This is a genomic window from Croceicoccus sp. Ery5, assembly GCF_020985325.1.
Lineage (GTDB): Bacteria > Pseudomonadota > Alphaproteobacteria > Sphingomonadales > Sphingomonadaceae > Croceicoccus.
In genome coordinates this window covers 1005001-1062671 of sequence record NZ_CP087587.1, presented here as the reverse complement: position 1 = coordinate 1062671, position 57671 = coordinate 1005001, and the positions used below count along the sequence as shown (strand labels likewise).

46 protein-coding genes, 3 tRNA genes and 2 rRNA genes (1 of these 51 running past the window's edge) are annotated in these 57671 nt (G+C 63.2%); 24 read left to right on the top strand and 27 right to left on the bottom strand.

Annotated elements, in window-relative coordinates; genetic code table 11:
* Nucleotides 1–42, bottom strand: the start of a protein-coding gene (locus LOZ74_RS05005) for a 5'/3'-nucleotidase SurE (RefSeq protein ID WP_230293167.1). Its footprint begins 957 nt before the window's first position; only the first 42 of its 999 coding nucleotides appear in the window; the start codon lies at nt 40–42; its stop codon lies beyond the left edge, outside the window.
* A gap of 7 nt (nt 43–49) precedes the next feature.
* Nucleotides 50–2608: a TonB-dependent receptor gene (locus tag LOZ74_RS05000; protein WP_230293166.1), complete on the bottom strand. Its 2559-nt coding sequence runs from the start codon at nt 2606–2608 to the stop codon at nt 50–52.
* Nucleotides 2609–2769: 161 nt separating this feature from the next.
* On the opposite strand from LOZ74_RS05000, the gene LOZ74_RS04995 reads away from it, so the two are divergent.
* Nucleotides 2770–3993 (top strand): TetR/AcrR family transcriptional regulator, encoded by a 1224-nt coding sequence (locus LOZ74_RS04995; RefSeq protein WP_230293165.1) that lies wholly within the window; start codon nt 2770–2772, stop codon nt 3991–3993.
* 4 nt (nt 3994–3997) lie between these two features.
* Here LOZ74_RS04995 and LOZ74_RS04990 read toward each other — a convergent pair whose 3' ends face one another.
* The 4 genes from LOZ74_RS04990 to LOZ74_RS04975 form a co-directional block, all read right to left on the bottom strand.
* Nucleotides 3998–5149 carry an endonuclease/exonuclease/phosphatase family protein gene (locus LOZ74_RS04990; protein WP_230293164.1) on the bottom strand — a complete coding sequence of 384 codons (1152 nt, stop codon included), beginning with the start codon at nt 5147–5149 and terminating at the stop codon, nt 3998–4000.
* Nucleotides 5150–5285: 136 nt separating this feature from the next.
* The gene (locus LOZ74_RS04985) at nt 5286–6098 is read right to left on the bottom strand and encodes a hypothetical protein (RefSeq protein ID WP_230293163.1); all 813 of its coding nucleotides are present in this window, start codon (nt 6096–6098) and stop codon (nt 5286–5288) included.
* A 36-nt stretch (nt 6099–6134) separates the two neighbouring features.
* Complete coding sequence (locus tag LOZ74_RS04980; protein WP_230293162.1) at nt 6135–7310, bottom strand: glycosyltransferase; 1176 nt, start codon at nt 7308–7310, stop codon at nt 6135–6137.
* Nucleotides 7310–8281: a hypothetical protein gene (locus LOZ74_RS04975; protein WP_230293161.1), complete on the bottom strand. Its 972-nt coding sequence runs from the start codon at nt 8279–8281 to the stop codon at nt 7310–7312. The genes LOZ74_RS04980 and LOZ74_RS04975 overlap by 1 nt, the downstream gene beginning before the upstream one ends.
* Nucleotides 8282–8507: 226 nt before the next feature.
* Between LOZ74_RS04975 and LOZ74_RS04970 the strand changes: the two genes are divergently transcribed.
* The 4 genes from LOZ74_RS04970 to LOZ74_RS04955 are packed head-to-tail and all read left to right on the top strand — an operon-like array spanning nt 8508 to nt 11885.
* Nucleotides 8508–9299: a glycosyltransferase family A protein gene (locus tag LOZ74_RS04970; protein ID WP_230293160.1), complete on the top strand. Its 792-nt coding sequence runs from the start codon at nt 8508–8510 to the stop codon at nt 9297–9299.
* Nucleotides 9296–9862 (top strand): DUF2141 domain-containing protein, encoded by a 567-nt coding sequence (locus LOZ74_RS04965; RefSeq protein ID WP_230293159.1) that lies wholly within the window; start codon nt 9296–9298, stop codon nt 9860–9862. Before LOZ74_RS04970 ends, LOZ74_RS04965 begins: the two co-directional genes overlap by 4 nt.
* On the top strand, nt 9862–11511 hold the full coding sequence (locus LOZ74_RS04960) for a hypothetical protein (protein ID WP_230293158.1): 1650 nt from the start codon (nt 9862–9864) through the stop codon (nt 11509–11511). The genes LOZ74_RS04965 and LOZ74_RS04960 overlap by 1 nt, the downstream gene beginning before the upstream one ends.
* Nucleotides 11508–11885 carry a DCC1-like thiol-disulfide oxidoreductase family protein gene (locus LOZ74_RS04955; protein WP_230293157.1) on the top strand — a complete coding sequence of 126 codons (378 nt, stop codon included), beginning with the start codon at nt 11508–11510 and terminating at the stop codon, nt 11883–11885. Before LOZ74_RS04960 ends, LOZ74_RS04955 begins: the two co-directional genes overlap by 4 nt.
* 4 nt (nt 11886–11889) lie before the next feature.
* Here the strand turns inward: LOZ74_RS04955 and LOZ74_RS04950 are convergent, their stop codons facing one another.
* Complete coding sequence (locus tag LOZ74_RS04950) at nt 11890–13491, bottom strand: inorganic phosphate transporter (protein ID WP_230293156.1); 1602 nt, start codon at nt 13489–13491, stop codon at nt 11890–11892.
* A gap of 281 nt (nt 13492–13772) precedes the next feature.
* Between LOZ74_RS04950 and LOZ74_RS04945 the strand changes: the two genes are divergently transcribed.
* The 3 genes from LOZ74_RS04945 to LOZ74_RS04935 all read left to right on the top strand — a co-directional run bounded on the left by LOZ74_RS04945 (nt 13773) and on the right by LOZ74_RS04935 (nt 16036).
* Nucleotides 13773–14651, top strand: a complete 879-nt coding sequence (locus LOZ74_RS04945) for an alpha/beta fold hydrolase (protein WP_230293155.1) — start codon at nt 13773–13775, stop codon at nt 14649–14651.
* Nucleotides 14652–14757: 106 nt separating this feature from the next.
* Nucleotides 14758–15387 carry a class I SAM-dependent methyltransferase gene (locus tag LOZ74_RS04940; RefSeq protein ID WP_230293154.1) on the top strand — a complete coding sequence of 210 codons (630 nt, stop codon included), beginning with the start codon at nt 14758–14760 and terminating at the stop codon, nt 15385–15387.
* A gap of 4 nt (nt 15388–15391) precedes the next feature.
* Nucleotides 15392–16036, top strand: coding sequence for a hypothetical protein (locus LOZ74_RS04935; protein WP_230293153.1), 645 nt, complete (start codon nt 15392–15394; stop codon nt 16034–16036).
* Nucleotides 16037–16059: 23 nt separating this feature from the next.
* Here the strand turns inward: LOZ74_RS04935 and LOZ74_RS04930 are convergent, their stop codons facing one another.
* Complete coding sequence (locus tag LOZ74_RS04930; protein ID WP_230293152.1) at nt 16060–17718, bottom strand: aminotransferase class III-fold pyridoxal phosphate-dependent enzyme; 1659 nt, start codon at nt 17716–17718, stop codon at nt 16060–16062.
* Between the two features lie 29 nt (nt 17719–17747).
* Between LOZ74_RS04930 and asd the strand changes: the two genes are divergently transcribed.
* Nucleotides 17748–18629, top strand: coding sequence for an archaetidylserine decarboxylase (gene asd / locus LOZ74_RS04925; RefSeq protein ID WP_230293151.1), 882 nt, complete (start codon nt 17748–17750; stop codon nt 18627–18629).
* On the opposite strand, the gene LOZ74_RS04920 is transcribed toward asd, so the two are convergent.
* The 4 genes from LOZ74_RS04920 to LOZ74_RS04905 all read right to left on the bottom strand — a co-directional run bounded on the left by LOZ74_RS04920 (nt 18626) and on the right by LOZ74_RS04905 (nt 25612).
* Nucleotides 18626–19999: an efflux transporter outer membrane subunit gene (locus LOZ74_RS04920; protein ID WP_230293150.1), complete on the bottom strand. Its 1374-nt coding sequence runs from the start codon at nt 19997–19999 to the stop codon at nt 18626–18628. The two genes, asd and LOZ74_RS04920, sit on opposite strands and share 4 nt — an antisense overlap.
* A complete protein-coding gene (locus LOZ74_RS04915; protein ID WP_230293149.1) occupies nt 19996–23097 on the bottom strand; it encodes an efflux RND transporter permease subunit in 3102 nt (1033 codons plus the stop codon). The genes LOZ74_RS04920 and LOZ74_RS04915 overlap by 4 nt, the downstream gene beginning before the upstream one ends.
* Nucleotides 23087–24169 carry an efflux RND transporter periplasmic adaptor subunit gene (locus LOZ74_RS04910; RefSeq protein WP_230293148.1) on the bottom strand — a complete coding sequence of 361 codons (1083 nt, stop codon included), beginning with the start codon at nt 24167–24169 and terminating at the stop codon, nt 23087–23089. The genes LOZ74_RS04915 and LOZ74_RS04910 overlap by 11 nt, the downstream gene beginning before the upstream one ends.
* A gap of 66 nt (nt 24170–24235) precedes the next feature.
* Entirely contained in the window at nt 24236–25612 is a 1377-nt protein-coding gene (locus LOZ74_RS04905; RefSeq protein ID WP_230293147.1) for a DUF418 domain-containing protein, read from the bottom strand.
* A gap of 78 nt (nt 25613–25690) precedes the next feature.
* On the opposite strand from LOZ74_RS04905, the gene LOZ74_RS04900 reads away from it, so the two are divergent.
* Genes LOZ74_RS04900 through LOZ74_RS04890 form a run of 3 tightly spaced genes read left to right on the top strand, consistent with a single transcriptional unit; the run spans nt 25691 to nt 27808 of the window.
* Complete coding sequence (locus LOZ74_RS04900; protein ID WP_230293146.1) at nt 25691–26392, top strand: nuclear transport factor 2 family protein; 702 nt, start codon at nt 25691–25693, stop codon at nt 26390–26392.
* Nucleotides 26389–27285: an SDR family NAD(P)-dependent oxidoreductase gene (locus LOZ74_RS04895; RefSeq protein ID WP_230293145.1), complete on the top strand. Its 897-nt coding sequence runs from the start codon at nt 26389–26391 to the stop codon at nt 27283–27285. The genes LOZ74_RS04900 and LOZ74_RS04895 overlap by 4 nt, the downstream gene beginning before the upstream one ends.
* Nucleotides 27275–27808, top strand: a complete 534-nt coding sequence (locus LOZ74_RS04890) for a nuclear transport factor 2 family protein (protein ID WP_230293144.1) — start codon at nt 27275–27277, stop codon at nt 27806–27808. The genes LOZ74_RS04895 and LOZ74_RS04890 overlap by 11 nt, the downstream gene beginning before the upstream one ends.
* Nucleotides 27809–27829: 21 nt before the next feature.
* On the opposite strand, the gene LOZ74_RS04885 is transcribed toward LOZ74_RS04890, so the two are convergent.
* Nucleotides 27830–28954 (bottom strand): YihY/virulence factor BrkB family protein, encoded by a 1125-nt coding sequence (locus LOZ74_RS04885; protein WP_230293143.1) that lies wholly within the window; start codon nt 28952–28954, stop codon nt 27830–27832.
* Nucleotides 28955–29087: 133 nt separating this feature from the next.
* Here LOZ74_RS04885 and LOZ74_RS04880 point away from each other — a divergent pair, with 133 nt between their 5' ends.
* From LOZ74_RS04880 to LOZ74_RS04870, 3 genes are read left to right on the top strand one after another with little or no spacing between them, the layout of a single operon-like run.
* Nucleotides 29088–31391 (top strand): BamA/TamA family outer membrane protein, encoded by a 2304-nt coding sequence (locus LOZ74_RS04880; RefSeq protein WP_230293142.1) that lies wholly within the window; start codon nt 29088–29090, stop codon nt 31389–31391.
* The gene (locus LOZ74_RS04875) at nt 31391–35644 is read left to right on the top strand and encodes a translocation/assembly module TamB domain-containing protein (protein WP_230293141.1); all 4254 of its coding nucleotides are present in this window, start codon (nt 31391–31393) and stop codon (nt 35642–35644) included. Before LOZ74_RS04880 ends, LOZ74_RS04875 begins: the two co-directional genes overlap by 1 nt.
* On the top strand, nt 35644–35832 hold the full coding sequence (locus LOZ74_RS04870; RefSeq protein WP_230293140.1) for a hypothetical protein: 189 nt from the start codon (nt 35644–35646) through the stop codon (nt 35830–35832). The genes LOZ74_RS04875 and LOZ74_RS04870 overlap by 1 nt, the downstream gene beginning before the upstream one ends.
* Here LOZ74_RS04870 and LOZ74_RS04865 read toward each other — a convergent pair.
* From LOZ74_RS04865 to LOZ74_RS04840, 6 genes are all read right to left on the bottom strand, one after another.
* A complete protein-coding gene (locus tag LOZ74_RS04865) occupies nt 35829–36485 on the bottom strand; it encodes a YitT family protein (protein ID WP_230293139.1) in 657 nt (218 codons plus the stop codon). The genes LOZ74_RS04870 and LOZ74_RS04865 overlap by 4 nt on opposite strands.
* Before the next feature lie 117 nt (nt 36486–36602).
* A complete protein-coding gene (locus LOZ74_RS04860; RefSeq protein WP_230293138.1) occupies nt 36603–37067 on the bottom strand; it encodes a hypothetical protein in 465 nt (154 codons plus the stop codon).
* A complete protein-coding gene (locus LOZ74_RS04855; protein ID WP_230293137.1) occupies nt 37064–38251 on the bottom strand; it encodes an asparaginase in 1188 nt (395 codons plus the stop codon). Before LOZ74_RS04855 ends, LOZ74_RS04860 begins: the two co-directional genes overlap by 4 nt.
* 2 nt (nt 38252–38253) lie before the next feature.
* Complete coding sequence (locus tag LOZ74_RS04850; protein ID WP_230293136.1) at nt 38254–39576, bottom strand: amidohydrolase family protein; 1323 nt, start codon at nt 39574–39576, stop codon at nt 38254–38256.
* Between the two features lie 5 nt (nt 39577–39581).
* Nucleotides 39582–40895: an amidohydrolase family protein gene (locus LOZ74_RS04845; protein ID WP_230293135.1), complete on the bottom strand. Its 1314-nt coding sequence runs from the start codon at nt 40893–40895 to the stop codon at nt 39582–39584.
* 71 nt (nt 40896–40966) lie between these two features.
* Nucleotides 40967–43339: a TonB-dependent receptor gene (locus LOZ74_RS04840; RefSeq protein WP_230293134.1), complete on the bottom strand. Its 2373-nt coding sequence runs from the start codon at nt 43337–43339 to the stop codon at nt 40967–40969.
* 393 nt (nt 43340–43732) lie between these two features.
* Here LOZ74_RS04840 and LOZ74_RS04835 point away from each other — a divergent pair, with 393 nt between their 5' ends.
* Nucleotides 43733–44194 carry an Lrp/AsnC family transcriptional regulator gene (locus tag LOZ74_RS04835; protein WP_230293133.1) on the top strand — a complete coding sequence of 154 codons (462 nt, stop codon included), beginning with the start codon at nt 43733–43735 and terminating at the stop codon, nt 44192–44194.
* 113 nt (nt 44195–44307) lie between these two features.
* On the opposite strand, the gene LOZ74_RS04830 is transcribed toward LOZ74_RS04835, so the two are convergent.
* Both LOZ74_RS04830 and LOZ74_RS04825 read right to left on the bottom strand, forming a co-directional pair.
* On the bottom strand, nt 44308–44622 hold the full coding sequence (locus LOZ74_RS04830; protein ID WP_230293132.1) for a hypothetical protein: 315 nt from the start codon (nt 44620–44622) through the stop codon (nt 44308–44310).
* Nucleotides 44623–44675: 53 nt separating this feature from the next.
* A complete protein-coding gene (locus LOZ74_RS04825) occupies nt 44676–45014 on the bottom strand; it encodes a hypothetical protein (RefSeq protein ID WP_230293131.1) in 339 nt (112 codons plus the stop codon).
* 181 nt (nt 45015–45195) lie between these two features.
* On the opposite strand from LOZ74_RS04825, the gene LOZ74_RS04820 reads away from it, so the two are divergent.
* The 8 genes from LOZ74_RS04820 to LOZ74_RS04785 all read left to right on the top strand — a co-directional run bounded on the left by LOZ74_RS04820 (nt 45196) and on the right by LOZ74_RS04785 (nt 53572).
* Nucleotides 45196–47337, top strand: a complete 2142-nt coding sequence (locus LOZ74_RS04820) for a TonB-dependent siderophore receptor (RefSeq protein ID WP_230293130.1) — start codon at nt 45196–45198, stop codon at nt 47335–47337.
* On the top strand, nt 47337–47924 hold the full coding sequence (locus tag LOZ74_RS04815; RefSeq protein ID WP_230293129.1) for a hypothetical protein: 588 nt from the start codon (nt 47337–47339) through the stop codon (nt 47922–47924). The genes LOZ74_RS04820 and LOZ74_RS04815 overlap by 1 nt, the downstream gene beginning before the upstream one ends.
* Nucleotides 47921–49219, top strand: a complete 1299-nt coding sequence (locus tag LOZ74_RS04810) for a PepSY domain-containing protein (RefSeq protein WP_230293128.1) — start codon at nt 47921–47923, stop codon at nt 49217–49219. The genes LOZ74_RS04815 and LOZ74_RS04810 overlap by 4 nt, the downstream gene beginning before the upstream one ends.
* A 101-nt stretch (nt 49220–49320) precedes the next feature.
* Nucleotides 49321–49602, top strand: coding sequence for a hypothetical protein (locus LOZ74_RS04805; RefSeq protein WP_230293127.1), 282 nt, complete (start codon nt 49321–49323; stop codon nt 49600–49602).
* Nucleotides 49599–50039: a periplasmic heavy metal sensor gene (locus LOZ74_RS04800; RefSeq protein WP_230293126.1), complete on the top strand. Its 441-nt coding sequence runs from the start codon at nt 49599–49601 to the stop codon at nt 50037–50039. The genes LOZ74_RS04805 and LOZ74_RS04800 overlap by 4 nt, the downstream gene beginning before the upstream one ends.
* A gap of 6 nt (nt 50040–50045) precedes the next feature.
* Nucleotides 50046–50600, top strand: a complete 555-nt coding sequence (locus LOZ74_RS04795; protein ID WP_230293125.1) for an RNA polymerase sigma factor — start codon at nt 50046–50048, stop codon at nt 50598–50600.
* A gap of 33 nt (nt 50601–50633) precedes the next feature.
* Nucleotides 50634–52442 carry a copper resistance system multicopper oxidase gene (locus tag LOZ74_RS04790; RefSeq protein WP_230293124.1) on the top strand — a complete coding sequence of 603 codons (1809 nt, stop codon included), beginning with the start codon at nt 50634–50636 and terminating at the stop codon, nt 52440–52442.
* Between the two features lie 5 nt (nt 52443–52447).
* Nucleotides 52448–53572: a copper resistance protein B gene (locus LOZ74_RS04785; protein ID WP_230292864.1), complete on the top strand. Its 1125-nt coding sequence runs from the start codon at nt 52448–52450 to the stop codon at nt 53570–53572.
* Here LOZ74_RS04785 and LOZ74_RS04780 read toward each other — a convergent pair.
* The 6 genes from LOZ74_RS04780 to LOZ74_RS04755 form a co-directional block, all read right to left on the bottom strand.
* Nucleotides 53535–53894: a transposase gene (locus tag LOZ74_RS04780; protein WP_230293123.1), complete on the bottom strand. Its 360-nt coding sequence runs from the start codon at nt 53892–53894 to the stop codon at nt 53535–53537. The two genes, LOZ74_RS04785 and LOZ74_RS04780, sit on opposite strands and share 38 nt — an antisense overlap.
* A 17-nt stretch (nt 53895–53911) precedes the next feature.
* Nucleotides 53912–53988 (bottom strand) — tRNA-Met (locus tag LOZ74_RS04775).
* 112 nt (nt 53989–54100) lie between these two features.
* A 5S ribosomal RNA gene (rrf, locus tag LOZ74_RS04770) occupies nt 54101–54215 on the bottom strand.
* 127 nt (nt 54216–54342) lie between these two features.
* Nucleotides 54343–57135 (bottom strand): 23S ribosomal RNA (locus tag LOZ74_RS04765).
* Nucleotides 57136–57387: 252 nt separating this feature from the next.
* A tRNA-Ala gene (locus tag LOZ74_RS04760) sits at nt 57388–57463 on the bottom strand.
* A 41-nt stretch (nt 57464–57504) separates the two neighbouring features.
* A tRNA-Ile gene (locus LOZ74_RS04755) sits at nt 57505–57581 on the bottom strand.
* Nucleotides 57582–57671 lie beyond the last annotated feature (90 nt).

Sequence of the window (57671 nt, the reverse complement as noted above, 5' to 3'; positions counted from 1 at the left end):
GAAAAGGCCAAGGGTAGCGATTGCGAATGCGGTCTTGCGCATGGTCACCTCAAAAGCTGAAACGGATGCCGAACATGTAACGCGAACCGATCTGTTCCACCTCGGTCGGGTGAGAGATCGCGTCGGCGTAGGCGATGTATTTCTCGTCGGTCAGATTGGCGAGATCGGCGTAAAGCGTGAACGCATCGGTCACCGCATAGCGCAGCGACACGTCGAGGTTTTCGTATCCCTTGCGGTTCTCGCCCGCGCCCATGCCGCCCAGCGTATCGGTCCAGTCCGACCGCCATTGATAGCTGACGCGCGCCGAAATGCCGTATTTCTCATAAAACAGCGAGGCATTAGCGATGGTGTCCGACATGCCCTGAAACGGCAGTCCACTTTCGGTGGGCGTATCGAAATCGCCGTCGAGCAGCGTCAGGTTCCCCTGAAAACCCAATCCGTCGAGCGGTCCGGGCAGGAAATCGAACTGCTTCAGCGCGTTGAATTCCACGCCATACAGCTTCCCGCTTTCCCCGTTATAGGTGCCGCCAAGGATATAGCCCGTGCGGTCGAACCCGTCGCTGTCATAGAAATCCGACGTGACGAATTCGGCCGAGCTGTAGAACACATTGTCGACCCAGCGATAGAAACCGGCGACCGACAGCAGGCCGTTGCCCGGCAGGTAATATTCGACGCTGGCATCCGCGCCCCAGGTATATTCGGGCTTCAACGCCGGATTGCCGCCCGAAATCGTACCCGGCGTCGCCGTGTCGTTGATGCTGGCCCCTACGCGGATCGCGCCATAGGCCGGGCGCGAGACGCCGCGCTGCCCCGCCAGACGCAGGACCACATCGTCGCTCGCCTCGAACTTCAGGTTCAGGCTGGGGAAGAAATCGGTCTTGTCGTAATCATAGGTCTGGGGCGTGAAGACCGTCGACCCGTCAGTGGCGACCGACTGAAGCTGGCCGGTGTTCTCCATCGAATATTTTTCGATCCTGAGGCCGCCGATCACAGTCAGCGGGCCGCTGGCATATTGCGCCATGCCGTACCCCGCCAGCGTGCGTTCCTTTTGCCCGTAAAGCGTGGTGGGCGCGATGGCGCTGGACGGATCCCACAGCCCCGCGGCGGCCAGCCCGTCGAGCAGGTCCATCGCATCGCCCGTCATCGCCTTGTTATCGGCATAGTTCAGCGCAAGGCCGGAGGGGAAATTCGTCTCCCACGGGCGGTCGGTGATATAGGAATTGATGTCGAACGGCTGCCCGATCGCCATGCCATAGGCAAGCGGCACATAGCTCGACTGCGACATGGTGTTGCCCTGAACATCGCGGTCGGCGAACAGCATGCCCGCAAAGAGGGTCAGATCGCCCGCTTCCTTGGAAATATCGCCCTTCAGCGTATAGCTGTCGGACGTTGTTTCCTGAATCAGCGGCAGCAGGATCGCGCTGGTCGTCGACAGGCCGGCCTGTTCAAAGGTGCCGCTTTCCACGGTGAAGATCGGGAATTCGGGGTTGGAATAATCGACCGTCATCTCGGGCAGGGCCGAAGCGCTCGACATGATCAGCGGCAGGTCGGTGGTGTTTTCGGTGCGCGTATAGTTCAGCTTGAACGAAGCGGTGAACCCGTCGAGATCGTCGTAATCCCCGCCGATCGTGCCGATGTAGTTGCGGTTGCGGTATTCGCCATAGTTGAAACTGCCGCGCATGCTGACGACATCGTTGCCGCTGACGCCAAAGTCATACTGGTTGCGCTGTTCGTCATCGCTGAATTCGGAATAGATGAATTTGGCGAACACGCGCTGGCCTGCGTCGGGGCTCCATTCCAGTCCGCCGAACAGGCCATTGTTCCAGCGTTCCAGCTTGTAATTGCGGACGGAGAAGCTGGTCGGGTCCATCGTCTCGCTGTCATACGATGCCTCGCGATTGTCGGTGACCTGCTTGCGACGGTAATGCGATCCGCCGACCACCACGCCAAAGCTCTCGTTCGACCATGACGCGCGCAACGAACCCTGGCGCTGTTCGCCGTCGCCCAGATCCATGAAGCCGTAACCGACATCGCCGTCGACGTGGAAACCTGTGCGGTCCAGCGGGGAATAGGTTTTGAGGTTGATGGTCGCGACGACCGAATCGGCCTGCAGGTCCGACGTCAGCGACTTGTTGATCGCCATTTCCGACAGCATCACCGCGGGGATCGCGTCAAAGCGGAAGGCGCGGCTTTCGCCCCCTTCGTCCACGCCGATCATCGGCACGCCGTCGATGCTGACCGAAGTCCAGCGGTTGGGCGCGCCGCGCACCTGGATATAGCGTTCCTGACCCTGATCGCGCTGCACCGCGACCGCAGGCAGGCGCGCAAGCGCGGCGGCGGCATTCTGGTCGGGGAAGCGGGCGGCGGCGTCGGCGGAGGCGATATCGGTCACGTTTACCGCCTTGCGCTTGGCCTCGATCGAATCTTCCTGCGCCTGAACGATCGAACCGCTGACGACGATATCCGCACCGGCATATTCGGTTTCGCTGGCCGTTTCGGCAGCGATTGTTTCGGCTTCCTCTGCCGACGCATGACCGGCAGCGAAGAACGAGACGACAGCCGCGCTGCACAGCAGACGACGGCGCGTGGACGGAACGGTAAGACGCATGACCCAAAGACCCCTAAGCGTTGATTTCGGGGCGGCGGCTAGAACGTCTGTATGTAACTTTTGTGACGCAAAGACCCTATATTGATAAGCGACTGTATGGAGAGGTTGATTAGTCGCGAATTGAGCGGCACAATTGCCATAAGAGACAAGCAGACATCAAAATGAAGTCAGAAAAAATACACAATTCTGTCATTTTTGAGACTTTCGACCGCCTGCTGGCCGCGACTCTGGCCAGCTGGAGCGATTCTTCGAGCGCGAATGTCTCGGTCCGCACGATTGCGGCCCGCGCCGGTTGCGCGGCATCCGCGATCGATTATCACTTCGGAAATCTGGAACACTTGTATGCGGCGGCGCAGCAAGAGGCTTTGCAGCAGGCCGAAGCATGGATGAAAGACCGGCTGGACGGGCTGGAATGGGTCCGCGAACGGCCGCTCGATACGTCTGCCCGCGCCGCGCTGGTGGCCGGTCTGATCGACGACTGGTGCGAAGGTGAGCGGCCGCTCGCCATGGCCATGCGCGAGGCGTGCAGCGCTGCTCCGAACGGCGGAAACGGCGGCAACGGGCAGGCGCATGGCGCATGGATGGCGCTCTGGCGTCGCTTCTGGGCACAATTCGCCGCCATCACCGGCATGGAGGCGCACGCCGCGATGCTGGCGCTCTATTTCGATGGAGAGGTTTCGCAGCATGTCCTGCGCTGGAACCGCCCGCTCGACCGCGCCCTGACCGGAGAGACGGCGCAGGTTCTGTTCGCCTTTGTCGAAAATCATCCGCTGCCCCGCCCGCAGATCCGGCAGGCCTTCCGCGATCTGGCAGCACACGAATTCGGAGTGGCGGAGGACGGGGCCGAGCCCGACCCGCTCGATCAGGCGGCTGCGCGCATCCTGCTGCAATCGGGCTTTGCCGCCCTCACCTTCCGCAATGTCGCGCACGAAGCGGGCACGACGCTGGGCAGCACGTCCTATCACTACGGCTCGAAATCCAGCCTGATCCGGCGCGCCTTCGAAATGCTCTATCGCAACCATGCGGGCACGGCGGAACGGTTGACAGGCCTTGCCGGCAATCTGCGCCACGCCATCGTGCAGGTGCTGGTGAACGACCGGCAACCGATCCTGCGCGCCTATGACGAGTTGATCCTGCATATTTCGCGCGATCCGGAATTCATCGACCTGCGCGGCGCGATCCGCGGTTATCACGATCCGGCAGCAGGGTGGAGCGTTGCCAGCATGATCGGTTCGGACGAACCCGTCAGCCTCGCCCTGGCGGCGGCCTATTCGTCGATCTGTCGCGGCATCGACCATCTGGCGCTGGCCGTGCCCGCCGCGGAAGCGCTGCAGGAAGGGATCGCAGCGCTTGCCCCGTTCGACCGCGCTTCGGGCGAGGAATAGGGCCCTATTCCTCGCGGGCGGCGATGCGGCTTTCGATCAGGCTGCCGTCGCTCTGCGTCAGGCGATATTCGATGGTGTAGCCGAAGTGGTCGGACAACGGCTTGCCCCGCGTCTCGCTGCCAAAGGGGATGCTGGCTGCCACGGGGGCCAGCGTCCTGCCGCTGCCGGGCAGCACATATTGCATGTCGCGCGCGCGTTCGACCACCCATTGCGCATCTTTGGACCGCGCAAGATGCGTATCAGCCGCCTCGACAAAATGACGCAGGGGTTCGGCAGGCGCGTTCCCGCCGTTCAACCCCAAAAGCGCAGGCGGCAGGATCGCCAGCCGTTCGGCGCGGTCACCCAGATTGAAATCGCCTGCCAGCACCAGCGGGACCGAATGATCGCGCTTGTCCGCCAGAAATTCGACCAGAAAATCCACCTGTTCGCGATAGGCGCGTTCGGTTTCCTTTTCCGACGCCCATGACGCGCCCTTGCTGTTCAGATGGGTCGTCGCCACTTCGATCCGCCCCTTGCCCGGCAGGGCCAGCGTGACCAGCACCACGCCCTTGGCGGCATAGCAATCGATCCCCGCACAGGCGCTTTCGGGAAAGCTGGCGCGGTTGACGTCGAGGATGGGGTAATCGCTGAGCACCACCAGCCCGCTATCCAGTTGCGGCGCGCTTGCGCGGCGGCGAAAGGGCGAGCGTTTGGACACGGGCGATGCAGCGCGCGAGATATTTTCTCCGCCGATCTGGAAACGGTAACCGGCGCGGTCGCCGATCTCTTTCGCTTCCGACCGGAAAGCCTCTTGCAAGACGACCACGGCAGGCTGAACCCCGCCCTTGCGCATCCATGCCAGCCGGTCCGCGATCCGTTCCAGCGCGGCGGCGCGACCGGTGGCGATCGGCCATGGCAGGCCCTTTACATTATAGGTCATCACCGAAAGATCGGCGGGCGGCAGATTGGCCTGTGGCGGTTTGGGAAGCGCCATATCGATCTGCGGCAATCCGGTGGCCGGCAGATCGACGCGCTTGATAGGGGGAATATCGGGCTTGGGGATCGCCACTTCCAACGTGGAAAGCGGTGCGGTCGGCTGTGCGATCGATGCCCCTGCGAAGAGCAACGATCCGGCCAGGAATAAGGCCAATCGCGGTCGGCGAGCCAGTATGCGCATCAGTCCCCTTCGATGCCCCCGTGTCGATAATGTCCCTCTTAAAGCATATGACAGCAAAAAGCTGCAAGTTGATGCGATTTTCGCGGCATTTTCGTGGCAAGCACCGACTGGCGGTCAAAATTCCGCAACCGAACGCCTATTCGCCCGACGGCAGATCGGGCAGACGGCTGGCATGCACCGTCCGCGACTTGCGGTCGATCGACCAGATCAGGCCGGTGTCCACGGGGTCGATATCGATCGCCTGCCCGTGCGAGATGATCGGGATCGTCGCCACATGGCGCAGCACTCCGCCCGCGACCGGCAGCGCGACGACGTAAAGCTCGGGCCGGTCATGCCCGCTGAGGTACAGCAATCCGTCCCCGCCCCAGCTTGCGCCCGAAACGCTGCTGGGCGCCAACCGTTCGAGCACGGCTTCGGGCAGGCCCCACATGCGGACGATGCGGAAATCATCGTCCATTTGCGCCAGAAAGCTGTCGCGATGGTCGCGGCCAGCGGGCGTGCCGCGATTGTCGTAATTGGCGAAAGTCGCCCACCATTTGCCGTCATGCCGGTCAAGCGCGGTCAGCGATCCCGGCATGGCACCCAGCGCGACCGAGCGCGTGTGATCCAGCGAAGCCAGATCATAGATTTCGACCGTCGAAAGCTGCGGCACGGCCGGATAGTTGGACGAGGCACAAACGAGCTCTGCCTCGACCACGGTACAGCTGTTGAGATGGGGAAACAGCGCGGGATCGCCCGTCCATTCGCCGGTCACCCGCCGATCCGCGATGGCGATGCGGGTGATGGCGTTGTTGTCGATGACATAGATCGAGGTTCCGTCGGATGCGACGCCCTGCCGTGCATGATCGGCGGCGATCACCTGTTCCGAAACCGCCTCTTGCGCAGCAGCGGGAAACACGGTGAAAGCGGCGGCGGCAGCAAGGGCAAGGGCCCCTTTGAACAATGTCATGTCGGAAATCTTTCGATGTGTTGGCGTATGGCTATATCAGGCTGCGCGGCGGCGGGCGAAACAGCTTTCGTATCGGGTGAACAGCTCTTCGAAATGGCGGTCCATGGTGCGAACATCCGCAGCCGCCAGTGCCGAACGTGCGCGCGTCGGCGCGATCAGTCCGCGCCCCAGCACCTTGCGCAGCCGCGATGTCAGCGCAGGGCCGTGGCCGGACTTATAGCTCCATCCCATGCCGCCCGCGGCCTGATCGGTCATGCCGCCGCGATCGGGCACGATGAGCGGCAGACCGCTGGCCCGCGCCTCGGCCCCGACCATGCCAAAGCTCTCGCTCTCGCTGCCGTGGACCATGCAATCCGCGCTTGCCAGCAGCCGCGCCATCGCCGCGCGGTCGCGGGTTGGTTCCAATAGTCGGATATGCGGATTGCCCGCGATGGATTTCCGAATGCGCGGCGTATCGCGCCCCTCGCCGATGATGACCATGCCGACATCGTGGTCATAACCCACCGCGGTGACGGCATCGACGATCATCGGCCAGCGCTTTTCGGGCGAATGGCGGCCAACGCCCACCAGCAGCGTCGCCGTATCGGGCAGGCCGCAACTGGCCAGAACCTGCGCGCGAAATTGCATGTCGCGCCGGTCGGGCCCGAACACGCCCGGTTCCACGCCCATGGGTTCGATCACCACATTCGGCACGCCACCGTTCGCGGTGCGCGTGCCCAGTTCATTGTTCGCGCAGACCACGAAATCATATTCGCGGCCCAGACGGCGCAGCCGCCGCCAGAACCAGTCGAACCCGCGATCGATGGATTTCTGGTCCATCATCTTGCCCAGCCAGCGATAGGGATAGGTAGCGAACACATCCAGATGCATGATCAGCGCGCGGGGCGCATCGCCGCGCCAGTTGGCGACCATGTCGGCGCTGCTCCACGGCGTGCCGCATTCGACGAAATCGGGCCGCAATTCGTCCAGCGCGGCGTGAAGCTGCGTCTCGCTGTGAAAATAGCGGTATCGCGGGTCCAGCGGAAATGTCGGCGTCGCCAGCGAGCGGATCCACGCATTGGGCGCGACCTGCACCATGCTGTCGCTTTCGCCGGGGACCAGCGCGATCAGTTCCTGCCCCATGCGACCGGCGGCTTGCAGCTTGCGGTCGATATAGGTGCGCACGCCTCCGCCGCGCGGCGTGTAAAAGGCGCAGACATCGACGATCCGCATCAGCTCTCTCCCTCTTTTTCGACCAATGCGTAAATGCCTGTGCCCGCCGCGACGGCCAGATGCATCACCAGCACCAGACCCGCGACCAGCGCCATCAGCGCGGGGATCATGGTTTCGCCGCCGACGAAAAAGATCGCCATGCTGGCAAAGACCACATCCTTGTTCGCAACAAACGGCAGGCGCGTGACCAGCTGGCGCAGCAGCGACAGCAGCACCCACCACACCAGCCCGACCTGCGGCAGCGCCAGATGCCACATCAATGCCAGCACGCCCGCCCCCGCCACGATGCGGATCGAATGCATGGCCAGCACAAAGACCAGCTCGTCCCTTGGCAGGCTGAGCACGCGGCGGCGCAGGGCCAGCACCATGATCGAGCTGACCGCCATGAAGGCGACCGAAAACGCCAGTGTCCGCTGGCTGAGATCGAGGTCGAGCCCGTCGGCCAGACCGTAAAGCAGCGGAAATCCGACCGCCATCATGACCAGCGTGATGGCATTGCCTGCCATGGCCGACAGGATGGCCACATCCTTGATTGCCCCGAACGGTGCCGCCGTCAGATTGCCGTGGCGCCGCGCCCAGCTATAGAAATAGACCTCGCCCAGATAGCCCAGCACCAGCTCGTTCGAGACTTTCTTGCGCAGCAGCGGCACGATACCGGCGGGCGGCAATTGCCACAGGCGGCGAAAGATCAGCCATTCGCTGACCGGACCCAGCATGTAATAGACGACAAAGGCGATCCAGAACGCGAAAGACGTGGGCAACAGGGTGCGCAGCGTCGCGAAGTCCAGTTGCTGCCACTGCGAAAGCGCGGCCACCAGTACCGCCAGCGAAATCAGCGATCCGAGCCATCGGGCCCAGTGGCGCTTGCCCGCACGGATGATCTGGTCGCCGCTGGGGATCGGGGGCGCGATGGCCGTGTCCGCCGCCAGAACGGGTGCGGCGGCCGATGGTCCCTGTGCTGTCGGTTTCACGCTTTGGCTACCCTCGATTCCGCCCTGTGGAAGCCCGCCCTTGCATCGCTTTCGTGACGGTGTTGCGACTGGATTACCGCAATGTTTCAGTCCGCCCCGACGCCGGACCGGCAAAGGTTTCAGTCATGCGACGGCCTGGCCGAAACTGTCCCGTCGATGTCGCAAATTGCTGTCATGGGGTGGCGTGAATCCTTGGCCCGAACGACCATGCAGGTGATCACAAGCAATGCGCTGGACCGTCGTCATACCCGTTTTCAACGAACGCGATTTTTTACCCGCCACGCTTCGTTCGCTGGCGCAGCAATCACTGCCGTTCCGGCTGGTGCTGGTCGATAACGGATCGACCGACGGCTGCATCGACGATGCGCGCGCGATCGTCGCCGAAACCGGCATCGACGCGCAGATCATCGCCGAACCGACGCCCGGACAGGTCCATGCCTTGAAGGCAGGTATCGACGCCGCCGATAGCGAGCTTGTGGCGATCTGCGATGCCGACACATTCTATCCGCCGCATTATCTGGAACGCGCGGGCGAATTGTTCGACGCAGGCGGCATGGACCGTGTGGCGACGGCGGCGCTGCTGCTTCCCGAAAATCCGCACGGGTTCAAAGCAACGCTGGCCCGCTGGCACAAGCTGGGCGCGGCAAGGCTGATGCCGCGGCAAAACCATACCAGCGGCGCGGGCCAATGCTTTCGCCTGAACGCGCTGCGCGCGGCGGGCGGTTATGACGCGGCGATCTGGCCCTATGTGCTGAAAGACCACGAGATGATGCATCGCGTGCTGCAACTGGGCACGCAGGCCTATGACCGCGACTTCTGGTGCATATCGTCCGACCGGCGGACCAGCCGCAGGAACGTGCGCTGGACGCTGGGCGAACGGATTGCCTATCACCTGACCCCGTTCTCAATGAAAACACGGTTTTTCAATAACTTCCTTGCCCCGCGCTTTGCCGCGCGCGCGCTGGGAGACACGGTGCTGCGCCAGAGGGCGTGGGAAGCGGAGGGAGCCGGAGCATGAATGCGTTTTTCGCCCATGCGGGCCTGTTCATGGGCCTTGCCGTGGTCACTGCCACGGTCGCGCCCATTGTCGCCTGGGCAGCCCCGCCCTATCCCGTCCCCCCGCGCGAGGAACGCGGGCGCGAAGGGGCCGATTGCCGCAGCCCCGAACCGGGCCCCGCCGTGCGCCTGACGGTCAAGGGGCTGAAGGACCGCGAGGGCCGCCTTCAGGTCGAGCTTTATCCCGCGAACGACAGCGATTTCCTGGCTGCCGACAAAAAGCTGATTGCCGAGGGCAAGCCGTTCAAACGCGTGCGTTACAATATGCCCGCCAGCGGCGATCCCGTCGTCTGCATCCGCGCGCCCGAGGCGGGCCGCTATGCCATCGTGGTGCTGCACGACCGCGACAGGAACGGCAAGTTCGGATATTTGCGCGACGGCGTCGCCTTTCCCAACGATCCCGACATCGTGCGCAGCAAGCCCAAGGCATCCGCCGCCAGCGTGCAAATCGGCAGCGGCACGGTGGTGCGCGAAACGGTGACGATGCAATATTTGCGGGGTCTGCAATTCGGACCGGTGGGCTGATGGCCAGCCTTGCCGACGCGTCCTTTCCCGCCCGCGACGGGGGCACGGAGTTCACCTCGACACGGCTGACGACTGCGCTGCTGGCGCTGTTCGCGACTTTGCTGGGCTTTACGCTGCTGAAGCATGGCACCGATTTCATCGCGGTCGAACGGCCCGAACTGGTGTTCGTCTGGGTCGGCGTGGTCGGGTCGCTGGCCGCGCTTTTTCTGCCCGCAAGCTATCGCCCGCTGCCCCGCTTCGCATCGCGCGGCCTGCGCGCGGGCGCGGTGTTTCTGGCGCTGTATATGGCGGTCGAGCCTTTCGCCATTCCCTATGCCGCCATGCCTGCCGACCATCCGGCGGTCCTGTTCCACAGCCATGCGCGCTGGTTCGGCGTTGCACTGGCGCTGGCCGGATTGTGGCGCCCAAGCCTTGTCTTTGCCGCCGCCATGCTGCTGTGGATGATCCGCGAATTGCAGACGGGGCTGACGGGTTTCTATTTCTCCACACTCGATATCCGCAATATTGCCGAGGTGCTGGCATTCTGGGCCATCGGCTATGCGCTTTTGTCCGCCGCCGACCGGATCGGCACGCTGCGCAAGGCAGTCGGGCTGGATGCCGATGCGTTGAAACTGGCCGCGCTGATGCTGTTCGCGGCGGGCGTGGGCGCGCATCTGGCGAATTATTTCTGGTCGGGCCTTGCCAAGCTGGCGATGGATGGCGGAATAACCTCGTGGCTGTTCGACAACCGGCTGTATGATGGCATTCCCGCCGCGCTGGAAAAGGGCACGCTGCCACTGGCCGCCTTTCCATGGGCGGTCGAATGGCTGGATGCAACCCTGCGATTTCTTTTCCTGCCGATGAACCTGTTCGCGTTCGGCGTGCAGATTTTCGCGCTGGTCGCCCCGCTGCGCCGCCGCTGGCTGATCGCGTCGATCGTGCTGTTCGACCTGTTCCATCTGGCGGTCTGGTTCACCCTGGGGCTGCTGTTCTGGAAATGGATCGCGCTGAACATGATCCTGCTGGTCGCGCTGGCCGCGATCAGCGACGATGAATGGACCCGCCCTGCCCGCTATACCGCGCTGGCATTCGTAATCGTCGGCATGGCGACATTCCGCACCGCATCGCTGGCATGGTACGACACGCCGGGTTTCGCCTCTCCGCATTTCGAGGCGGAGATGGAAGACGGCACACGAATGAAAGTGCCCAATGCGTACTTCCTCTCCTCCTCCTATCAGGTGTCGCAGGGGCGCATCTGGTGGCCGGGCGGGCGTGGCCATTTCAATCCGTCGATCTGGGGATCGGTGCTGCATCACGACGATCTGGTCGCAGGCCGCGAATGCCGCGTGCCCGCCCGCGCACAGCCTGCCGCCGAGGAATGGGGCCCGTTAGAAAACGTCGGCCGCTTCGTTCAGGCGCATCACCGGCAGATCACCTCGCGGCTGAATGACAAGGGGCAGTTCAATTACTATCTTGTTCCGCACCACCACGTGCCAAGCCCGATCCTGCCCGACCCGTTCTATGAAACGGACAAACGCCGGATCGTGCGATACTGGTTCGTGATCGACTCCGTCTGCCTCTCGTTGCAGGACGGCGGACTGGACCGGCGGGTGATCGGGCATACCGAGCGTCCCGTCTATGACGTAAAGGCCGACCGGATCATCGCATGAACGCGCCTGTGATCATCGTATATGACGGCGAATGCCCGTTCTGTTCGGCCTATGTGTCGATGCTGCGACTGAAACGGGCAGCGGGCGATGTCGAACTGGTCGATGCGCGGTCCGGCCATCCCGCCGTGGCGCGGTTGCGGGCGCTGGATATCGACCTTGACGAAGGCATGGCCGTGATCGCCGGCGATGCGGTGCATCATGGCGCGGCGGCGATGCAATGGCTGTCGATGATGACCACGCCGTCGGCCACGCTGAACGGGGTGATGGCGCGGGTGCTGCGGCACGAGCGGCTGGCGCGTGCGGCCTATCCGTTTCTGCGCGGCGGTCGCAATGCGGCCCTGGCACTGATGGGACGCCGCAAGATCGCCGACTGACGGTTCAGAACGCCGCGTTCAGGATCAGGAAGCACGCTGCCGACAGGCTGGCCGCGGCAGGCAGGGTGATCACCCATGCCATGGCGATGGGCTTCATCAGCGCCCAGTTCGTCTGCCTGTTCACCAGCCCGATGCCCAGCACCGCGCCGATCAGTATGTGCGTGCTGGAAACCGGCAGGCCCAGCGTGCTGGCCATCATCACCACCGCAGCCGCCGCCAGTTCCGCCGAAAAGCCCGACGCGGGGTGCATCTCGGTCAGATTATGGCCGACGGTCGCGATCACTTCCTTGCCGATGAACCACAGCCCCACGATCAGCGCGACGCCGAATGCCATCATCGCCGCAGGGGGCACCGCCGCCTCTGTCCCGACGGTGCCGTTCTTCAGCACGTCGAGGATCGCGGCAAACGGCCCGATGGCATTGGCGATGTCGTTCGCCCCGTGGCTGAACGCAAAGCCGCTGGCGGTGAATACCTGCAGCCAGCTGAAGATCAGGAATGTCGACCGGTCCAGCGAATCCCCGCGCAGCGTGCGCGCGAAAATATAGGTCGCCATCCACGCCGCCGCCCCGATCATGCCCATGATCAGATAGTTGTTCAGCGTGGTCAGCCCCAGATCCATGTGCTTCAGCCCCTTGAACAGAAGCATGGCCGAAATCACCGCCGCACCGAACGCCGCGACCAGCGGCACCCAGTTCTGCAACGCCTTGTGCGCCGCCAGTTCGGTGCGCTGCGTGCGCAGATCGTGCAGTCTGCGGTAATATTCGGTTTCCAGATCGTCGGGCGTGAACCCCTCTTCGTCCAGCGCCTCGGCATCGCGGACCATCATGTGGGTATAGCTGATCTTCTGAATGTCGGAGAGGCGTTCGAACCGGCTCTTGTGTTCGTCGCGCAGCTTGCGGCGCTGGTTCTGCAAATGGTGCAGCTGTTCCTTCATCCGGTCGTTGAACAGCAGGATATGTTCCTTGATCAGCCAATACAGGCCATAGGACACCAGCCCGCCCAGCACCGGCGACAGCACCCAGGAAATCATGATGGTGCCGATCTGGTCCCACTGCGCCAATGCGAGCGCCGCATCCCCGCCGCTGAGCAATACGCCCAGCGCGATCGAACTGCCGACGATGCCGCCGACGATCGAATGGGTCGTCGATACCGGCCAGCCGCGCTTTGTCGCGAACAGCAGCCATAATGCCGCCGCCAGCAGCGCGGCCATCATGATGAACACGAATTGCATCGGTTCGACCGACATGGCGCCCAGATCGACGATGCCCGACCGGATCGTATCGGTCACCTCTCCGCCCGCGATCACCGCGCCGCTGACTTCGAAAATGGCCGCGATGGCCAATGCCTGCTTGATCGTGATCGTGCCCGCGCCGACGCTGGTGCCGAAACTGTTGGCGACATCGTTGCCGCCGATATTGAACGCCATGAACAGGCCGAACGCGGTCGCCAGCAGGAATATCGCGATCTGCGAGGTGTTGGTGTAATCCAGCCCCCAGATCAGGAAACCGATGCTGGCAATGGCGAACAACAGGCCGAAACCCAGATCGGCCACGCCGATTTTCAAGCCGAAATTGCCCGAAGCGGGTTCGCTTGCCCCAGTTGCCATGAATTGCCCCTTTTCGGCTGCCGCCTCCGCCCGCGGGCGAATGCCGTAAAGGCAGCACAAATTGATCGATCGGTGGTGGCGCTATCGCCGGTTTGCTGCAAACTTGTGACAAGATCGCACCGCTTGCCGGTCGGGCGGGGCATACCCCTTTTTCGCAAAATTTCCGGCGCTGCCATAATGGCTAAGGAATCGCAGGGCATAGGGACGGGATGACTGCCGAGCTGCCTTCCATCCCGCCCTCTTTCCCGGCCCCCTCCCTCCGCCGCAGCCTGCCCGGCGGCATGGCAATCGACCGCTGGCACGCGCCCGATGGCTGGCCCCTGCGCCGCTTTGCCCTGCCGCATCGCGGCGATTGGCGCGGCAGCGTGCTGTTTCTGGGCGGACGGGCGGACTTCCTTGAAAAATATCTGGAGGCGTTCGACGACTGGGCAGGCGCGGGATGGGCTGTCGCGGGGTTTGACTGGCGCGGTCAGGGCGCATCGGGCCTGCTGCATCCGGCGGGCGGCTGCCATATCGACGATTTCGCGGTGTTCGCGGACGATCTGGCAGCCTTCGTCGCGGACTGGCAGCGCGAAAACCCCGCGCCGCATGTGGTGATCGGCCATTCGCTGGGCGGGCACATCCTGCTGCGCGCGGTGGTCGAACGGCGCATCGCGCCCGACGGCATCGTGCTGCTGGCGCCGATGCTAGGCATACGCGCCGGCCCCTTGCGCGGGCGCGCCATCGGTGCGCTGGGACAGATCGGACGCGTACCCGCCCTGCGCCGCCGCACGATATGGAGCCGGTCGCGCAGCCCCGGCCCCGGGCGCATCACATCCTGCCCCGACCGCGATGAAGACAAGCGCTGGTGGAAAGAGGCCTGCCCCGAACTCGCGCGGTCGGGCCCGACATGGGGCTGGCTGTCCGCCGCAACGCGCTCCATCGCGCATGTCGAACGGATGCTGGGCGATTATCCCGCCGGTCTGCGCGGGTTGACGGTGACGGCGGGGCTGGACCCCGTGGTCGACAATGCCGCCATCGCCCGCGTGCTGGCCCGCCTGCCCGCAATGGAGCATGCGGACATCGCCGGTGCCGGTCATGAAATCCTGCGCGAGCGGGACGAATTGCGCATCGCGGCGCTGGACCGCATCCGTAGGTTCCTGTCCGAAACCGCGATTTGACGCGCGATTTATCGACAGGCAATCGCATCAATGACGCGCTTCTGTCGTGTTGCTGAAACAATTTCAATCCAATCAGGCCGCTCTACGGGATCTGGGTGGTATCGAAATGCAGACTGCAAGTGTTGCGGCGGCCTATGACAAATGGGCCCCGATTTATGATCTGGTCTTCGGCAATGTTTTTGCCACCGGCCGCGCGCTGTCGATTGCCGCTGCCGAACAGGTCGGCGGGCGTATACTGGAAGTGGGCGTCGGCACCGGTATTTCGCTGCCCCGTTACAGCAAGGACGTGCGCCTTGTGGGCGTCGATATTTCGGATTCCATGCTGGACAAGGCACGCGAACGCACGCGCCGGCTGAACCTTGAAAATGTCGAACAGATCCGCGTGATGGACGCCGAAGCGATGGATTTCGCCACTGGCGAATTCGACGTGGTCGTCGCCCAATATGTCGTGACCGCCGTTCCCAATCCCGAAAAGGCGCTGGACGAATTCCTGCGCGTTCTGCGCCCCGGGGGCGAGATTGTGATCACCACCCGCATCAGCGCCGACAAGGGCATACGCGACCGGATCGAGAAAATGCTGATGCCCGTCACCAGCAAGCTGGGCTGGCGCACCGAATTCCCCTGGGAGCGATATGAGGCATGGGCGGCCAGGACCCCCGGTGTCCAGCTTGTCGAACGGCGGGCGCTGCCCCCGCTCGGCCATTTCTCTCTCGTCCGCTATCAGAAAGTGGCCTGAAGACATGAACAGTTTCAAACCGAATGGCGAACACGGCAGCGAACTGACCGGCATCGCCCGTTTCCGCGACCAGCTGCGCGAACAGCGCTGGGACGACCACCGCTATTACCATCACTCGATCATCAACCAGAGCCTGCATTTCGTCAGCGCCTGCACCTTCCTTGTCGCCTATGCGATGCTGTGGACCAATCCGGCGCTGGCGGCACTGCTGGCGTGGGGCGTGGCGATGACCAGCCGTCAGGCGGGCCATTTCTTTTTCGAACCCAAGGACTACGACTACGTCAACGATGCGACGCACGAGTTTAAGGAAGACATCAAGGTCGGCTATAATCTGCGGCGCAAGGTGGTGCTGATGGGCCTGTGGGCACTCAGTCCGCTGCTGCTGCTGGCACAGCCCTCGCTGTTCGGGCTGATGCAGCCCCACACCGGCGCGGAAGGCTTTTTGCGCAATGTCGGGCTGATGTGGCTGGTGCTGGGCATAGCAGGCATCGCATTCCGCACGGTGCAACTGTTCTTTATCCGCGACGTGGAAACGGGCCTTGTCTGGGCGACGAAGATCGTCACCGACCCGTTTCACGACTTCAAAATCTATCGCGGGGCCCCTGCCAAGCTGGCCAAATCCGCGATGGCATGGCGTCCGGCGCGCTAGGCAGCGCCTGTTTTTCAGCCGGTTCAGCCCTTCCTGAACCGGCTGCGCAGCATTTCCCGCATCAGGCGATGGCGCAGTGCCTTGCCCGCGTCGCCCCGTGGCCGCCACCACCAGCCATCGCGCTGCATCGCCCGTGCCGCGGCCATGAAACGGTTCGCCACCTCGGCAAAATCACCGTCGCCATAGGCAAGGCTGAAGATGAAGCGGCCCGTGCCCACCCAGCTCAATGCCAGCCCCTCGGCCCGCAGGTAATATTGGAGCATCCAGTGATAGCGGCCGGGTTCGAGGAAATTGACGGTCCAGATCGTGCCCAGATTGCCGATGGCGACGGGCAGCCCCTCGGCATCCAGCCGCGCGTTCAGACTGGCGGCGCGTTCGTTCCATGCCTCGTTCATACCATCGTACAGCGCCTGCCCCTCGGCCGTTTCCATACGGCGCAGGAATGCATCCATCGCGCCCATGACATAGGGGTGCGAATTGAACGTGCCGCGCGCGAAACAGATGTCGGCGGGCCGGTCGTCGCGGTACCGCTTCATCAGATCGGCCCTGCCGCACAACACGCCCACCGGCAGCCCCCCGCCCAGCGTTTTGCCATAGGTGACCATGTCGGGCCGGATACCGCCGAAATACTCGCATGCTCCCCGCGGGGCGAGGCGGAAGCCGGTGAAAATCTCGTCCATGATCAGCACGATCCCCGCCTTGCGGCAGGTGTCCTGCAAACGCCGCAGCCAGTCGCCATAGGCAGCGCGGTCCGTTTTCGCCCCCGCACGCCGCGACACCAGCGTCGAATCCCCCGGCGCATTGCGATTGGGGTGCAGCGCCTGCAGCGGGTTCACCAGCACGCAGGCGATATCCTTGCGGCTGGCCAGCACGGCAAGGCTGCGCTCGCTCATATCCGCCAGAGTATAGGTCCGTTCGGCCGCGACCGGATTGCCGACGCCCGGCTGCACATCGTCCCACCATCCGTGATAGGCGCCCGCGAACCGCACGAGATGGCTGCGCCCCGTGTGATAGCGTGCCAGCCGAACAGCCTGCATCACCGCCTCCGTCCCCGACATGTGGAACGACACGGCGTCAAGGCCCGATATCGCCTGCAACCGGCGCACATTATCCGCGACCACCGGATGCAGCCCCGCCAGCGTCGGCCCCAGATCGCGGGTCGCGGCGATGCCGGCATCGGTCAATGCGCGATAGGCATCGACCCCCAGCAGGTTCACGCCATAGGAACCGGTCAGGTCATAGAATTCGTTCCCGTCCAGATCGGTCAGCATCACGCCGCTGGCCGCACAATAGAAGCTGCCCGCCGACAGATGTTCGCGCACCACGGGGCTGAACTGGAACGGCACGCGATAGCTGCCGGTGAAGCGGACATCGGGGATCGCATCCGCCGCATCGCCGGTATAGGCCGCCGTTCTGGCGAACCGCTGCCGGTAGAGCGCCGAAAGCGCGTCGAAACCGGCACGCCGCTGCGCCACCACGTCATCCGGCGCGCCATCGGCGGCAAAGAATTCGTCGCCCACGAAATGATAGTTCGCCACTTGCCGCGCCATGCGCCGCGCCATGCGCGAATGGCCTGCCAGCGAACGGTGCTTGGCCCGCGACAATTGCACGCGCTGGCGGATTTTTCGCGCCGAAAGCACCCCTGCCAGAACCGTGGCCACACTCAACGTCAAACGCTTCAACTCATTGCTCCCCACATGCAGAGACCGATATGATGCTTCGCTCCGCCGTCCAGCGCCTTGCCATGCAAGAGGATCTCAACTTCCTTTTGACCAACCGCATCCCGCGCCATGCGCTGACCCGTTTCATGGGCTGGTTCAGCAAGATCGAGAATCCGGTTGTCAGCAGCGCCTCGATCGCCCTTTGGCGCTTCTTTTGTGACGTTGATCTGACAGATGCGCCCGAAAAGCGCTTTCGCAGCCTGCACGCGGCCTTTACGCGCCCGTTAAAGCCGGGCGCGCGGGTCGTGGATGCCGATCCCGCCATCGTCGCCTCGCCCTGCGATGCCATTGTCGGCGCGCATGGGCGGGTGAAGGACGGACAGGCCTATCAGATCAAGGGGCTGGAGTATTCGCTGGCCGAGTTGCTGGGCGATGCGGCGACGGCGGCGGCATTCGCGGACGGCTGGTTCGTCACATTGCGGCTGACGGCAGGCATGTATCACCGCTTTCACGCGCCGCACGACCTGACGGTCGAGTGCGTGCGCTATATCTCGGGCGACAGGTGGAACGTGAACCCGGTCGCGCTGAAACGGATCGAAAAGCTCTATTGCCGCAACGAACGTGCGCCGATCATCGCGCGGCTGGACGCGGGCGGCGCACGCATCGCGCTGGTGCCCGTTGCCGCCGTGCTGGTCGCCAGCATCCGCCTGCCGTTCCTCGACAGCGAAAAACCTGTCCGCGACGGGGGCGCAGGCGTCCGCCCCGTTTCGGCCCGTTTCGCCAAGGGAGAGGAAATGGGCTGGTTCGAACACGGATCGACCATCGTGGTCCTGTCGCCCCCCGATTGCCCGCCGGTCGCGCTGGAACAGGGCGCGCAAATCCGCATGGGCCAGCCGCTGATGCGCGTGTCCCGAAACAACGATCCGGACTAGGCCGCGCCCTCGCCCTCCGGCCCCGGCGAAGCGGCGGCCAGATGCAGCGCGATATAGGCCCCCGACAGATCGGCCATATTGTCGAGCAAATCCTCGCGGCTGCCGATCAGCTGGCGCTGGGCATCCAGCACGTCGAACAGAGAGGCCAGCCCCTCGCGGTAGAGCGCGTTCGATTGCTCCAGCGCAGCCTCGCTCTGTTCGATGGCGGCGGACAGGGCGACCTCCCGCTGCCCGAATGCATCGATGGCGACCAGCGCGTTTTCGGTTTCGCCCAGCGCGTCCAGAAACGCATAGCGATATTCGGCATAGCGCGCGCCCAGTTCGGCATCGGCGGCATCCACTTCGGCGCGGCGGCGGCCTCCGTCGAACAGGGGTATGTCCAGCGCCGCGCCGACACTGGCAAGGAAATCGTCGAAGAAATCGCCCAGATTGCCCCCGCCCAGCACGATAGAGGCAGGCACGGTCAGCGACGGGCGCAGATCGGCCTGTTCGATGCCGACATTGGCCGCGGCCTCTTGCAAGCGGGCTTCGGCAGCCAGAAGATCGGTGCGCCGCCGCAACAGATCGACCGGCTGGCCCAATGCCGGTCCGCCGCGATAGGCCGGAATCGCGTCGATGCCGCTGGCCCCGTCGGGCGCGAAGGTGCCCGGCGCCTCGCCCAGCAACAGTGCCAGTGCATGCACCGCCTGCGCGCGCTGGATTTCCAGAATGCCGCGCCGCGCCCGCGTTTGCGCCAGATCGGCGGCGGCGCGGCGCACATCCAGATTGGCGGACAGCCCCGCCTCGTACCGCAGGGTCACGACATCCAGAGTCTGTTCCTGCAGCCCCGTCGATTCCTCCAGCAATTCCAGCTGCGCGCCGGTGCGGCGATATTCGACATATTGGCGGGCGATGGCGGCGGCCACGATGCGGCGCTGGTCGGCGCGCAGATAATCCGCCTCGGCATAGCGGGCGGCGGCAGCGCGGATTTCCGCGCCCATCCTTCCGTTGATATCGGGGTCGAATTCCAGAAACAGCCCCGCACTGGCGCTGCTGCGGCTGTTGTCGCCGGTCGCGGTGCCGATATCGGCCGCGCCATCGATGGCGGGCAGACGGTCGCCGCGCTCGGCGCGCAACAGCGCCTCTGCCGCACGCATGCGTTCGCGCGCGGCCGCAATGTCGAGATTGGCGGCCAGCCCCCGCTCGACCAGCGTGTCCAGCACCGGATCGCCGAACCCCTTCCACCAGTCGTCGTCCGTTCCGGCATCGGGCAAATCGGCCGCAAATGCGGGCGGCGCGGCAATATCCGCCCGCGGATCGACCTGCGGACCGGCAGCGCATGCCGACAGCGCGGCCGTGCACAGAAGCAATGCGGGCAAACGGACCCTCATGCCGGTGCCATCGTCATGTCTTCGTCGACTTGCCCGATCTCTTCATTCAGGCGCGCCAGATCCACGCTGCGCGGCTTGCCGAAACGCGCGATGCCCAGATAGATCACGGGGGTCAGGAACAGGGTGAAGACGCCCGCGATGCCCAGCCCGCCGAAAATCACCCAGCCTATCGACTGGCGCGCTTCCGCCCCCGCACCGCCCGCAAGGATCAGCGGCACCGCGCCGACCACGGTGGATATCAGCGTCATCGCAATCGGGCGCAGGCGGATCGCGGCGGCCTCTTCCACCGCTTCGCGCACGCTGCGGCCCTGATGGCGAAGCTGGTCGGCGAATTCGACCACCAGAATGCCGTTCTTGGCCATCAGCCCGATCAGCATGACCAGACCGATCTGCGAATAGATGTTGAGCGACACGCCCGACAGATACAGCGCAAGGATCGCCGCCGCCAAGGCGAAGGGCACGGTCAGCAACACGACCAATGCGCTGGTCAGGCTTTCGAACTGGGCGACCAGCACAAGGAACACGATCACCAGCGCGAACAGATAGGTGACAAGCACGTCGCTCGACGTTTCGTTCAGGCTTTCGGCATCGCCCTGCAGGATCATGTCGATATCGTCGGCCACGGTTTCGTCGGCCAGCCGCTCGATCTCTTCGATTGCCTCGCGCAGCGATACGCCCGATGCGATGTCGGCCCCCACTTCGATCGCGCGACGCTGTTCGGTGCGGTCGAGCTGCGCGGCGACGCCCTGTTCCACCACTTCGGTCACCAGCGACAGCGGCACCATTCCGCCCGATGCGGTGCGGACATACAGGTTCGACAGATCGGCGGGATTGGTGATCGAAACCGCGCGCGATGTAAGGAAGATCGGCACGGCCTGATCGCCCACGTTCAGATCGGCAATCTCCTCGCCCCCGACCATCGCGCTTAACGTTTGCGACAGATCGTCGAGATCGATGCCAAGATCGGACGCGCGCTGGCGGTCGATCCTCAGCGACAATTGCGGCTGGGTCGGCTGATACGAGATATCGGGGTTCGACAATATGTCGGAGCGCGTATCGATCGCCTCTGCCAGAGCCAGCGCGGAACGGTAGATATTGGCATATTCGCCGCCGGTCAGCGCGACTTCCAGCCCTTCGCCCCCGCCCCCGAAGCTGAGCGTGCCGCGCCCGCGCGCATTGGTGCGAGAGCCGGGAATCTCGCGCAGCGGCGGATTGAGCGCGTCCACGATCTCGCTCTGGCTGCGGCTGCGATCGTCCCAGTCGGCCAGCTGCGCGGTGACGCGCAGGCGGTTGGGGTCCCATTGCCCGACGACCGAGAAGGTGCTCTCGATCTCTCCGCTGTCGAGATGGGGCTGCAGGACGCGTTCGATCTCGTCCAGTTCGCGGTCCATAAAGGCAAGGCCGACCCCGTCGGGACCGGTCGCATCCACCTCGATCACGCCGCGATCCTCGTCGGGCACCAGCTCGTTATCCAGCTGCGTATAGAGAAGGCCCGTCAGCGCGGCGACCAGCACGGCGGCGCCCACAACCAGCCTGCCACGGTCGAGGCACCAGACCAGCATCGCCATATAGCGGTCGCGCGCCTTGCCGCCCCAGCGGGTCAGCGCGTCATCCTCTGCCGCGCCATTGGTCAGGTCGATGCGCGCCGCCAGCGCGGGAACAAGCGACAGGGCGATGAAAGAGGAGATCACCACCGCGACCGACAGCACAAACCCGAATTCGCGGAACAGGCGGCCCGTTTCCGATGGCAGAAAGCTGATCGGCACGAACACCGATACCAGCACGGCCGTGGTGGCGACCACGGCGAAGAACACCTGCCGCGTTCCCACGACCGCCGCCGCGCGCCGCCCCAGCCCCTTGTTCTGCAGGCGCTGCGTGTTTTCCAGCACCACGATGGCATCGTCCACGATCAGCCCTGTCGCCAGCACCAGTGCCAGCAGCGTCAGCAGGTTGATCGAAAACCCCATCGCCCAGATGCCTGCGATCACGCCGACCAGTGCGATGGGGATGGTGGTGCTGGGAACGACGGTGGGCCGCCATGCGCGGAAAAAGACCAGCATGGTGCCGATGACGACCAGAATGGTAAAGCCCAGCGTGATCAGCACTTCGCGCACCGAAATCTCGATAAATTCGGCGTCGTCCGAAATCACCTCGACCCGCACATCGTCGAACCGCGCGTTCACCCGTTCGACCGATGCGCGGATGGCATTGGATATCTGGATCGTGTTCGAACTGGCCTGTCGCACCACGCCCATGCCGATCACGCGCTTGCCGTCCAGCCGCACGAATGTCTCGGCATCGGCAGGGGCGAAATCGACATCGGCCACGTCGCCCACGCGCGTATTGCCGGTAATTACCAGATCGCGCAGCAATTGCGGATCGGTGGCGCTCGCCTCTGCCCGCACGACCAGTTCCTGTGCGTTGGACCGGAACGATCCGACCGGCACGTCATAGGGCGCGCGGCGCAGCGCATCGGCGACATCGGTGATGGTAAGGCCGAACCGGTTGAGCCGCGCCGGATCGATCGCCACGCGCATCTGCAATGCGCGTTCGCCGAACAGGTCGATGCTGGCCACGCCCTCGGCCGTCAGCAGTTCGGGGACGATATCGTTCTCGACCAGACGGGTCAGCTCCGCCTCGCCCAGATGATCGCTCAACACCACCAGCCGCATGATCGGCTGCGCATCGGCATCGGCCTTGACGATATTCACCTGCTCCACGCGCTCGGGCAAGTCGCGGGTCACGCGGCTTACTGCCTCGCGCACGTCGGATGCCGCGGTGTCCAGGTCGACACCCGGATTGAATTCGGCCCGCACGCGCGAATTGTTCTCTTCGCTCGACGACCGGATCTGCCGCACGCCGGTGACGCGCGCGACCGCGTCTTCCAGAATGCTCGTCACCTCAGCATCCATGGTTTCGGGCGCGCCGCCGGGCAGGACGGCGGACACCGACACGATCGGGCGGTCGACATTGGGCAATTCGCGCACTTCGACGCCGAACACCGCCGCCAGACCCGCCAGCAGGATCAGCAGGTTGAGCACGCCCACCAATAACGGCCGCTTGACCGCCAGCATGGGCAGGTCGGTCTTATGCTCCATCGCGGCTGTCCGCCTTGCGCAATTGCGCCTTGCCCGCGGGCGGGGCCGCGGGAGCGACAAGGCGGATCGCCTGACCGTCGCGGATTTTCTGTACCCCTTCGACGATCACACGATCGCCGCGAGCCAGCTCTCCGTCGACAAAGGCCAGTCCTTCGCGTCGCGCGGTGATGGTGACGGGCACTTCATGCGCCTTCCCCCCGCGCAGGACGAACAGATGCGAACCTTCGCCGCCCCAGACGATGGCCTCTTCGGGCACGGCGGGTCGCGGCTCTCCGCTGCGGGCGACGGTGACGCGAAAGCTCATCCCCGGGCGCAGGCTGTCGTCGCTGTTGGGCACCGATGCGCGCACGGTGAAATCGCGGCTGTCCTGCGCGACGCGGCTGTCGGTGGCAATGATGGTCGCCGCGATCCGGCGGTCGGGCTGCGCAAAGGGCGTGATCGTCACCGCTTGCCCCGGTTGCAGCGCGCTGAACACGGTTTCGGGCGCGGGGAAATCCACGAACAGCGTGCCGCGCCGGTCAAGCTGGGCAATCGGCGTCGCATCGCTGACGCGGTCGCCCACATCCACTTCGGTCAGCCCGATATGGCCCGAAAAGGGCGCGCGGATCGTGCGGTCGGCCAATTGGGTGCGGGCCTGTTCCAGCGCAACGCGCGCCGATGCCAGCGCGGTCTCTCCCGCCTCGATCTGGCTTTCCGAAATCGCGCCCGTATCCTCGATCCGGCGATAGCGGCCCAGCAACTGGTCCGCTTCGCGCAATTCGACCTCGGCCGCCTCGACCGCCAGCCGCTCGCGCCTTGCGTCCAGTTCGACCAGCACTTGCCCCTTGCGCACGTAATCGCCCGCGGCAAAGCGCACGCGGGTCACCCTGCCCGCCGATTCCGGAAACAGCTCGGCACTGACCGACGCGCGCGCGGTGCCGATCATCTCGGTGTCGATCCGTTGCGGCAGAAAGCGCAAATCCTCGGCGATCACGGGCACGGGGGCCGGTTCGCGATCGCCCTCTGCGCCCGAACATCCCCCCAGTAATAGCGCGGCAAACAGGGGCATTAACGGGGCAAGACGCTGATTCATCGGCACTGCATAACGGGTAAGAACCGTTCGCAAAAGCGCCATATGCCCCCTTTTGACGGGTGGTAATTACTGATACTGCGCTGCCCCCGTCGCGGCAGGGTCCACAGGCACCGGTTTGCGCACCATCGGCTGCCATCGCCAGTATGTCAGCGTGCGCCACACCCATTCCAGCGGGCCAAAGCGGAAATGCCGCAGCCACAGCACGCTCCACACCATTTCGACGACCGCAATGGCCAGAACGATCAGGTAAAGCTGATAGCGTTCCAACATATTATACAGGCCAAAGCCAAAGCCATAGAACAGCAACGTACAGATCAGTGTCTGCGCGATATAATTGGTCAGCGCCATCTGACCCGCCGCCGCGAAGCCGCGCATCAGCCATCGGCACAGCCCCAGCCTGACCACGCAAAGCACCAGCCCCAGATGGCCGAACACCATGGCAAGCCGGCTGATCTGATAGGTTCGCGTTGCCTCTGCTGCGGCCAGCGGCCCGTATTCGCCCGCTTGCAACAGGCCCAGCTCGTACAGGCCCAGCGGGATGCCGATGGCATAGCCCGCCCCCATCATCGCGGCATAGAACCGCGTGCCGCGCCCTGCCGTCAGCACATCCCATTTCAGCAGCGCCATACCGATCAGCATGAACGGCATCATGTCGAACAGCAGGAAATAGGGCGATTCCACCCATTGGAACTGATAGCTGAACGACAATTGCCCCGTCACCGCGTCGAGATAGGAACCGCTGTGCCAGCCGGTGAACATCGCGGTCGTTTCCTCGGTCGGGATCGCAAAGGACGATGCTTCCTGCCAGCCTTCCAGCGCCTCGGCCTGCTCTTCGTCGGGTGTCCCGCCGCCATCGACGATCGCCTGCGCCGCGGCAGCCTTGTGCGACAGTTCCAGCGTGCCGTGATAGCGCATGTTCGACAGGCCCGCCGCGATCAGCAAGGCCGCGATCCCGATGGCGAATTGCCACCGCGCCGGTATCTTGCGCAGCGCGAACAGGAAGAAGCCGCACAGCGCATAGGCGAACAGGATCTCGCCCGTCCACAACAGCACCGTCCAATGCGCGATCCCCGCCAGCAGCAGCCAGGCCATTCTGCGAAAATAGATTTCCGCAGTGGCCAGCCCCGCGCCCGCCTTTTCCATCCGTTCGGTCATCAGCACGATGCCCGCGCCGAACAGCATGGAGAATATGCCGCGCATCGTTCCTTCGAAGCCGACATTCATGATCTCGAACAGGCGCAGGTTCAGCCCCGTGCTGCCCCCGGCCGCCAGCGGATTGCCATAGGCCTGCCAGATCAGCCCGAAGGCCGAGATATTCATCAGCAATATGCCGAACACCGCGATCCCGCGAAGAATGTCGAGCGAATCGATGCGGTCGGCTTTGGTAACGGGCGCGGCGTCAACCGGCGCGCTTACGCCTTCCGTCAGGACGGTACCGGTCATAAAGACCCCCCTTCCCAGGGCAGCACATATGGCCGCGACCCGCATGTGTCGGCGCCGCCCCCGGTTACCGGCGCCCGAATGGCAAAGCGTAATGGGCGCGGTTCCGATTGGCAATCGCGCACCGCCACCGCGATAACCGGTGGCATGACCGTCCCGCGCCTTGCCGATGGCAGGGGCGGGCTGCACCATCCCGACCGGCCAGTGACAGGCGGGCGATCCGCCGCGACGGAGAAGACGATGGACGACGCGCTGCAAGACATGATCGACCGCGAGGCGATCCGCCTGTGCCTTGCCCGCCTAGCCCGCGGTGAGGACCGGCGCGACGCCACGCTGATCCAAAGCTGCTGGTGGCCCGACGCGCGCTTTGATTTCGGCATAAAATCGGGCGATTTCGCGGCCTATCTGGCGTGGGTCGTCCCCGGTGCGCAGGCTGTTCGCAATACCCAGCACTTTCTGGGCCAAAGCCATTTCGAACGCGGCAGCGATGGCGACGACAACCTCTGGCTGGTCGAAACCCCCATGCTGTCGCCCCACCGCATCGCCACCGGGGCCGACAGCGCGCGCGATATCTGCATCGCGGGCCGCTATCTCGACCGTTTCGTCCGGCGCGATGGCGAATGGCGGATCGCGGAACGTTTGCTGCTGTATGACTGGTCGCAGGATTTCGGCGCGGCGGCCGACTGGTCGCAGGGCGTGATGGGCGCGCCGTTCAGTGCGCCGCATTTCGCGGGAAGCGCGCAAGGCGACCATAGCGCGACCTTCTTCGGGAAAAGCCGTTGACCGCCCCGCTGGAGGGAAAGGTCGCACTGGTCACCGGTGCCAGCAGGGGCATCGGCAAGGGCATCGCCCTCGTCCTCGCAGAACAGGGCGCGACCGTCTATGTCACCGGACGAACGGTGAAAGAAGGCGATTACTATCTGCCCGGCACCGTCGGCGGCACAGCGCGCGAATGCGATCGGCGCGGGCGCGGCCATTCCGGTCGCGGGATCGCGGTCGCCTGCGACCATGGCGACGATAGCGCGGTGGCCGACCTGTTCGACAGGATCGAACGCGAACAGGGCAGGCTGGATATTCTGGTCAACAGCGCCACCCGATTGCCCGACGATCTGCTCGATCCGAAACCCTTCTGGGAAAAGCCCCTCTCCAACCTCGACATGTGGCAGGTGGGCGCGCGGTCGTATTATACGGCGTCATGGCATGCGGCAAAGATGATGGCGCGGCAGCGTTCGGGCCTGATCGTGATGATCAGCGGCTATACCGGCGTTACCTATACCTATGGCGTGGCATTCGGTGCGACCAAGGCCATTGTCGACCGCATCGCCCGCGACATGGCGATAGAGCTGGAACCCTATGGCGTCGCCGCGATCTCGCTGTGGCAGGGGCTGACGCTGACCGAAAAGGCCCGCGACAATCTGGCGCGCATGGCAGGCAGCATGACCGCTTCGGTCGCCGGACAGGCAGGCAGCAGCGTCGAGCATCCCGGCCGCGTCATCGCCGCCATGGCCTGCGATCCGGCGATCATGGACCGTTCGGGCGCCACGCTGATCACGGCGGAACTGGCCGACGAATATGGTATAGTCGACATCGACGGCAGCCGCGTCCCCTCCATGCGCGGGAAGCGCGGCAGTCCCTTGTGGCGACCGATCAGAGAGGTGGACTATCATGGCAAATGAAACCGACGCTGCCTTGGAACAATTGCTGGCCAAACAGGCGATCCGCGAATGCCTCGAACAGTTTTGCCGCGGCATGGACCGGTTCGACCGCGACTGCTTCCTTTCGGCCTTTCACGACGATGCGGTGATCGCGGCGGGGCCCTATGTGGGCGATGCGGCGGGCTGCTGGGACTGGGCCATGCCGCTGCACGAACAGGCGCAGGACCGCACGCAGCACGGCTTGTTGCAGTCCGGTATAGATATCGATGGCGATACCGCCCATGCCGAAACCTATTACCGGTTCGTCGGCTGCAACAAGGACGGGTCGCTGCTGATGGCGGGCGGTCGGTATATCGACCGGCTTGAACGGCGCGGCGGGATTTGGCGGATCGCGCTGCGCACCAATCTGGTGGAATGGAGCTGTGCACCGCCCGCGATCCCCTTGCCCTTTGCCGATATGGCGGGCGCGGATGCCAATGGCGTATCGTCGCGCGACATGGATGATCCGTCCTACCGGCGGCCGCTGGTGAACCTGCGATCATGAACCGGCGGCCCTAGACCGGCGCTACTCCGCGCGGGTTTTGCGCATCCGGCGCACGACCGCGCGATGCTGCGTCCGCTCCAGCCATTCCTCCACGCTCAGATTGCCTTCTTCCAGATCGGCCAGCACTGCCCCGCGCTCGCCCATCGGGCGGTCGGGGCCGACGGTGGTATCGCAGCGCACCTGCCGCTCCATTTCGGCATTCAACAGCGCGCCCAAAAGCACGCCATAAGCCGACAGGAACAGCCACATCAGAAACACCACAATGGCCGAAAGCGAGCCATAGGTGGCGTTATAATCGCTGACATAGGCGACATAGGCGGAAAAACCGAAAGAGATCATCAGCCAGACCATCGTCGCGCACAAGGCGCCAGGCGCCAGCCAGCGCCAGCGCGCGGGGCGGCGGTCGGGCGCATAACGCATCACCACCGCAAAGCCGAGGCTGCCCAGCGATATCGCCGCGATCCACGCGACCGCCTTGAAGGTCAGGCCCATGCCGACGCCCAGAAATGCCTCTGAATGGCGTTGCAGCCACGCGAACGCGCCCCCGCTGGCAACGCCGGTAATCGCGATGCCGATGGCCGCCAGCGTCAGCAGCAGGCCGCGCAGGGTCAGCTTTACAAAGCCCCTGCTCTCATGCTCTTCATTGATGACGTTCAGTGCGCCGATAAAGCCGTTCGCGGCGCGCATCGCGCCATAGATCGCGAAAAACAGCGCAATCGCAAGCGCCACGCCGGTCACGCCCTTGCTGGTGCTGACGGCGGCCATCATTTGCCGTTCGATCATGCTGGCGGCATCGGCGGGCAGCACTTCGACAAGGCTGAGCATCTGGCGTTCCACCGTCGATACATCGCCCACCAGACCATAGATCATGACCATCGCGGCCAGCATCGGAGTGATCGCCAGAAAGGTGAAAAATGCCACACCCGCGCCGAGAAGCGACAAATTATGGAAACCCCACATGGTATATACGCGTTTAGCGATCTGCAGCCATGCCGCGCGCGGCAGTTGCAAGGGGGATTTGGCCGCAGCGCCGGGCGCTTCTTCCTTTGAATTTTCCGGGGTGCCGCTTGCCGGTGTCACGGTATCGACACGGTCGGTGTTCAGGCCGTCCGCGCTGTCATAAGGGATTGTTTTGCCGGTATCCAATGCGTCTCGCCTCTCCAGCCTGCGGAACGGAGTTGATGTCACCCTAACGGAGCGTCGCGGATTTTGTGCCGGTCGGCTTGCCGGACCGGCGACCGGACAGCGCCTGCTGACCGGTATTTCCGCGATAGCCGCCATGGCAAGCCTGCTCGCCTTCAGCATGCCCGCTGCGGCGCAGGATGCAACCGGCGATGATGTCCCTGCCCCTCCCCCCGGCATCACCCTGCCAGAGGTCGAGCCCGTCATCAGCGACGAGGAATTCGACAGCACCGTGCCCGATCTGGACAGCGACGATGCGGCAATGGATGCCCCGCTGGAATCGATCGAGGCGTTCGAGCGCCGCATCGCCGCCGAGCAGGGCGACGAGGCGCAGGCTACCCCCCAGACCACAGAAGGCCCCCAGACCACAGAAGGCCCCCAGACCACAGAAGGCCCCCAGACCACGGAGGGACAGGCCGCCCCACTGGACGATCCCGCGCTGGCCGATGGCGATGCGGTCGAGGAAATCGGCGATGCCCCCGTGCGCGACAGCGAACTGGCCGCCCCGCTTCCTCCGCTTGAAACATTCGACGTCGAACCGGTCGAACTGGCCGAGGAAGCGCCATCGGCGGACGAGCCGGTCGAGATCGCCTATGGCATACAGATCAACGGGCTGGAGGACGCCGACAGCGAAACCGATACCGACATGGAGGGTATGTTCAACGGACTCGCCTCGCTGCGCGAAGACGGGCGCAAGGCGGCGAATATGGCGCAGGTTTCCGCGCGGCTGACCGAGGATAGCGCCCTGCTGCAACAGATCCTCAATTCCGAAGGGTGGTATTCGGCAGAGGTGACGACACGGCTCGACCGTGACGATACGGGCGTGACCGCCGTGCTCGACGTTGCCGCGGGGCAGCGGTTCACCTTCTCCGACATCGTGATCGACGCTCCGCCAGTGGTGCCCGAAACGCTGCTGGCCGATAATTTCCCGCTGCAAACCGGTGAACCAATCGTCGCCGCCCGCGTCCAGGGGGCAGAGGCGGGTCTGGCCGTCGCGCTGCCGCAGAACGGCTATCCCTTTGCCAGCATCGGCCAGCGCGATATCCTGCTCGACCAGTATGAAGGCACGGGGCTTTACACCCTGCCCGTCGATCCCGGTCCGCGCACGGCGTTCGGCGGGATCGAAACGACGGGCAATCTTGCCTTCGATGCCGATCATGTCGCCACGCTGGCGCGTTTCGAACAGAGTGAACTCTACAACAGCGACGATGTCGACGATCTGCGCAAGGCACTGGTCGCGACCGGCCTGTTCAATACCGTTTCGGTTACCGCCCGACCTGCCGGCGAGGATGCAGGCACGGTCGAAGGGCCCGACGGCAACGTAGCCCCCGCGCAATATGCCACGATCCTTGTCGAACAGGACGCCGGCCCTGCCCGCACCATCGCGGGCGGCGCGGGTTACGGCACCGATCAGGGCATTCGTGTGCAAGGCAGCTGGACCCATCGCAACATGTTCCCGCCCGAAGGCGCGCTGTCGTTCAATGCCATACTTGGCAGCAGCGAACAGGGCGTAGGCGCCAGTTTCCGCCGGTCGAACGCGGGGCGGCGCGACCGGACCTTTGCGCTGACCGCCGACCTCAACCATTCCGATTACGACGCGTTCGAGGCGTTTACCGGCAGGCTGGGCATCAACTGGAGCTATGGCTCCACCCCGCTGTGGCAAAAACGGCTGAGCTATGCCTATGGCGCGCAGATCATCGGCACGGTCGAGGAATCGTGGGACCCCGATCTGGGCGAGCGTGTGCAGCGCACCTATTTCATCGGCGGGCTGACGGGGCAATTGGGCCTCGACACTACCAACGACCTGCTCGACGCGACGCGCGGTTTCCGGCTGACTACGCTGATCGAACCCGAAGGTTCGCTGCAAGGCAGCTTTACCCCCTATGTCCGCGCGCGGATCGACGGTTCGGCCTATTTCCCCGCCACCGATTCCATCGTGCTGGCCGGTCGCATCGCGCTGGGATCGATACAGGGTATCGCGCGCGGCGATCTGGCCCCGTCGCGGCGGTTCTATTCGGGCGGCGGCGGTTCGGTGCGCGGCTTCGGCTATCAGCAACTGGGCCCGCGTTCGCAGGAACCCAATCCCGATTACGATCCGACCGATCCCGATAATGACGAGGACGAATTCGATTATTATCCCATCGGCGGGCGCAGCATGAACGAGGCTTCGGCCGAAGTCCGCTATCGCTGGGGCAATTTCGGCGTGGTCGGCTTTGTCGATGCCGGACAGGTTTACGAAGAAACCCTGCCGCAATTTTCCGACATCCGTTACGGCGTCGGCATCGGGGGGCGGTATTACACCAATTTCGGGCCGATGCGGCTGGATGTCGCCATGCCGTTGAACCGGCGTGAGGGCGAGAGCAGGTTTGGCCTCTATCTCTCGATCGGACAGGCGTTCTGATGGCAGAGGAAACGACCCCGATGGCCGAAACCACGCCCGAGACGATCCCAACCGGCCATCGCGGGCGGCGCATTGCGAAATGGGCGGCGATCGCGGTGGCGGCGCTGGTCGCACTGGTCGCGGCCCTGCTGCTGCTGATCAATACCGGCCCGGGCAAGCGTTTCCTGATCGGCCAGCTGGAAGCGATGAAATTCGAAAACGGGATGGAGATCGGCATCGGCGCGATCGACGGATCGCTCTATGGCGCGATGGTGGTGCGCGATCTGGAACTGCGCGATCCCCAGGGCGTGTTCCTGACGTCCCCCGAAATCGCGGTCGACTGGCGGCCGTTTCACTTCATCGGCAATCATGTCGATGTCCGCTCGCTGATCAGCCCGCTCGTAACCTTGCAGCGCCTGCCCGAATTCAACGAAACCCCGCCCAGCGACGAACCGCTCCTGCCCGACCTCGATATCGATGTGAACGAATTGCGCGTCGAGCGTTTCGTGGCCGAGGCGCCCGTCGCGGGCGAACGCCGCGTGGTCGGCATCGCGGGCAATGTGCATATCGCCGATGGCCGCGCGCAGGTGAAATTCGATGCCGACACAATGCGCGAGGCCGGATCGAACGCGCCGGGCGGCGACCGGCTGGCGCTGCTGCTGGACGCAGTGCCCGAACAGAACCGGCTGGATTTCGACCTGACACTGGACGCGCCCGGTGACGGGGTGATCGCGGCCATGGCGGGCCTGACCGAGCCATTGGCCGTGCGGGCGGGCGGCGAAGGCGATTGGCAAAGCTGGACCGGAAAGCTCGACGCCGATCTGGCGGGCAGCGAATTCGCGCGGCTTGGCATCACGGCGCGCGACGGCACCTTCGCGGTCGAGGGTCCCACCCGCATCGCCCGCCTGTTCGACGGGCCGACTGCCGCGCTACTGGGGCCGGTCATGTCCATCGACCTGACCGCCGCCTTGCAGGACCGCCGCGCACAATTGTCGGGCGGCGTCGGCAGCGATGCATTCCGGCTGGATACCGATGGCGGGATCGACCTGTCGGACAATAGTTTCGACGGGCTGACCCTGCAATTCGTGCTGTTCAAGCCATCCGCCCTTGCCGAAAATCTGGCGGGGCGCGGCATGAATGCAAAGCTGGCGCTGGACGGCGCGTTCGCTGCCCCTGCTATCGACTACGACATCACCGCGGCCCACATCGCGATGAACGACATGGGGATCGAGAATTTCGCCGCCAGCGGCGCGGCGCGCGTGGATGCGGACCAGATCCTGATTCCCGTCACCGCCAGCGTGGGCCGGATTACCGGCGTCGACACGGTCGCAGGCGGAAAGCTGGAGAATGTCCGCCTGGCAGGCGATATCGCGATCGAGGGCACGCGCATCCTATCGGACAATATGACGATCCGGTCGGACAGGCTGAATGCCGATCTGACGCTGCTGGCCGATACGTCCACAGGCATCTATACCGGCGCGATCGACGGGCGGCTCGACGATTACCGCATCGAAAGCGTCGGCATTTTCGATATCAACACCGACATGGACCTGACGACGGACCGCGACGGCAGCTATGCGCTGGCAGGGCGCGTGGGCGTGCGGTCGCAGCGGATCGACAATGAAAGCCTGGCCGATTTTCTGGGCGGACAGGCCGTGGCGGGCGCCGACATACGCTATGGCGGCGACGGCACGCTGCGGTTCCGCAATCTGCAATTGCAGGCACCCGCCGCCCAGATCAGGGGCGGCTATGGCTCATATTCTCCCGACGGGAAGATCGCGCTGAATGCCGATGCGACGACCGATGCCTATGGCGCGGTGGGCGTGCGCGTGGCGGGCACGATCAGCGATCCCGACGCGCGCATCACGGCAGAACGGCCCGGGCTTGGCATCGGCCTTGCCAATCTGAACGCGCGGGTGACCGGCGCACGGGTTAATGGCGCAGGGCCCGGCTATCGCCTCGTCGCCGATGGCGATACCGATTACGGCCCGCTGACCGCCGATGTGGTGCTGGGCGTGGGCGACGTGACCACACTGGACATTACGCGCGCCGATCTGGGCGGGATCGGATTTGCCGGATCGCTGCGCCAGACCCCTGCCGGCCCCTTTGCGGGACAGTTGACGGCCAACGGGCAGGGACTGGGCGGCGTGGTCCGCCTGTCGGCAGCGGGTGCGTATCAACAGGCGCTGATCAATCTGCGCGCAAAGGATACGCAGCTTCCCGGCCCCGGCAATTTCGCGGTGGGATCGGCCATCGTCGATGCGCGGGTCGTGCTGTACGACCAGCCACTGGTAAAGGCCGATGCCCAGCTGTCAGGATTTACCTATGGCACCACGCGGCTGGCCGCGGGGCGGGTCAAGGTCGATTACCGCGACGGACGCGGTAATGCGCAACTGCTGGCCGAAGGGGTCGCGGGCGTGCCGTTCAGGCTGTCGGCCAATGCCGATCTGCAACCCGAAATGTGGCGCATTGCCGCCAAAGGGCGCGCACGCGGGATCGATTTCGCCACCGCCAGCCCGCTGCGCATCGTGCCCGGCAAGGCCAGCTATGAACTGTTGCCCGGCAAGATCGATGTCGGTGGCGGTCACATCCAGCTGGCGGGCGAATATGGCACCGGCATGAAACTGCAAAGCCGGATGGAAGGGATCGACATATCGCTTGCCAATGCATTCTCCCCCGCATTGGGCGTGGGCGGCAAGGCCAGCGGCAGTTTCGATTTCCAGCAAGCATCGAGCGGCGCATTCCCGCGGGCCGATGCGCGCATCCGGATCGACGAATTCACCCGAACGACTGCCGCCGCCGTCAGCCAGCCCGTCGATATCAACTTCGTCGGCAAGCTGCTGCCCGACGGGGGCGAGGCGCGCGCTGTCCTGCGCAGCCGTGGCACGGTGATCGGCCGCCTCGTCACCTCGCTCCGCCCGCTGCCGCCCGGATCGGGGGATTGGGTCACACGGCTGATGTCGGCTCCGCTGGGCGGCGGTTTCCGGTACAACGGCCCCGCCACCACGCTGTTCTCCTTCGCGGGCATGGCGGACCAGACGCTGACCGGACCTATCGCGCTCGCGGCCGATTTCTCGGGCCGGGTCAGCCAGCCGCAACTGGCAGGCATCGTGCGCGGCAAGGATCTGGTCTATGAAAACCACACCTATGGCACGCGCCTGTCGCGCATGGCCATAAACGGGCGGTTCACCGGCAGCCGGTTCGAGATCGAGAGCTTTAACGCGCGCGCGGGTGACGGGACGGTTTCGGCCAAGGGCTTTGTCAGCCTGGCCGAGGCAGAGGGCTATCCCATGGATATTTCGGTCGACATGGACCGCGCGCAACTGGCCGACAGCAATGCGCTGGCCGCGACGGCCACGGGCAATATCGCGCTGACCAAGCAGGCGGGGCAAACCGCGCTGCTGGCGGGGACGATCCGCTTGCCCGAAACGCGTTACCAGATCGTCACGCAGGCCGCTGCAGAGGTACCCACGTTAAAGGGCGTGCGTTTCAAACCGCCGCGCGGTCCGGTGCGGATCACCGGCGACGAACCTTCCGAACCGCAGCCGGGCATGTTCGATCTGGTGCGTCTGGACCTGTCGGTGAAAGCGCCCGAAAAGCTGTATGTATCGGGCATGGGGCTGGAGAGCGAGTGGAGCGCCGACCTGAAGCTGTCGGGCACCAGTGCGGCCCCGCGCCTTGCCGGTAGCGTCGAGCTGGTGCGCGGCACATTGGGCTTTGCGGGCCGGTCGTTCGAGCTGGAGAACGGCGACATCGACTTTACCGGCGGCGCCACGATCGACCCGACGATCGACATCGCCGCCAGCGACGAGATCGAGGATGTGACCGTGCGCGTCAACGTAACCGGCCGCGCCTATGATCCGCAGATCGCGTTCAGCAGCACGCCCGGCCTGCCGCAGGACGAGATCGTGTCGCGCATCCTGTTCGGCAGCTCGGTCGGGAACCTGTCGACGATACAGGCCGTGCAACTGGCCGCATCGCTCAATTCGCTGCGCGGCGGGGGCGGCGGGCTGAACCCGCTGGGCACATTGCGTTCGGCCACCGGCGTTGATCGTCTGCGCATTCTGGGCGGCGACGACGATACCGGACGCGGCACCGCGCTGGCGGCGGGGCAATATCTGACCGACGACATCTATGTCGAGCTGATCACCGACGCACGCGGCTTTACCGCAACCCAGCTGGAGGTGGCGCTGACCCCTGCCCTGTCGGTACTGAGCCAGGCAGGCGGATCGTCGGCGGTCGATGTGTCGGTGCAATATAGAAAGGATTACTGATGCGCGCCGCTGCCTGCATTGTCCTGCTGGCCCTGTGCGCCTGTAGCGCGGAGCCCGATTTCGACGAACGCTTCGAAAAGGCCGACGCCGAGACGCGGCAGCTGGCGCAGGAGATCGACGGTCAGTTGCAGGAACCCGCCAACGACCGGACGGAACCGGCCGGCGCTATGGCCCGCCCTGCGCGCTAGCTGCGGTGAAACGCATAGAGGACAAGATTGACGCAGGCCGCGCTGAGCGCCGAGAGCAGGGCCGATAACCAGCCGAACACGGGGATCGAGGCAAGGATGACGATCAGGTCGATCGCCGCGCCCTGAAGTCCCATGTTCCAGCCGAATCGCCGGTTCAGCGTGATCATCAGGATCACCGTCCCCCCCACGCCTGCGGCATGGCGCGTGGCGAACAGTACGCCCAGCCCGATCAGGCTGCCGCCCATGACCGAACCGATCACCGGATCCAGCGAGCGTATGTCGATATGACGCGCGACCAGTGTGCCGAATGTGACGATACCGATGGTCACCGCGAAAGACCGGATCGCGAATTCGCGGCCCATCATCGCCCATGCCACGGCAAAAAACGGGATGTTGAACAGGCCGAATAACAGGCTGGGGTTAACCGGCACCAGATGGGCCGCCAACAGGGCGATGCCTGCGACGCCCGATGTCACCAGCTGGCACTGGTGCAGGAAAATCAGGCCCAGCGATATGGTAACCCCCGCCAGCGCATAGCCATAGAGATCGACCCACATCAGTCCGAACAGCCAGCGATGGCCAGCCGCCTTGCGGGTCTTTTCCGACCCCCGATCGGCATTGGCGGATATGGCGGGTTTCTCGGCTTGTGACATTTCCGGCTATCCGGACCCGACCGGAGGTGCGGGTCGTTGGTTCAGGGCACGGCTTTCGCACCTGCCGGCCTGGTGTCCGGCAGTCGGGCATGTTTCTGTCGTCGAAATCGGGTCCGGTCAGGCGGGCGGAGCAATCCATGACGCATCGTGAAGGCGATAGAACACGCCCCCCTGCCGCGCCCGCACCAGTTCAAGCCGTCCGCGCAGTGTGACGACCCCTGCCACCGGCGATGGCGCGTCACCGGCATCGACCTCCATCCGCATGTTGGGTCCGCTGTCGAGGTGGAATACGCAATCCACCTCGCTGCCATAAAGGGTGAAGCGGTTCCCCGTGTCGTCGGGCATGCGATAGCCGGCGATGGTAACGAGCGTGCCGTCCAGTGCCTCAACCTCCGGTCCGAACTGCGGGGCAAGCCGGTTGACGCCATTCGCGTCGACCCATGGCACCGCCGCCGTTCCGGCCAGCAATTCCCATGATAGTCCGCCATCGGGCGCAGGGGCAAATCCGTGCGGACCATGGGCGAAGGCCGGAACAGACGATGCCAATGCGGCCGCGGCGGCGAGAAGATAGCGAAATGTCATTTCGTATGCCCGCCATCGGGCGACATGTCGAAATCGGGGCGACCGATGGTGAGGAACCAGCCCTTGATCACGTCCTCGTCCGCGCCGGTCGCAAGGCCCAGTTGCAGCAGCATGCGGGCCTTTTGCGGCAGCAGATCGCCAGCGGGCAACACGCCCGGCCCGCTGCCATAGGAACTGCCCGATCCGGTGCGATTGGCCGACACGAACAGCACGCCCCTTGCAATGGCTGAGTCCCGCGCCGCTTTTTGTTCTGCCGACAGTCCGCCCCCGCCCGTGCCTGCGGTTACGATGCCCTTGACCCCGGCATCGACGAGGCCGGAAATCGTCTCGCCCGCGGCATCGACATAGGAATAGGCGACATCGACGCGCGGAATATCCGATACGGCGATGCTGTTCATGTCGAACGGCGTGGCCCATTCCGGCGTCTTGCAATCCAGCACGCGCGCGGGGGCGTGGATCGCGCGGATGCGGTCCTCGTCCACCCAGCCCAGAGTTCCGGTACGGCGGGCCTGAAACGTATCCATGCGGACTGCGTCCGACTTCGTCACCTCGCGCGCGGCGAAGAAACTGTCGTCCATCATGATGACCGTGCCATAGCAGGTCGTCTTCTGGCTGGCGGCCAGACGGATCGCGTTGAACAGATTGCCCTCGCCGTCCCACGAGGCGGTATTGGCCTGCCGCATCGATCCCGTCACGACGACCGGCTTGTCGCTGCGCAGCGTCAGGTCGAGCCAGTAGGCGACTTCCTCCATCACGCTGGTGCCGGTGGTGACCACCACGCCCTGCACGTCGGGCTCTGCCAGCGATTTGTCGATCGCCAGTGTCAGTTCGTGCAGATATTCGGTGGTGATATCCTGCGATCCGATATCCGATGCCTTGAGGATCGAGACATTGGCGATATCCGCGATCTCGGGCTGGAGCCGCTCGACCAGACTCTCGATCGAAATGCGCGGCGTGTCATAGCTTTGGTACCGGAACCGGCCCTTGGCGGTGGACACGATCGTGCCGCCAAGTCCGACCACGCGAATACCCGGCAATGCGGGATCGACCGAAGCGGGAGGCACGATCTCGTCCCCCACCGCGACGGGTGTGGACGGCTTGATTTCCTCTGCGTGGAGCGCGGGGGAAATGGCGGCCAGCGACAGGGTTGCGGCAATGCCCGCTGCGAATGCATGCCTGTTCATGGTCATTTCGCCACCGTCATATGGCCGTCCTGCTTGAAGACCGTGCCCCCCTGCATGACGAAGCCCACAGTGTGAAGCACGGTAATATCGGTCAGCGGGTTACCGTCGACCGCGACAATATCGGCAAAACGGCCCGCACGGATCGCGCCGACATCCTCTTCGGCACCCAGCAGTTCGGCGGCATTGGACGTGCCCGCGATAATCGCATCCATCGCCGGGATTCCAGCCTCGACCATATACTGGAACTCGAACGCATTCTCGCCATGCGGGCGATAGCCGAGCTGGTCGGTGCCCAGCGCGATCTTCACCCCTGCCTCCCATGCGTTGACGGCATTGGCCTTCATGGTCGGCGTCACGTTCTGCGCCTTCCACACCACATCGGGAGAGAAGCGGTCGGGGTTCTTGCGGGTTTCCTCGGCGATTTCCAGACCGGCGAACAGGGTCGGCACCATGAATGTGCCGTGTTCCTTCATAAGCCGGTAGGTCTCGGCATCGGAATAGGTGCCGTGTTCGATGGAATCGACGCCGTCGCGCACGGCTGCGTCGATGCCCGGCTTGCCATGCGCGTGGGCCGCGACCTTCATGCCCAGCATATGGGCGGTATCGACCACCGAGGTAATCTCGGGATCGCTCATGGTCTGGATATTCACGTCGGTATTGGTGCTGGCGACGCCGCCGGTGACGGTAATCTTGATCAGATCGGCGCCGCGTTTCTGCATCGTGCGGACCGCCTTGCGCGCCTCGTAAACACCAGAGATGACCGGCAGGGTCAGCGAATCGTCGCTGCGGCTCCATCCGGAATCGAGCCGGTTGAACGGATCGCCATGACCGCCCGTGGGCACGATGGAATATCCCGCAACGAACAGCCGCGGACCGATGACCTGCCCGTCGTCGAAGCCCTGCTTCAACGCGCGGAGAACGTCGATATTGCCGCCCACGTCGCGGATGGTGGTGAAACCGCCCGCCAGCGTGGCGCGCATGTTGCGCATGCTTTCGAACACCTGCTTTTCGGCAGTGCCGCCCATACGGTCGCGGCGTGCATCGCCGCCGGTGATATGGTCGTGGCAATCGATAAAGCCCGGCAGCACGGTCGAACCGGACAGATCGATGATTGCCACGCCTTCGGGGCTCTGGAACCCGTCGACGACCGACATGATCCGGTCCCCGTCGATCAGGATAGAGACATTGCTGCGCGTCTGGCGGCTGATCCCGTCGATCAGCGTTCCGGCATGGATCACCTTGTCCTGCGCCAGGGCGGGACCGGCCGACAGCGCCAGCAGCGAAGCCGCAAGCAGAGCCGATGTTTTGCGTGTTTTGCCCATCATGCGCCTCAATCCTCGATCACCGGCGCGCCGCCGGTTTTATAGACATGGCCGCCCTTCATCACAAAGCGGACGCGTTGCAATTCGGTGATGTCCGCCAGCGGATCGCCCGCAACGGCGACGATATCGGCCAGCTTGCCCGTTTTCAGCCGCCCCAGATCGTCCGCGCCCAGCAGGTCTGCGGCATTGCCGGTGGCAGCGATGATGGCATCCATCGGGGTCATCCCCGCTTCGGTCATATAGACGAATTCCATCGCGCTATCGCCCAGTGGCTTGTACCCAAGCTGGTCGGTGCCCAGCGCGATCTTCACACCATAGCGATAGGCGCGGGTCAGATTGCCTGACATCTGCGGCGTCACATTGATCGCCTTGTCGCGCACGTCGGGCGGGAAATTATCGGGATTGTTGATCGCCTGCTCGCGGATCTCGTTCGCGGCATACAGCGTGGGCACCATATAGACGCCCTTTTCCTTCATGATCTTATAGTCGCCCTCGTCCGAATAGGTGCCGTGTTCGATGGAATCGACACCCGCCAGCAACGAGGCGCGAATGCCCGTGTGGCCGTGGGCATGGGCGGCGACCGTCATGTTCAGCGAATGGGCCGTATCGACGATCGCTTCCAGCTCGTCCTCGGCCAGAACCTGGCGGTTGACGTCGACGCCGGTCGACGCAACGCCGCCACTGGCATTGATCTTGATCGCTTCGGCCCCGCGCTGGCGCCGTTCGCGCACCGCCTTGATCGCTTCGTCGGGGCTGTTGACGATATTCGACGTATCGGCTCCGTCCAGCCGCACCCAGTTCGGGTCCATCGCCTTCGAAAAATCCGCCGGACCGCCCGTGGGCGTCAGCGAATAGCCGGTGAATTTCATGCGCGGCCCCGGAATTATACCCGAATCGATCGATTCCTGCGTCGCTTTCAGCACGTCGATATTGCCCGAAACATCGCGCACATAGGTAAAGCCCGACATCAGGATCGCGCGCATATTGGCGGCGGTCTGGATCGCGATGCGTTCGGGCAGCACCGCCATGCGGTTGCGCGAACGCAGGCCGCCGGTCACATGCGAATGCACGTCGAACATCCCCGGCAGCACGGTCGAGGATGACAGATCGATCACCTCGAACCCCTCGGGCGTGGTGAAACCGTCCTCGATCGCGGCGATCCGGTCATCGTCGACGATGATGGTGACATTGGTCCTGACCTTTTGGGTATGACCGTCGATCATGCGGCCCGCATGGATCGCGTAATCGTCGGCAAGGGCCGGTGTCGCGGACAGGATCGCCGCGAGTGCAAGCCCCTGTTTCAGCGCATTGCGAGTGAACATGTACAAAGCTCCGGGGTGTGCCGGACGGGGAGAATGAGGGAAACCCCGCCCGGCTGTTCAGGGACGGTCGATCAGAAACGCTTGCGCAGTTCGATACCGATCGTCCTTGGCGTAAGGCCCATGCCGCGCACCGCGCCCGAGCCGAACAGAGTGCCGCTTCCCTTGCTGGTCAGCGCCATTTCGTTCAGCATGTTGTTGACGAACAGATAGGCGCCCCAGTCGCCCTCGATCTGCTCGACGCCGATGCGGCCGCTCAGTTCGGTATAGGCAGGCAGGTAATAGCGGTAGGGATTGTCGTAATCGAACGATGTCCAGATGCCGCCCGTATGCGCCGCATCCAGCCGGACAAGGCCGTCCATCGTATCGCTGAGCGGCTTCACATATTCCGCACCCAGCTGCCATGTCCATTCGGGCACGCCCGTGATCGGATCGCCTGCCTTGCCGCTCGCAGAGAACACGTCGGTGACCTGATCCTCGACCAGCTTGGCATCGGCATAGGTCAGGTTGCCCCTGATGTTCAGACCGGGCAGCGGGTTGAGGTTCGCCTCGACCTCTACCCCGCGGACACGGGCCGCGCCGGCGTTGGAAATGAAGCTGAAGGTCGAACCGGTCGATTGTGCATCGGCCTGACCGCTGACCTGAATGTCGGACCAGTCGATCTGGTACACGTCGAAATTCAGCGTGAGCATGCGGTCGAACAATTGCGACTTCACGCCGATCTCATAGCTCCACAGGCTGTCCGAGGCATAGGGCCCCAGTTCGGCAGGAAGGCCGATGACCTGGTTGACGCCGCCCGGACGGAAGCCTTCCGATGCCGAGGCATAGATCATCAGGTCGGGATTGACCTGGTAATCGGCGCCGAACTTGAACACCCACCCCTTGTCGCCGGCTTCGGCCGTATCGGCCTCGCCCTGCACCGCGCCGATGATGATATTGCCGATCATCGCCTCGCCGGTCACTTCACGGTCGAATTTGTACCAGCGCGCACCGGCGGTCAGGTTCAGCCCGTCGATCACTTCGAAGCTGCCTTCGCCATAGGCGGCGGTCTGCTCCAGCGTGTCGAGGATCTGGCGGCGGAAAATCACCGATGCCGGTGCGACCACCTCGCCATTGGCCATGCGCGGCTCTGTCGACAAGGGCTTGATGACGCGGCCGGTCTGCTCGTCGACCAGCACGACATTCGAATAGATGTCGCCGTCGCGCTTGGAGTGGAACAGGCCCACCGTCCAGTCGAGACGTCCGTCGCCGTTCGACGAAAGGCGGATTTCCTGCGTATCGGCCTCGGTCGTCTGCTGCGAATAGGCCGCCGACGGGCTCTGCGACAGGGCGAAGGTGCGATAGTCCTCGAGCTGGTCGGCATCGCAGCTTTCCACGCCGATATAGGTGGCGCAGCGGCTGGCGTTCGACTGCTGGGCGATGAAGAAATTGCTCGAATCCGATGTGTAGTCGAGATAGCGTTTCTGGTGCGAGACCGTGCCCGACAGCGTGGCGAACCCGAAATCATACTCGCCGCTCAGCGTGAACAGGTCGAGGTCGTCGGCATTCTCGTGCAGGGACAGCCATGCCGCGTCATAGGCGGGCGAGACGACTTCATTGTCCTGACCCCACAGGAAATTGTTCACAAAGCCGCTATAGCGCTGGATATAGGCCATGCCGTCGATGGTCAGATCGTCGGTCGGCTGGAAACGCAGCATGACGCGGCCGCCATAGCTTTCGTAATCGTTGATGTTCTTCAGATCGCGCCACGAATTGTCGATCCAGCCATCACGCTCGCGATAGAAGCCCACGACGCGCACGCCCAGCACATCCGATACGATCGGCGCATTGACCATGCCATAGACTTCGCCGCCAAGTCCGCCGCCGTCGACGGTGGTGCCCATCAGCTGCGCCGCGCCTTCATATTCGTTCAGATCGGGCTTGGCATAGATCAGCCGCACGGTACCGGCCATCGATGCCGAACCGTAAAGCGTACCCTGCGGGCCGCGCAGAACCTCGATCCGTTCGACGTCGAACAGGCGCACGTCGGGATTGGCCGAACCGGCCGAATTGTTCACGCCCACCGGGCTGATCAGCGGCGTATCGTCGTAATAGAGGCCGACGACCGGCTCGCCCGATGCGTTGATATTGCGCAGGGTGATGCGCGCACCGCCATTGCCGCCTTCGGAAATGCGCAGGCCCGGGGCCACGCGGTTCAGCTGGAAGACGTCGGTGACATTGGCATCGGCCAGCGTCTCGCCCGTTACAGCGGTGATGGCGAGCGGCGTTTCCTGCACGGTGGTCGACCGCTTCAGCGCGGTTACGACGATCGCGCCGTCGTCGTGCATGTCGCCATCGGCAACCGAAGCGCCGGTGCCGTCCTGTGCAAGGGCAGGTGCCGCAAACAGGATGCAACCGGCGAGAAGTGCAGAGCGCCGCAGGCTGCAGCGCATATCAAAATTCAACATGTAACAGGTTCCCCTTACCGAACCGGCGCTTCCCGCGCCGACCTCTGGCATCCCTCCGCAGAACCTTCCCCGTTTGCAGATCCGGTATTCCGGACCTTGCTTCTGGTATTGACCGGCGCGCCGATTGCGCGGCGGCACCGGCAGCTCTTGGTAGATCGAAATATGAATTGCTCTGTCCGGCTGGCGAATTGATCGACAGGCGGAGTGTTTCGACATTCCTTCGGTAGAGCCCGCCCCTTCCGAGTGACCTGAAATGTATGCAAAACCCTTTGAAAAATCTTGCCAATTTTTGGTCACATCGGGCCGTTTGATAGTATGATTGCGCGCCTTTCAGGCCCATCCCTGGCGCAAAACGACTAGCGGCAGAGGCCATGCTGCCGCAGTCATGCTGCCATGCAGGACATTGATTCGTTCGACCGGAAAATATTGAGCGTTCTGGCCGAGCAAGGCCGCGTCAGCTGGCGCGAACTGGGCGACCGCATCGGCCTTTCGCTGACGCCGACATTACGCCGCGTGCGCAGGCTGGAGGCTGACGGCTATATCGAGGGGTACGAGGCCCGTTTGAGCGAACCGAAACTGGGCGGACACATGAGTGTTTTTGTATCCATTTCGCTTGGCCGCCAGGCAAGCGACACGCTGATGACATTCGACCGTTCGATCCTGGAATTGCCCGAAGTCATGGAATGCTATCTGATGACCGGAGATGCCGATTATCTGGTTCGCATCGTCGTGAACGATCTGCCCCATTATCAAACCGTGGTCGACCGCATCGCGCAAATTCCCGACATCAATCACATCAAGTCCAGCTTTTCGCTTCGCCCCGTCGTGCAAAGGCGCTCACCCTTGCTGCGATAGCCGGCGGGAGAGCTATCGGCCGGTCTGGACGATGCGACAGGCATTGGGCCGTCGGTCGCGGGAACGGCGCGCCCGTACTCCTTCCCATGAAAGGGCACGCCGTTCCATTCCCGTCAGCCGAAACCGCTTCCCCACAACAGGAAACACGCAAGCGGTATTCCGGCGACTACGCCCAGAAAGACCGCCGCGTTGCGCAGATCCCGCAATCCGAAGCGGTCGATGTGGTCGCTGCGGAACTGGCGATATTGCGGGGCGATGTCCTCTTCGCAGGACAGCATGGCGACATCCATGGCAGTGGCTTCCTTGCGGAACCAGCGCAGCACGCGCTGTAGCTCGGCGTCGGTGAGATCGGGGTAACAGGCAAGGATCGCGGCTATTTCCGCGCGCAGCATTATGCACGCCGGTTGGCGTGTTGTTTCGTCGGTCATATTTCACCTGATGAACGGTTGAGATCATGGCCCGACCGTGCGGGCCCGTTCGATCAGATGCGCGGTGGCCCCCGTGCCCGGTTGGCCCGCGCGGCGGACTGGCGCAGATCGCCTGCCTGCGATGGGGACCAGAGGCTTAGCCCGTCCGCATCCGCATCGGCAGATACAGAGCCGGTATGGAACGGCACGGGCGCCTTGCCGCCACCGCCCTTTTTGAAATCGTCGGCCCGCAACGCATTTTGCACGGCGGGCATGACCGCCTTGTGCAATTCCAGCGGTCCGCCCGCAGTCGCGCCGTGCTCACCCGTTCCGGCAAAGGCAATCGGCTGCCCCGCTTGCGCGGGTGCCGCAGCCGCCATGGCCAGCGCCAACAGCGCAAGCAGACGGGCCATCAGGAAAGACGGGATTCGCATATTGCGCGCATTCACCGGATCGCGATGCGGCGCAAGATCGCATTCGGTCGAACACCGGAGCGCACAACAACGCCCCCTATCGTATCCCGAAAGCAGAATACTTTCTTGCAAATGAGAATGCATCTCATTAACGGGAGTTGCATCAAACGAAGGGGACCCCATGCGACTGCTGAAATACTCGATCCTGTCGGCCACCATGCTTGTGCCGGTGACCGCCTTTGCCAATGACGTCGTGGCCACCGACGGTGCCGCAGCGGCAGAACAGCCGCGCGATATCGTCGTGTCCGGCATGATGCAGGAAAGCGCATCGGCGACGAAGACCGACACGCCGGTGATCGAGGTTCCGCAGCCCGTGACCATCATCGATGACGAGGTGTTCGAGGCGCAGGGCGCGGTGTCGGTCAGCGATACGCTGAACTATGTCGCGGGCGTGACCGCCAATCCCTATGGCCCCGACAGCCGCGTCGACGGGGCGCTGGTGCGCGGGATCAGCGCGCTGCAATTCCGCGACGGCATGCGCGATATCTTCAGCTATTACGCCAGCATCCGGGCCGATCCGTATAATTTCGACCGCATCGAACTGGTGCGCGGCCCAGCGTCGGTCCTGTTCGGACAGGGTTCGCTGGGCGGCATCGTCAATATGGTGTCCAAGACACCGCAATTCGAAACCGGCGGCGAATTCTCGCTGCGCTATGGCTCTTTCGATCGCAAGGAAGCACTGGCCGACATCACCGGCCCCGTCACCGACACGCTGGCGGCGCGCGTCGTGGCGCGGGTGCGCGATTCAGGATCGCAGACCGATCATGTGCCCGACGACCGCGTGATGTTCTCCCCCTCCGTCACCTTCGCACCGGCCGACACCACGCAGATCACGCTGATCGGCCTGTATCAAGAGGATGATGGCGGTTCGACTTCGCAGTTCCTGCCGCTGGTCGGCACCATCCTGCCCAACCCCAACGGCCAGCTGGATAGTGATCTGTTTATCGGAAAACCCGGATGGGACCGCTATGACGGGCGCCTGCTGCAGGGCACGATCATCGCCAGCCACGAATTCTCGCCGGAGCTGACGGTGAATGCCAAGGCGCGCTATATCGACAGCGACCTCACCTATCTCACCCATTATCCCAACAGCTATTCCAACCCGCTGAACCCCTATATCGACGAGGATCAGCGCCAGATCTATAACTACGCCAGCGGCAGCCTTGCCCGCATGGAGATCTTTTCGACCGACAATAATGTGCAATATGATTTCCGCACCGGCGACGCGGTCGAACACACGCTGCTGGCGGGTATCGATTACAGCTGGAACCGTGTGCGCAAGGACAGCGGCTATGCGCTGGAACTGATCGATATTTACGCCATCGACTACGACAGCCTGTCGGATTTCAACGGCACCATCCCGATGCCCGGCGATGCGGGCTATCTTTATGGCTTTGCCGAAGATGTGAAGCAGACGCAGATCGGCTTTTACCTGCAGGACCAGATCCGCATGTGGGACCGCGTGTCGATCGTGCTGGGCGTCCGGAGGGACGAGGCGCGCTCGACCTCTTATGGCGAGGAAGTCTATGATCAGGGCGCGACCACGTTCCGCGCCGGTATCATCGGAGAAGTCGTCGACGGCGTATCGCCATTCTTCAGCTATACCGAGAGTTTCGAGCCGATCAGCGGTTCCGACCTTTACGGCGATCCCTTCGTGCCCAAGACGGGCCGCCAGTTCGAGGCGGGGGTGAAATTCCATCCGGCCGACCAGATCATCGTGACCGCCACGGCCTATCACATCAAGGAAGCGAACCGCCCCGTCGCCGCGGTCGTGCCCAGCCCCGACGATCCGGACGTGATCCTGAACGGCCAGTTGCAGATCGGCTCGCTGACGTCGAAAGGCGTCGAGTTCGAGGCCAATGCCACCCTGCCCGGCAATCTGCTGCTGATCGCCAACGCCAGCTATAACGAGGCGGAGATCGAAGATACGGGCCAGCAGCTCGACAATGTGCCCAAGTTCAATGCCTCGCTATGGGCGATGAAGGATTTCGCCCTGTCGGACAGCACCGGCGCACGGATCGGCGCAGGCGTACGCCATGTGGGCAAGAACAAGTCATACGGCGCGGCCTTCCCCGACGGGCTGACCACGCCTGCCTTTACGCTGGTCGACGCGGTCGCCGAAGTCAGCTGGGAAAGCTGGAGCCTTGCGCTGAACGCCACCAACCTGCTGGGCAAGGACTATTATTCCGCATGCCTCGCACGCGGCGATTGCTTCATGGGAAGCGAACGCAATGTCTATGGCACGCTGAGCTATCGTTTCTGATGGGCGGCGATGCCTTGCTGGTGACCGGCAGTGCTCTGGCGGTCCTCGGCGTTGTCATGCTGCGCTGGTCATGGGGGCGGCCCCGGCGGGCCACCTTGCCCAATCTGGCAGGCTGGGCATCGCTTGCCGCTGCCGTGATCTGCGGCGCGGCGGCGGCGGGCGCATGGGGCATTGCGTTCGCTTCGCTATGGGCGATGGGCGCGGCGTGCGCCTTGCTGGCATGGGCGGGCCTGACCGCTGCGCCGCCCGCAACGAGTGCGCGCCGCGCGTCCGACCGGCGCGCGGGCATGCTGCCGCAAGGGGATGAGCCCCTGCGCCTTGGCGGGCGGGCGCTGACCTTTCTGCTGGTGGCGGTGCTGTCGATGGCGGCGTCCATTGCCATCGCGCTTGGCGTTCGCTGGATCGCGCTGCTGTGCGGCGCCGGAGAGGGCAATGCATCGGTGCTGGCGCTGTTCGCGGCGCCGCTGGCGTGGACGATCCTTGCCTATGCATTGCTGATGACAGCCAGCCGCAAGCGCCAGTTCGCGATGATCGCCTGCAGCCTGCTGGCCGCTCTGCCCCCAATTCTGACAGGAGTCATGGCATGAGCCGGACCATCGAAGCGGGCACGGTCAAACGCGCCCTTTCCGCCCACGCCGCGATCGGGCTGATCGCGGGGGCCTTGCTCTATCTCGTCTCGCTGACAGGCACGGTCGCGGTGTTCTATGCCGAATTGCAGCGTATCGAGCAGCCAGATGTGCCCGAAATGACCGCGATTGCGCCCGAAGCGGTGCAAAACGGTGTCGAACATGCGCTGAAGCAGCCATCGGGCAATGCGCCCACCACGCATCTTTACGTGCATATGCCGGTCGAGGATTTGCCCCGCGCGACGATCACTACCGATAATGATGCATGGCATCTGGATATCGACGGCAATATCGCCATGCCCGAGGAAATCGCATGGTCCGACTTCCTCGTCGCGCTGCATTATACGCTGAACCTGCCCGCGCTGGTCGGCATCACCATCGTCGGCATTCTGGGCGTGATGATGCTGGCATTGTCGCTGTCGGGCGTGGTCGCCCTGCCACGCATCTTCCGCGATGCGTTCCGCTTGCGCGCGCGCAGCCCGGGCGGCGTGGCGCTGGCCGACTGGCATAACCGGTTAAGCGTCTGGACGCTGCCCTTCGGCGTCGCCATCGCGCTGACCGGGGCGTTGATCGGGCTGGCGACGGTCACGGCCTATGGCATTGCGGCCAGTGATTACGGCGGCGATGTCGCGGCGGTTTACGAACCCATATTCGGCGGAGAACCGGCGGGCGACGACGCGCCTGCCCCTGCCCCCGATGTCGCGGCGGCCTTACGCTATATGGCCCGCCATTATCCGCAGGTCGAACCGAGCTATGCCATCCTGCACGATCCGCTGACACGCGGCCAGCACATACAGATCGTCGGGCTGCACGATAAACGGCTGATCTTCGGTGAATATTACAGCTTCGACGCCAGCGGCAATTTCAAGGGCACCGCGGGCCTGTCCGATGGCGACTGGGGCCAACAGGCCGCCGCGTCGACCTATCAGCTGCATTTCGGCACCTTTGGCGGCATCTGGGTCAAGATCGCCTATGCGCTGTTCGGGGCCGCGCTGACGGCAGTTTGCGCCACAGGCACCTATATCTGGCTGGGCAAACGTCGCCGCCGCGGATTTGACGAACCGAGTCTGAGGGCAATGTGGAACGGCGTCATCATCGGCGCGCCGGTGGCACTGGCGATCAGTTTCGCGGGCAGGCTAGCGATCGGCAATACGGCCCCTCTGGTGGCGATATTCTGGGTATCCTATGCGCTGTGTATCGGACTCAGCCTCGTGATCGGCAGGCGTGCGGCAGTGCCGCCGCACTTACGCGGCTGATCTGGTGCGGACAGGCTTTGGCCCTGCGCACCCCTCAATTATTTTTGAGGGTTCGTCGCAGTGTCGGCGTAAGTAAGGGCAGCAAGCAGGATCGAGGCAAAATGCAAGACAGCCGACTGGACATGGCCCTGAAGGGTGTAGGTGGCTCTGACGAAGCCGCGATAGCCGATGATTTCATGGATGGAGTCTGGATGCAGGCGGACCGGTTGGTAGAGATGTCGGCTCGCCGCCGCCGCCTTGCGTTGATGGGGGTTATGATGTTCGTCGGGCTCGGCGCCGGCTTTTCGACCACGCATACGCCTGCCCGCGCGGAAACCGCCGGAAATCGCCTGATCGATGGGACCGATCTGTCCCCCGCTGCTCTATTGCACGTCGCACCGTGAAGTTCGGCGGTCTTCAGCTCTTGCTTGCCATCGCCCTGGCGCTGGCAGCCGGCGTTCTGGGTGCAATCGCCGCCGGTGAACTGCGCGACACAGGACAAAGCCAGACGCTCCATCACTTTGTGCATGAAGAGCTTGACCTGACCGACAGGCAGAAGGCGCAATTAAATCAGCTCGAGAATAATTTCGCGGCCGAGCGCAAGGATATGGAGATTTCATTGCGCGCAGCCAACTCGCAGCTCGCGGCGGCGATGGAAGACGAGCATGAATATGGCCCCAAGGTCGTCAGTGCGATTGACGAGGTTCATGACCGCATGGGTGATCTGCAAAAGGCAACGGTTCGCCATGTCTTTGATATGAGAGCCTTGCTCGATCCGCAGCAGCAGTTGCGCTTCGATCGGCAGGTAGCAAGTTCGCTGACCAGCGAACCCGGTGAATGACCCGCGGTGCAGGTCGGGCCTGACAAGGACGAGCGTGATCTGATCGGCATGGCGAAAGAGGGCAACAGGTCCGCTTTCAGCCAGCTTGTACGGCCGCATCTGCCCCGACTGATAGTGCTCGCCCGCCGCATGCTGGGATCGGCGGAAGATGCCGAGGACGCCGTCCAGACGGCGCTGGCGTCAACGTGGATGGCACGGGCGAGGCTCGATCCCGAACAACCGATCGCACCATTCTTGACGACGGTCACGCTGAACAAATGTCGCGACAGGATCAGGCGGCGCAAGGTGGCACGGCTGGTTGGCTTGTCCGATGCGATTTATATCGTTCCCTCTGACGATCCGGACCAGTTGCGAACTGCGGCAGGCCGTGAATTACTGACGCGAACTGCGCAAGCGATCGAGAGGCTGCCACTGAAGCTGCGCGAGGCGCTGGTGCTGGTCGCTTTGGACGGACGCAGTCAGGCAGAGGCGGCCCGGCTTTTGGGCGTGACCGGGAAAACGATCGAAACACGTATCTATCGCGCCCGGCAAAAATTGCGCGAGAAAGTCGATTTTTCCTGAGGGGTGTTTGCCGCCTGCGCGTAAGCACGGGTTATGACATTCACGACCGATCGCAAACCACTCTCACTGCAACGTCGCCGCTTCCTCGCCAGTAGCGCTGGTGCTGCCAGCCTGATCGGACTTGCGCAGTCCGTGCCTGCATGGGCCCGCGCAAACCATGGCGGCACGATGGCGCGCAAGGGCAGCGATGTTCTGTCGGGTGAACATCTCACCATGACGGTCAGGGATGCGGCCTTCGCCACCGGCAAACGCCATGGTCCGGCGGTAACGGTGAATGGAACCCTGCCCGGTCCGCTGCTGCGACTGACAGAGGGGCAGAACCTTGTCGTCGATCTGCTGAACGAAAGCTCGGGTGAGACGTCGATCCATTGGCACGGGCTGCTGGTGCCCTTCCTGATGGACGGCGTCCCGGGTGTATCGATGACCGCAGTTCGGCCGGGAGAGAGCTTCCGGTACGAATTCCCGATCCGTCAGGCGGGGACCTATTGGTGGCATGCGCACACCATGCAGGAGCCGATGGGCCATTACGGGCCCATTATTATCGATCCGGGCGATGGCGATGCGCATAAGGTGGACCGTGACTATGTGGTGATGCTGTCCGACTGGTCGCCGATGCATCCGCATACGCTGATGAAGAAGCTGAAGGTGGGCGAGGCACCGTTCAATTTCCAGAAGACCACCGCCAGCGACGACTACAAGCTGTCCGGGGCAGACCGCCGGATGTGGGCGCGGATGCGCATGATGCCGACCGACATCTCCGACGTGTCGGCGCCGCTCTACAGCTATCTGATCAATGGTCATGGCCCCGATGACGGGCTGGAATTTGCCTTCAACCCCGGTGAACGCGTGCGGCTGCGCTTCATCAATGGTTCGGCGATGACCTTCTTCAATGTGCGGATTCCGGGGGTGGCGATGCAGGTGGTCGCCGCCGACGGTCAGGATGTGCGTCCGGTCGAAGTGGATGAATTCCAGATCGGCAATGCCGAGACGTATGACGTGATCGTCGAGCCTCGCGGTGCGGACGCCTTTGCCATCGTCGCAGAGGCGATGGACCGCTCTGGCATGGGGGTCGCGATGCTGACCGCGCGGCAAGGCACCAGCGCCGCAGTCCCGCCGCTGCGCGATCCGCCGCTGCTGACCATGGCCGACATGGGGATGAACCATGGCTCTGCGGATGGCGCGATGGATCATAGCGCCATGGGCCACGGTGGTATGGATCAATCCGGTAGCGGCGCCATGAACGGCATGGAAATGCAGGACATGGACATGGGCGGCATGACCATGCGCGATACCTCGCTGCTTCCGCCAGAGGTGAAGGTCGGGCCCGGTCTCGACATGGTTTCGATGAACCCCGTGGACCGCATGGGCGATCCGGGCATCGGTTTGGCCGGCGTCGGACACCGCGTGCTGAACTACCGGCAACTTGTTGCCGCGCGCATGAACAGCGACATGCGTCAACCGACGCGGCTGAAGGAGATTCACCTGACCGGCAATATGGAACGCTATATGTGGTCGTTCGACGGCAAGAAGTTTTCTGCCGTTACCGATGATCCGATCCGCTTTGCGTTCAATGAACGGGTCCGCGTGAAGCTGGTGAACGACACCATGATGGCGCATCCGATCCACCTTCACGGCCATTTCTTCGAACTGGTGAACGACGCCCCGCATGGCCACCAGCCTTTGAAGCACACTCTGATCGTGCAGCCCGGTGGCAGCGCGCAATTCGACCTGACCGCGAATGAGCCGGGTGACTGGGCGTTTCACTGCCACCTTATCTACCACATGCATAATGGCATGTTTCAGGTCGTGACTGTCCGCCCCTTGCAGGGAGAGGAAGGTTGATGCGCATGGCTGCCATACTTGCCCTGCCATTGATTGCGCTGCCCTCCGCGGCGCTGGCGCAGGATCACGGCGATCAGCACGTTATGCCGGATGCGGAAGTGCAAGCAGAAACAGATCGCTGTCCGTCCGGCGCGGACACGGCGATGCCGGTGACGGATTGCTCAGACCAGTCCGGGCAATCAGCCTTGGACCACGCGGGCATGGACCACTCGGGCATGGACCATTCGGCGATGGGGCATGATACCATGCCCCAGCCGGAAGTGGATCACAGCGCCATGGGCCATGACCAGATGGATCACGGCTCTATGAATCACGGTCAGATGGATCATGGGGCGATGGATCATTCGGCAATGGGTCACGCTGGAATGGCGGGCGGAAACGATCTTCCCAATTCTCCGCCGCCGCCCGAAGCCTTTTCGGGTCCGCTGCATGCGGCAGACGCTTTCGTCGGGGCAGAAGCGATGGCGGCGTCGCGCGTGACGGTGACGCGGTCGGTTAGCGGAATGCCGGTGTTCTGGCTGCAGGGCGACAGGGCCGAATATCGCGCGCGTGCGGGAAGTGACGGCTATCTGTGGGACCTTCAGGGCTATTACGGCGGCGATATCGACAAGCTCTGGTTTAAGAGCGAGGGCGAAGGCAGCTTCGGCGAAAGTCCGGAATCGGCTGAGGTTCAGGCCCTGTGGAGCCACGCGATCGGCCCGTGGTGGGATGTGCAAACGGGCATCCGTCAGGACCTGACCGGTCCGAACCGCACCCATGCGGTCATCGGCGTGCAGGGGCTTGCGCCGTATCTGTTCGAAGTGGATGCAGCGGCGTTCCTGTCGAATAGGGGCGACCTGACTGCCCGTATCGAGGCAGAGCTCGACCAGCGCATTACCCAGCGACTTATCCTGCAGCCGCGCATGGAGGTCGGCTTGTCCGCGCAGAGCATTCCCGAACTGGGCGTTGGCGCCGGTTTCGACGCGGTGGAGGCGGGCATTCGCCTGCGCTACGAGATCGCCCGCGAGTTCGCGCCCTATGTCGGGGTCGAGCAGGAATGGAAACTGGGCGATAGCGCCGACTATGCCCGTGCCGGCGGCGAGGATGCGAGCGTCACAAATTATGTAATCGGGGTACGCTTCTGGTTCTGAAAGACCAGGAAGCGAATATCTGAATGGCTGAATAGAAGAGCTTGATCCAATGGATGGCCAATTTGCCCAGAAAGGCAAAGTCGCGGCAGTGGATCAGGAAGCGCCGGATAAAGTCGTCGGTCGCAAAGGTCGTGATCCGCCCGCGTTCCGGGCCGCCGCGCTTGTCATCCTTATAGCCAAAGGTGACGCCGGTTTCGTCGAACGCGATCAACCGCCAATACCACGCACGGCTACGTTTGGTGCCACCTAAAGCTGCGCCCCATGTGCCTTGATCAACCAACACCAGTATCCCCGCTGGAAGCAGCGAGGTTATATAATCCAACGTTATCAGTAGAAAGTTGGTTGCGGGGGTTGGATTTGAACCAACGACCTTCAGGTTATGAGCCTGACGAGCTACCGGACTGCTCCACCCCGCGTCACCTTTGCTGCTGAGCGCAGCGTAGAGACTAAAAAGCCGCCGCTCGGTTGAACCGGCAGCGGCTTTTTGGTGTTTGTGAATGGGTTTTAGCTGATGACGTCGGCTGCAATGCCTGGCGACGACCTACTCTTCCAATGCTTAGGCATTAGTACCATCGGCGCAGTCTGGTTTCACGGCCGAGTTCGAGATGGGATCGGGTGGGTCACAGACGCCATGGTCACCAAGCAATGAAGCCGGCGTATCAGCGGTTTTAAATCGATGCGCACCCTGTTGGGTGAAGATATATCTGGATGAGGATCGTCCTCATCAAAGACGGCCTGACTGGCAGGACTGTCATTGATGATGTGGAATTCTCAAGCGCGAACAGAACTATTAGGACCGGTTAGCTCCATGCGTTACCGCACTTCCACACCCGGCCTATCAACGTCGTGGTCTACGACGGTTCGAAGATACCTAATCTTAAGGGAGGCTTCCCGCTTAGATGCTTTCAGCGGTTATCCCGTCCATACATAGCTACCCTGCGGCACCCTTGGCAGGATGACAGGTACACCAGAGGTATGTTCACCCCGGTCCTCTCGTACTAGGGGCAACTCCTTTCAAGTATCGACGCCCACGGCAGATAGGGACCAAACTGTCTCGCGACGTTCTGAACCCAGCTCACGTACCACTTTAATTGGCGAACAGCCAAACCCTTGGGACCTGCTCCAGCCCCAGGATGTGATGAGCCGACATCGAGGTGCCAAACGATTCCGTCGATATGAGCTCTTGGGAATCATCAGCCTGTTATCCCCGGCGTACCTTTTATCCGTTGAGCGATGGCCCTTCCACGAGGGACCACCGGATCACTATGACCGACTTTCGTCTCTGCTCGACTCGTCAGTCTCGCAGTCAGGCAGGCTTATGCCATTGCACTCTTGCAGCCGGTTTCCAACCGGCCTGAGCCTACCATCGCGCGCCTCCGTTACTCTTTAGGAGGCGACCGCCCCAGTCAAACTACCCGCCACAGAGGGTCCCTACGCCGGCTAACGGCGCGAGGTTAGACATCAGAAAACAGCAGGGTGGTATTTCACCTATGGCTCCACGTCAGCTGGCGCCAACGTTTCAAAGCCTCCCACCTATGCTACACAACTCTTTCCTAATGCCACTCTGAAGCTGCAGTAAAGGTGCACGGGGTCTTTCCGTCTAACCGCGGGTACTCCGCATCTTCACGGAGAATTCAATTTCGCTGAGCATATCCTGGAGACAGTGGGGAAGTCGTTACGCCATTCGTGCAGGTCGGAACTTACCCGACAAGGAATTTCGCTACCTTAGGACCGTTATAGTTACGGCCGCCGTTTACTCGGGCTTCAATTCGGAGCTTGCACTCCTCCTCTTAACCTTCGAGCACCGGGCAGGCGTCAGACCCTATACGTCGTCTTGAAGCCGACTTAGCAGAGTCCTGTGTTTTTGCTAAACAGTCGCTACCCCCTGGCCTGTGCCCCCTCCTACTGCTTGCGCAGAAAGAGGGCCTCCTTCTTCCGAAGGTACGGAGGCAATTTGCCGAGTTCCTTCAGGATACTTCTCTCAAGCGCCTTGGTATACTCTACCTGACCACCTGTGTCGGTTTCGGGTACGGTCTATACGGAGAGGCTATTTCCTGGGACCACTTGGCTGCCCTTCCAATCCGATAAGGAAGAACAACGTCCGCAATCCGTCACACATCTCCAGGCCCACGAATATTAACGTGGTTCCCATCGACTACCCCCTTCGGGCTCGTCTTAGGGGCCGGCTCACCCTGCGCTGATTAGCATTGCGCAGGAACCCTTGGTCTTTCGGCGAGAGGGCATCTCACCCTCTTTGTCGCTACTCATGTCAGCATTCGCACTTCCGATACGTCCACGGTCGGTTACCCTCCCGCTTCACTCGCTTACGGAACGCTCCGCTACCGCTCGTAGTAAACTACGAACCCTAAGCTTCGGTGCATCACTTTAGCCCCGTTACATCTTCGCCGCAGGAACCCTTATTTAGACCAGTGAGCTGTTACGCTTTCTTTAAAGGATGGCTGCTTCTAAGCCAACCTCCTGGTTGTTTTGGGATTCCCACATGCTTTCCCACTTAGTGATGACTTGGGGACCTTAGCTGTAGGTTAGGGCTGTTTCCCTTTTGACGACGGACCTTAGCACCCGCCGTCTGTCTGCCGGACTAGACTCGATGGTATTCGGAGTTTGGTTAGGTTTGGTACAGCTCGCGCCGCCCTAGCCCATCCAGTGCTCTACCCCCATCGGCAATCATCCGACGCTCTACCTCAATAGATTTCGCGGAGAACCAGCTATTTCCCGGCTTGATTGGCCTTTCACCCCTAAACACAACTCATCCGAGAATTTTTCAACATTCACCGGTTCGGTCCTCCAGTGCGTGTTACCGCACCTTCAACCTGGTCATGCATAGATCGCCGGGTTTCGGGTCTAATACACCATACTCTGTCGCCCTATTCAGACTCGCTTTCGCTGCGCCTACACCTATCGGCTTAAGCTTGCATGGTACATTAAGTCACTGACCCATTATGCAAGAGGTACGCTGTCACTCCCTATGGAGCTCCAACTGCTTGTAAGCATTCGGTTTCAGGTACTGTTTCACTCCCCTAATCGGGGTGCTTTTCACCTTTCCCTCACGGTACTAGTTCGCTATCGGTCATGTACGAGTATTTAGGCTTGGAGGGTGGTCCCCCCCATGTTCAGACAGGATTTCACGTGTCCCGCCCTACTCGAGTCTTCATCCATCGCTTTCGCATACGGGGCTGTCACCCGCTATGGCCACTCTTTCCAAAGTGTTCTGCTAGTTGAAGATGAAGCACTGGCCTGGTCCGCGTTCGCTCGCCACTACTAACGGAATCTCGGTTGATGTCTTTTCCTCCAGGTACTGAGATGTTTCAGTTCCCCGGGTTCGCTTCACCAAGCCTATTTTATTCAGCTTGGGATACCTTATCCACCTCACTCAATTACCGGTAAAACCGCCAATCGAGAGAAATGGTGAAGGTGGGTTTCCCCATTCGGAAATCGCCGGATCAAAGTTTGCTCACAACTCCCCGACGCTTATCGCAGCGTGCCACGTCCTTCATCGCCTGTACATGCCAAGGCATCCACCAAATGCTCTTACCTCACGCTTGAGAATCCACACCATCAACAACAGGCCTGCATAACGCCTGTGTCGTCACTAGGTGCGGACGATATCTCAGCCAGATAATCAATTTTGATTGATCTTGTGATGATACCATGATGACGCGAGTTTCCCCACGCCTCTCACGATACCGCCACGGCATCGATTTAAAAACCCATTCACAATGTCAAAGATCGGCAGCGCAAATCGCCGCCTAACCGGTAAAACCGGATTTCGTTGCTTCTTCGTCGGATATCAGAACTGGTGGAGCCTATCGGGATCGAACCGATGACCCCCTGCTTGCAAAGCAGGTGCTCTCCCAGCTGAGCTAAGGCCCCGCACCATTCCTGATTAGCTGGCCCGTTAAATGACCAAGTCATGGTGGGCCGAGGAGGACTCGAACCTCCGACCTTACGCTTATCAGGCGTACGCTCTAACCACCTGAGCTACCGGCCCCCAATTCCTTGCAGACCAAAAGGCCGCATAGGGCTGAGGCCAGCTCAGGCATACAACGCGCACAGGAAACCCTGCGCACACTATATTCCG

What these genes read in the sequence shown, in the direction of transcription:
- LOZ74_RS05000 (WP_230293166.1), bottom strand. Translation starts at nt 2,608, where the DNA reads ATGCGTCTTACCGTTCCGTCCACGCGCCGTCGTCTGCTGTGCAGCGCG.
- LOZ74_RS04995 (WP_230293165.1), top strand. Translation starts at nt 2,770, where the DNA reads ATGAAGTCAGAAAAAATACACAATTCTGTCATTTTTGAGACTTTCGAC.
- LOZ74_RS04990 (WP_230293164.1), bottom strand. Translation starts at nt 5,149, where the DNA reads ATGCGCATACTGGCTCGCCGACCGCGATTGGCCTTATTCCTGGCCGGA.
- LOZ74_RS04985 (WP_230293163.1), bottom strand. Translation starts at nt 6,098, where the DNA reads ATGACATTGTTCAAAGGGGCCCTTGCCCTTGCTGCCGCCGCCGCTTTC.
- LOZ74_RS04980 (WP_230293162.1), bottom strand. Translation starts at nt 7,310, where the DNA reads ATGCGGATCGTCGATGTCTGCGCCTTTTACACGCCGCGCGGCGGAGGC.
- LOZ74_RS04970 (WP_230293160.1), top strand. Translation starts at nt 8,508, where the DNA reads ATGCGCTGGACCGTCGTCATACCCGTTTTCAACGAACGCGATTTTTTA.
- LOZ74_RS04965 (WP_230293159.1), top strand. Translation starts at nt 9,296, where the DNA reads ATGAATGCGTTTTTCGCCCATGCGGGCCTGTTCATGGGCCTTGCCGTG.
- LOZ74_RS04960 (WP_230293158.1), top strand. Translation starts at nt 9,862, where the DNA reads ATGGCCAGCCTTGCCGACGCGTCCTTTCCCGCCCGCGACGGGGGCACG.
- LOZ74_RS04955 (WP_230293157.1), top strand. Translation starts at nt 11,508, where the DNA reads ATGAACGCGCCTGTGATCATCGTATATGACGGCGAATGCCCGTTCTGT.
- LOZ74_RS04950 (WP_230293156.1), bottom strand. Translation starts at nt 13,491, where the DNA reads ATGGCAACTGGGGCAAGCGAACCCGCTTCGGGCAATTTCGGCTTGAAA.
- LOZ74_RS04945 (WP_230293155.1), top strand. Translation starts at nt 13,773, where the DNA reads ATGGCAATCGACCGCTGGCACGCGCCCGATGGCTGGCCCCTGCGCCGC.
- LOZ74_RS04940 (WP_230293154.1), top strand. Translation starts at nt 14,758, where the DNA reads ATGCAGACTGCAAGTGTTGCGGCGGCCTATGACAAATGGGCCCCGATT.
- LOZ74_RS04935 (WP_230293153.1), top strand. Translation starts at nt 15,392, where the DNA reads ATGAACAGTTTCAAACCGAATGGCGAACACGGCAGCGAACTGACCGGC.
- asd (WP_230293151.1), top strand. Translation starts at nt 17,748, where the DNA reads ATGATGCTTCGCTCCGCCGTCCAGCGCCTTGCCATGCAAGAGGATCTC.
- LOZ74_RS04920 (WP_230293150.1), bottom strand. Translation starts at nt 19,999, where the DNA reads ATGAGGGTCCGTTTGCCCGCATTGCTTCTGTGCACGGCCGCGCTGTCG.
- LOZ74_RS04915 (WP_230293149.1), bottom strand. Translation starts at nt 23,097, where the DNA reads ATGGAGCATAAGACCGACCTGCCCATGCTGGCGGTCAAGCGGCCGTTA.
- LOZ74_RS04910 (WP_230293148.1), bottom strand. Translation starts at nt 24,169, where the DNA reads ATGAATCAGCGTCTTGCCCCGTTAATGCCCCTGTTTGCCGCGCTATTA.
- LOZ74_RS04905 (WP_230293147.1), bottom strand. Translation starts at nt 25,612, where the DNA reads ATGACCGGTACCGTCCTGACGGAAGGCGTAAGCGCGCCGGTTGACGCC.
- LOZ74_RS04900 (WP_230293146.1), top strand. Translation starts at nt 25,691, where the DNA reads ATGGCAAAGCGTAATGGGCGCGGTTCCGATTGGCAATCGCGCACCGCC.
- LOZ74_RS04890 (WP_230293144.1), top strand. Translation starts at nt 27,275, where the DNA reads ATGGCAAATGAAACCGACGCTGCCTTGGAACAATTGCTGGCCAAACAG.
- LOZ74_RS04880 (WP_230293142.1), top strand. Translation starts at nt 29,088, where the DNA reads ATGGCAAGCCTGCTCGCCTTCAGCATGCCCGCTGCGGCGCAGGATGCA.
- LOZ74_RS04875 (WP_230293141.1), top strand. Translation starts at nt 31,391, where the DNA reads ATGGCAGAGGAAACGACCCCGATGGCCGAAACCACGCCCGAGACGATC.
- LOZ74_RS04870 (WP_230293140.1), top strand. Translation starts at nt 35,644, where the DNA reads ATGCGCGCCGCTGCCTGCATTGTCCTGCTGGCCCTGTGCGCCTGTAGC.
- LOZ74_RS04865 (WP_230293139.1), bottom strand. Translation starts at nt 36,485, where the DNA reads ATGTCACAAGCCGAGAAACCCGCCATATCCGCCAATGCCGATCGGGGG.
- LOZ74_RS04860 (WP_230293138.1), bottom strand. Translation starts at nt 37,067, where the DNA reads ATGACATTTCGCTATCTTCTCGCCGCCGCGGCCGCATTGGCATCGTCT.
- LOZ74_RS04855 (WP_230293137.1), bottom strand. Translation starts at nt 38,251, where the DNA reads ATGAACAGGCATGCATTCGCAGCGGGCATTGCCGCAACCCTGTCGCTG.
- LOZ74_RS04850 (WP_230293136.1), bottom strand. Translation starts at nt 39,576, where the DNA reads ATGATGGGCAAAACACGCAAAACATCGGCTCTGCTTGCGGCTTCGCTG.
- LOZ74_RS04845 (WP_230293135.1), bottom strand. Translation starts at nt 40,895, where the DNA reads ATGTTCACTCGCAATGCGCTGAAACAGGGGCTTGCACTCGCGGCGATC.
- LOZ74_RS04840 (WP_230293134.1), bottom strand. Translation starts at nt 43,339, where the DNA reads ATGTTGAATTTTGATATGCGCTGCAGCCTGCGGCGCTCTGCACTTCTC.
- LOZ74_RS04835 (WP_230293133.1), top strand. Translation starts at nt 43,733, where the DNA reads ATGCAGGACATTGATTCGTTCGACCGGAAAATATTGAGCGTTCTGGCC.
- LOZ74_RS04830 (WP_230293132.1), bottom strand. Translation starts at nt 44,622, where the DNA reads ATGACCGACGAAACAACACGCCAACCGGCGTGCATAATGCTGCGCGCG.
- LOZ74_RS04825 (WP_230293131.1), bottom strand. Translation starts at nt 45,014, where the DNA reads ATGGCCCGTCTGCTTGCGCTGTTGGCGCTGGCCATGGCGGCTGCGGCA.
- LOZ74_RS04820 (WP_230293130.1), top strand. Translation starts at nt 45,196, where the DNA reads ATGCGACTGCTGAAATACTCGATCCTGTCGGCCACCATGCTTGTGCCG.
- LOZ74_RS04815 (WP_230293129.1), top strand. Translation starts at nt 47,337, where the DNA reads ATGGGCGGCGATGCCTTGCTGGTGACCGGCAGTGCTCTGGCGGTCCTC.
- LOZ74_RS04810 (WP_230293128.1), top strand. Translation starts at nt 47,921, where the DNA reads ATGAGCCGGACCATCGAAGCGGGCACGGTCAAACGCGCCCTTTCCGCC.
- LOZ74_RS04805 (WP_230293127.1), top strand. Translation starts at nt 49,321, where the DNA reads ATGCAAGACAGCCGACTGGACATGGCCCTGAAGGGTGTAGGTGGCTCT.
- LOZ74_RS04790 (WP_230293124.1), top strand. Translation starts at nt 50,634, where the DNA reads ATGACATTCACGACCGATCGCAAACCACTCTCACTGCAACGTCGCCGC.
- LOZ74_RS04785 (WP_230292864.1), top strand. Translation starts at nt 52,448, where the DNA reads ATGGCTGCCATACTTGCCCTGCCATTGATTGCGCTGCCCTCCGCGGCG.